Origin of the sequence: Paenibacillus sp. J53TS2, from assembly GCF_018403305.1 — a bacterium.
Lineage (GTDB): Bacteria > Bacillota > Bacilli > Paenibacillales > Paenibacillaceae > Fontibacillus > Fontibacillus rhizolycopersici.
In genome coordinates, this window is record NZ_BOSK01000002.1 from 115,343 (window position 1) to 173,013 (window position 57,671).

52 protein-coding genes and 1 riboswitch (1 of these 53 cut by a window edge) are annotated in these 57,671 nt (G+C 52.3%); of the genes, 8 read left to right on the plus strand and 44 right to left on the minus strand.

Annotated elements, in window-relative coordinates; all coding sequences use genetic code 11:
* The 33 genes from KJS42_RS05120 to upp all read right to left on the minus strand — a co-directional run.
* Positions 1–109: the start of a hypothetical protein gene (locus KJS42_RS05120; protein WP_213622196.1), read on the minus strand. It extends 401 nt beyond the left edge of the window; only the first 109 of its 510 coding nucleotides appear in the window; its start codon is at positions 107–109; the stop codon falls past the left edge of the window.
* A gap of 103 nt (positions 110–212) precedes the next feature.
* Entirely contained in the window at positions 213–2,714 is a 2,502-nt protein-coding gene (locus KJS42_RS05125; protein WP_213622197.1) for a hypothetical protein, read from the minus strand.
* Positions 2,715–2,924: 210 nt separating this feature from the next.
* Entirely contained in the window at positions 2,925–6,260 is a 3,336-nt protein-coding gene (locus KJS42_RS05130; RefSeq protein ID WP_213622198.1) for an Ig-like domain-containing domain, read from the minus strand.
* A gap of 509 nt (positions 6,261–6,769) precedes the next feature.
* The gene (locus tag KJS42_RS05135) at positions 6,770–7,111 is read right to left on the minus strand and encodes a hypothetical protein (RefSeq protein ID WP_213622199.1); all 342 of its coding nucleotides are present in this window, start codon (positions 7,109–7,111) and stop codon (positions 6,770–6,772) included.
* A 138-nt stretch (positions 7,112–7,249) separates the two neighbouring features.
* The gene (locus KJS42_RS05140) at positions 7,250–11,404 is read right to left on the minus strand and encodes an S-layer homology domain-containing protein (protein WP_213622200.1); all 4,155 of its coding nucleotides are present in this window, start codon (positions 11,402–11,404) and stop codon (positions 7,250–7,252) included.
* A gap of 556 nt (positions 11,405–11,960) precedes the next feature.
* Complete coding sequence (locus tag KJS42_RS05145) at positions 11,961–13,082, minus strand: glycosyltransferase family 4 protein (RefSeq protein ID WP_155607683.1); 1,122 nt, start codon at positions 13,080–13,082, stop codon at positions 11,961–11,963.
* Positions 13,083–13,194: 112 nt separating this feature from the next.
* Positions 13,195–13,956, minus strand: a complete 762-nt coding sequence (locus tag KJS42_RS05150) for a WecB/TagA/CpsF family glycosyltransferase (protein WP_213622201.1) — start codon at positions 13,954–13,956, stop codon at positions 13,195–13,197.
* Positions 13,957–13,970: 14 nt separating this feature from the next.
* Positions 13,971–15,116, minus strand: a complete 1,146-nt coding sequence (csaB, locus tag KJS42_RS05155) for a polysaccharide pyruvyl transferase CsaB (protein ID WP_213622202.1) — start codon at positions 15,114–15,116, stop codon at positions 13,971–13,973.
* Entirely contained in the window at positions 15,089–17,110 is a 2,022-nt protein-coding gene (locus KJS42_RS05160) for a DUF5693 family protein (RefSeq protein WP_213622203.1), read from the minus strand. The genes csaB and KJS42_RS05160 overlap by 28 nt, the downstream gene beginning before the upstream one ends.
* Positions 17,111–17,178: 68 nt before the next feature.
* Complete coding sequence (locus KJS42_RS05165) at positions 17,179–18,897, minus strand: phospho-sugar mutase (protein WP_213622204.1); 1,719 nt, start codon at positions 18,895–18,897, stop codon at positions 17,179–17,181.
* 37 nt (positions 18,898–18,934) lie between these two features.
* Positions 18,935–19,357, minus strand: a complete 423-nt coding sequence (gene fabZ, locus KJS42_RS05170) for a 3-hydroxyacyl-ACP dehydratase FabZ (protein ID WP_155607679.1) — start codon at positions 19,355–19,357, stop codon at positions 18,935–18,937.
* Positions 19,358–19,666: 309 nt separating this feature from the next.
* Complete coding sequence (locus KJS42_RS05175) at positions 19,667–19,867, minus strand: DNA-directed RNA polymerase subunit beta (RefSeq protein ID WP_155607678.1); 201 nt, start codon at positions 19,865–19,867, stop codon at positions 19,667–19,669.
* A 12-nt stretch (positions 19,868–19,879) separates the two neighbouring features.
* On the minus strand, positions 19,880–20,701 hold the full coding sequence (locus KJS42_RS05180) for a flagellar hook-basal body protein (RefSeq protein WP_213622205.1): 822 nt from the start codon (positions 20,699–20,701) through the stop codon (positions 19,880–19,882).
* Positions 20,702–20,733: 32 nt separating this feature from the next.
* Entirely contained in the window at positions 20,734–21,633 is a 900-nt protein-coding gene (locus tag KJS42_RS05185) for a flagellar hook-basal body protein (RefSeq protein WP_213622206.1), read from the minus strand.
* 76 nt (positions 21,634–21,709) lie between these two features.
* The gene (gene mreB, locus KJS42_RS05190) at positions 21,710–22,708 is read right to left on the minus strand and encodes a rod shape-determining protein (RefSeq protein ID WP_155607675.1); all 999 of its coding nucleotides are present in this window, start codon (positions 22,706–22,708) and stop codon (positions 21,710–21,712) included.
* Between the two features lie 240 nt (positions 22,709–22,948).
* On the minus strand, positions 22,949–23,233 hold the full coding sequence (spoIIID, locus tag KJS42_RS05195; protein WP_009223751.1) for a sporulation transcriptional regulator SpoIIID: 285 nt from the start codon (positions 23,231–23,233) through the stop codon (positions 22,949–22,951).
* Positions 23,234–23,530: 297 nt separating this feature from the next.
* Positions 23,531–24,277: a M23 family metallopeptidase gene (locus KJS42_RS05200; protein WP_155607674.1), complete on the minus strand. Its 747-nt coding sequence runs from the start codon at positions 24,275–24,277 to the stop codon at positions 23,531–23,533.
* A 101-nt stretch (positions 24,278–24,378) separates the two neighbouring features.
* Positions 24,379–25,902 carry a stage II sporulation protein D gene (gene spoIID, locus KJS42_RS05205; RefSeq protein ID WP_244868389.1) on the minus strand — a complete coding sequence of 508 codons (1,524 nt, stop codon included), beginning with the start codon at positions 25,900–25,902 and terminating at the stop codon, positions 24,379–24,381.
* Between the two features lie 474 nt (positions 25,903–26,376).
* Positions 26,377–26,751, minus strand: coding sequence for a winged helix-turn-helix transcriptional regulator (locus KJS42_RS05210; RefSeq protein ID WP_155607673.1), 375 nt, complete (start codon positions 26,749–26,751; stop codon positions 26,377–26,379).
* 162 nt (positions 26,752–26,913) lie between these two features.
* Positions 26,914–28,257 (minus strand): UDP-N-acetylglucosamine 1-carboxyvinyltransferase, encoded by a 1,344-nt coding sequence (gene murA, locus KJS42_RS05215; protein ID WP_193417118.1) that lies wholly within the window; start codon positions 28,255–28,257, stop codon positions 26,914–26,916.
* A 244-nt stretch (positions 28,258–28,501) separates the two neighbouring features.
* Positions 28,502–28,753 carry a DUF1146 family protein gene (locus tag KJS42_RS05220; RefSeq protein WP_155607671.1) on the minus strand — a complete coding sequence of 84 codons (252 nt, stop codon included), beginning with the start codon at positions 28,751–28,753 and terminating at the stop codon, positions 28,502–28,504.
* A gap of 277 nt (positions 28,754–29,030) precedes the next feature.
* Positions 29,031–29,450: a F0F1 ATP synthase subunit epsilon gene (locus tag KJS42_RS05225; protein WP_193417117.1), complete on the minus strand. Its 420-nt coding sequence runs from the start codon at positions 29,448–29,450 to the stop codon at positions 29,031–29,033.
* 59 nt (positions 29,451–29,509) lie between these two features.
* On the minus strand, positions 29,510–30,901 hold the full coding sequence (atpD, locus tag KJS42_RS05230; protein WP_155607669.1) for a F0F1 ATP synthase subunit beta: 1,392 nt from the start codon (positions 30,899–30,901) through the stop codon (positions 29,510–29,512).
* 34 nt (positions 30,902–30,935) lie between these two features.
* Complete coding sequence (atpG, locus tag KJS42_RS05235) at positions 30,936–31,799, minus strand: ATP synthase F1 subunit gamma (RefSeq protein WP_155607668.1); 864 nt, start codon at positions 31,797–31,799, stop codon at positions 30,936–30,938.
* 293 nt (positions 31,800–32,092) lie between these two features.
* Entirely contained in the window at positions 32,093–33,607 is a 1,515-nt protein-coding gene (atpA, locus tag KJS42_RS05240; protein ID WP_155607667.1) for a F0F1 ATP synthase subunit alpha, read from the minus strand.
* Between the two features lie 15 nt (positions 33,608–33,622).
* Positions 33,623–34,171, minus strand: coding sequence for a F0F1 ATP synthase subunit delta (locus KJS42_RS05245; RefSeq protein WP_155607666.1), 549 nt, complete (start codon positions 34,169–34,171; stop codon positions 33,623–33,625).
* On the minus strand, positions 34,168–34,656 hold the full coding sequence (atpF, locus tag KJS42_RS05250) for a F0F1 ATP synthase subunit B (protein WP_155607665.1): 489 nt from the start codon (positions 34,654–34,656) through the stop codon (positions 34,168–34,170). Before atpF ends, KJS42_RS05245 begins: the two co-directional genes overlap by 4 nt.
* Positions 34,657–34,769: 113 nt before the next feature.
* Entirely contained in the window at positions 34,770–34,994 is a 225-nt protein-coding gene (atpE, locus tag KJS42_RS05255; protein ID WP_009223739.1) for a F0F1 ATP synthase subunit C, read from the minus strand.
* A gap of 121 nt (positions 34,995–35,115) precedes the next feature.
* Positions 35,116–35,937 (minus strand): F0F1 ATP synthase subunit A, encoded by an 822-nt coding sequence (atpB, locus tag KJS42_RS05260; RefSeq protein WP_155607664.1) that lies wholly within the window; start codon positions 35,935–35,937, stop codon positions 35,116–35,118.
* Positions 35,938–35,968: 31 nt separating this feature from the next.
* A complete protein-coding gene (locus tag KJS42_RS05265; protein ID WP_213622207.1) occupies positions 35,969–36,349 on the minus strand; it encodes an ATP synthase subunit I in 381 nt (126 codons plus the stop codon).
* Entirely contained in the window at positions 36,342–36,587 is a 246-nt protein-coding gene (locus tag KJS42_RS05270; RefSeq protein ID WP_155607695.1) for an AtpZ/AtpI family protein, read from the minus strand. The genes KJS42_RS05265 and KJS42_RS05270 overlap by 8 nt, the downstream gene beginning before the upstream one ends.
* A gap of 181 nt (positions 36,588–36,768) precedes the next feature.
* A complete protein-coding gene (gene wecB / locus KJS42_RS05275) occupies positions 36,769–37,923 on the minus strand; it encodes a non-hydrolyzing UDP-N-acetylglucosamine 2-epimerase (RefSeq protein ID WP_280516399.1) in 1,155 nt (384 codons plus the stop codon).
* Positions 37,924–38,418: 495 nt separating this feature from the next.
* Positions 38,419–39,048, minus strand: coding sequence for a uracil phosphoribosyltransferase (gene upp, locus KJS42_RS05280; protein WP_155607662.1), 630 nt, complete (start codon positions 39,046–39,048; stop codon positions 38,419–38,421).
* Positions 39,049–39,324: 276 nt separating this feature from the next.
* Here upp and KJS42_RS05285 point away from each other — a divergent pair, with 276 nt between their 5' ends.
* Genes KJS42_RS05285 through KJS42_RS05295 form a run of 3 tightly spaced genes read left to right on the plus strand, consistent with a single transcriptional unit; the run spans position 39,325 to position 41,562 of the window.
* Positions 39,325–39,816 (plus strand): RrF2 family transcriptional regulator, encoded by a 492-nt coding sequence (locus tag KJS42_RS05285; protein WP_213622208.1) that lies wholly within the window; start codon positions 39,325–39,327, stop codon positions 39,814–39,816.
* A gap of 58 nt (positions 39,817–39,874) precedes the next feature.
* Positions 39,875–40,792: an NAD(P)/FAD-dependent oxidoreductase gene (locus tag KJS42_RS05290; RefSeq protein ID WP_213622209.1), complete on the plus strand. Its 918-nt coding sequence runs from the start codon at positions 39,875–39,877 to the stop codon at positions 40,790–40,792.
* On the plus strand, positions 40,789–41,562 hold the full coding sequence (locus tag KJS42_RS05295) for a class I SAM-dependent methyltransferase (RefSeq protein WP_213622210.1): 774 nt from the start codon (positions 40,789–40,791) through the stop codon (positions 41,560–41,562). The genes KJS42_RS05290 and KJS42_RS05295 overlap by 4 nt, the downstream gene beginning before the upstream one ends.
* A 62-nt stretch (positions 41,563–41,624) precedes the next feature.
* Here KJS42_RS05295 and glyA read toward each other — a convergent pair whose 3' ends face one another.
* The 11 genes from glyA to prfA all read right to left on the minus strand — a co-directional run bounded on the left by glyA (position 41,625) and on the right by prfA (position 52,787).
* Complete coding sequence (gene glyA, locus KJS42_RS05300) at positions 41,625–42,872, minus strand: serine hydroxymethyltransferase (protein WP_213622211.1); 1,248 nt, start codon at positions 42,870–42,872, stop codon at positions 41,625–41,627.
* A gap of 34 nt (positions 42,873–42,906) precedes the next feature.
* Entirely contained in the window at positions 42,907–43,491 is a 585-nt protein-coding gene (locus tag KJS42_RS05305; RefSeq protein WP_213622212.1) for a TIGR01440 family protein, read from the minus strand.
* Between the two features lie 153 nt (positions 43,492–43,644).
* A riboswitch (ZMP/ZTP riboswitch) is annotated at positions 43,645–43,727 on the minus strand.
* A 49-nt stretch (positions 43,728–43,776) separates the two neighbouring features.
* Positions 43,777–44,361, minus strand: a complete 585-nt coding sequence (locus tag KJS42_RS05310) for a low molecular weight protein arginine phosphatase (protein ID WP_155607656.1) — start codon at positions 44,359–44,361, stop codon at positions 43,777–43,779.
* 73 nt (positions 44,362–44,434) lie between these two features.
* Positions 44,435–44,995 carry a manganese efflux pump MntP gene (locus tag KJS42_RS05315; protein ID WP_155607655.1) on the minus strand — a complete coding sequence of 187 codons (561 nt, stop codon included), beginning with the start codon at positions 44,993–44,995 and terminating at the stop codon, positions 44,435–44,437.
* Between the two features lie 656 nt (positions 44,996–45,651).
* Positions 45,652–46,518, minus strand: coding sequence for a DUF72 domain-containing protein (locus KJS42_RS05320; protein ID WP_213622213.1), 867 nt, complete (start codon positions 46,516–46,518; stop codon positions 45,652–45,654).
* A 19-nt stretch (positions 46,519–46,537) separates the two neighbouring features.
* Positions 46,538–47,776 (minus strand): L-threonylcarbamoyladenylate synthase, encoded by a 1,239-nt coding sequence (locus KJS42_RS05325; protein ID WP_239484071.1) that lies wholly within the window; start codon positions 47,774–47,776, stop codon positions 46,538–46,540.
* Positions 47,777–47,912: 136 nt separating this feature from the next.
* Entirely contained in the window at positions 47,913–48,599 is a 687-nt protein-coding gene (gene spoIIR, locus KJS42_RS05330) for a stage II sporulation protein R (protein WP_193417109.1), read from the minus strand.
* A 368-nt stretch (positions 48,600–48,967) separates the two neighbouring features.
* On the minus strand, positions 48,968–50,188 hold the full coding sequence (locus tag KJS42_RS05335) for an FtsW/RodA/SpoVE family cell cycle protein (RefSeq protein ID WP_193417108.1): 1,221 nt from the start codon (positions 50,186–50,188) through the stop codon (positions 48,968–48,970).
* 243 nt (positions 50,189–50,431) lie between these two features.
* On the minus strand, positions 50,432–50,707 hold the full coding sequence (locus KJS42_RS05340; protein WP_213622214.1) for a hypothetical protein: 276 nt from the start codon (positions 50,705–50,707) through the stop codon (positions 50,432–50,434).
* Between the two features lie 117 nt (positions 50,708–50,824).
* Positions 50,825–51,694, minus strand: a complete 870-nt coding sequence (gene prmC, locus KJS42_RS05345) for a peptide chain release factor N(5)-glutamine methyltransferase (RefSeq protein WP_213622522.1) — start codon at positions 51,692–51,694, stop codon at positions 50,825–50,827.
* 25 nt (positions 51,695–51,719) lie between these two features.
* The gene (gene prfA / locus KJS42_RS05350; RefSeq protein ID WP_155607650.1) at positions 51,720–52,787 is read right to left on the minus strand and encodes a peptide chain release factor 1; all 1,068 of its coding nucleotides are present in this window, start codon (positions 52,785–52,787) and stop codon (positions 51,720–51,722) included.
* A 204-nt stretch (positions 52,788–52,991) separates the two neighbouring features.
* On the opposite strand from prfA, the gene KJS42_RS05355 reads away from it, so the two are divergent.
* The 5 genes from KJS42_RS05355 (at position 52,992) to KJS42_RS05375 (ending at position 57,619) form a co-directional block, all read left to right on the plus strand.
* The gene (locus tag KJS42_RS05355; RefSeq protein WP_193417106.1) at positions 52,992–53,912 is read left to right on the plus strand and encodes a LysR family transcriptional regulator; all 921 of its coding nucleotides are present in this window, start codon (positions 52,992–52,994) and stop codon (positions 53,910–53,912) included.
* A gap of 132 nt (positions 53,913–54,044) precedes the next feature.
* Positions 54,045–54,842, plus strand: a complete 798-nt coding sequence (locus KJS42_RS05360; protein ID WP_213622215.1) for an ABC transporter ATP-binding protein — start codon at positions 54,045–54,047, stop codon at positions 54,840–54,842.
* A gap of 31 nt (positions 54,843–54,873) precedes the next feature.
* Positions 54,874–55,737 carry an ABC transporter permease gene (locus KJS42_RS05365; protein WP_193417104.1) on the plus strand — a complete coding sequence of 288 codons (864 nt, stop codon included), beginning with the start codon at positions 54,874–54,876 and terminating at the stop codon, positions 55,735–55,737.
* Positions 55,738–55,788: 51 nt separating this feature from the next.
* Positions 55,789–56,850, plus strand: coding sequence for an ABC transporter substrate-binding protein (locus KJS42_RS05370; RefSeq protein ID WP_244868390.1), 1,062 nt, complete (start codon positions 55,789–55,791; stop codon positions 56,848–56,850).
* Positions 56,851–56,878: 28 nt separating this feature from the next.
* Entirely contained in the window at positions 56,879–57,619 is a 741-nt protein-coding gene (locus tag KJS42_RS05375; protein WP_155607645.1) for an isochorismatase family protein, read from the plus strand.
* Positions 57,620–57,671: the final 52 nt, after the last annotated feature.

Consider the following 57,671-nt stretch of genomic DNA (forward strand, 5'->3'; position numbering starts at 1 on the left):
TACCCGGTGTCGTTCCCGCACCTTCCGCTTGCATACTCAGTAGCGAGCCTGCCCAAACACTACCGCCAACCAATACCACGGCCGTTACTATTTTCCAACCGGTCTTCATCATGTTCCTCCTCTATGACTCTGTTACAGTATATGATAGAGGTTTTGCTAGAAAGGAACAAGCCCAAATCCGGAGGGGATTTGGGCCTTGTTAGCTTATAAAGCTATTTAGGTGAAGAGTAATAGTAACCTTGACTTCCTAGTTTAACTTTTTGCCCTTGGAATACATCGTAAACATTAAGATAGAATGAACCATAAGTTTTATTCTCAAAAGTTAAATCGCTGATACTGAAACTACTTGTTCCACCCGCTGTTAGTTTCAAGTCTTTTTCAGGGGTAAACTCTTGTTCAAAACTCCGCCCAGTACTTGTGTCCACAATTTCGAACAAATACTTATGTTCAGACTCTCCAATTGCATAACCCATGTCTCGAGTTAAGTTGTAATCAAATGTTACATTAACAGAAGAAGATCCTGTAAGGCTAGCGCTAACAGTTTTTACAGTCAAATTGTATGGTGGTATATTTAAATTACTTAACGTACTATTTACTGTAGGCTGTGTTACAGCCAACGCTAATGACGCTGCATTTACATACCCTGTAGGTACCTCCTTTATTGGAGTAAGTTTACCGTTAGTAATACCTTCACCTACGATTAGTTTCATATCACTGGTTGAAGATGTTTTCGGTATCTTAGCCCACAAAGTAACAATGCTCTTTTCCTCAGGCCCAACTGAAGTGTCAATTTGGCTAACGGTTGCTTTATAGGTTTGACCATTAGAAGTTTCATATGATCCTGCCAGCTGCGAAAGGTCGATTTGATGATCTTCTAGGTTTCTGGCTTCTAACTCTGTATAAATGATGTCTGATGTAGTACCGCTATAAACAAAAGATCTTAATATTCTTAACTCCTGCTGGCGCCCAGAAGTCTCAATCTTATACGACTCTCCTTTACTTATGTCCGGAAGATTAGGAAGTTGACCGGCATTACTAAATTGAACCCATTCCGAAGTTGCAGTCTCACCGAGTTTCTCCAACAAAGATATTTGAAGTTGACTAAAGTCTAAGTAGTTTGGAACTTTGGATACGACATATACATCCGTTGACATATTGGCTCCAAGCAAACCAACGCCTTGCGTAGTAATTAACTGAGTATCCGAAGTTAATTTAGCTGAATCCACTTTGACCTGACCTACTAAATCAGGCAGCATTACAGTTTTGAAACCTGTGTTATCAATCGTAATTTTTGCGGAAACTAAATCACTATCGCTCCATGGCAATCTTTGTACGGAAGACAAAGTTACTCCAAGTATACCATTACTTGTCTGAATGAATTGCTTTTGGCCAATCATATTATGCACAGGTTGCATAGCAGGAAGCGCAAAAATACCGACTGGATAAGCAAATGCATCTTTTGAATCTGTAGCAGCAGGGAGATTCATAAATAATTGAGGATTGCTGGTACTCACATTTGCAGGAATAGTTACCGGCAAATTAATGACTTTCTCTTCTAAAGGTTGCAAATCCAGATTTTCAACACTTTGTGTTGTAATGGGTAAACGATATCCATCAGAAGTCTGAAGTTCAAATTGATATTTGGGAATTGTTACAGTTGTGCCCGCAGTATTTCTTAATGAAAACCGAATCGACAAATCATGCTCATCAAAGGTTTGTAGCAGTGTTGAACCTGTCACTTTTACGGCAATCTTACCGCTACCTAGGGAAATAAATTTCTCCACATTGTGTTGAACTGCAAGCGATTTATTTGACGCATTCGGTAATTGCATCGTTGCAATGGGAAGGCTAAGTTTAGTAGTTTCATCATCTTGTACCAGTTGCAATTCCATATTAGTCAGTTTGATACTTTTAGGAATAGCAGTCATCAAATTTAATGTTTTATTGTCTTGCGGTTGTATTTTATAGTCCGTACTCGAGGAATCGACGGACATAGGATAACTTGCTCCGCTTGATGTTTTGACTACGAACTTGACTTTTGGATCTTCAAAAATCTTATATCCAATATTCTGTAGATTCAACCCAATGCTTACGTAATTGTAATCCCCAGACGCGAACGCAGCTACTTGGCTGACCTTAGCCTTCACTGGAGTATCAAAAACTTTTAAAGTCTTCGATTGATCCGATGGAGTTGATGTCAAATATGTAGCAGGAACTTTGAACTGCCCCTTTAAATTTTCATAGTTTGCTTGACTGAAATCCCACTTAACTACCTGAAACACCAAATTACTGATTTTTGTGTTTTTTCCTACCCTAGCCACATACGTCAATGTCGTTGATGAACCTGCCGATAACTTCTTCTTTTCTTTGTCCTTAGTCATCATTGAAGTACTGTAAGTTGTTCCGCTGACCGTTTTAACTTTGGACCAATAATCCAATAGATCTAGCGTCTTATTATCTCCATTTGTAATTGTCAATGTATAAGTAAGCAAACTCTCCTCATCTAAAGTTAAAATATTCACGTCGGTTAATCTTACAGTACTTTTCGTTGAAATCTTTATCGGATTTAGGTTAGCTAATGTATGCACAACAGTTTTAGCGTGCTTCGTTGTAGTTGTTTTGGTATTTGTTGTACTTGCAGCCATTACACCAGTCGCGCTTGACAACAATAGGCTAAAACCTAGCGCGGCAGCAGTTACTTGAATCTTCTTCAATGTCTTGCCTCCCCGTAATTATTGTACTTATAAGGTATAACGTATTCCGTCGCAAAATGTTTCACATTAGCACATATGTATTTTAACACTCTATTCTGAAAATAGGCTTAAAAGTAGCAAGTTCGGTGATTTAAAAAATTATAGTTTCATATATCCAAAATAAAAGAAGACAGAGGCAGTAGCCTCTGTCTTCTTTCAAAAAACTTCTTATTACTTCGCTGCTTGAACCCAGATAGTGCCATCAAAAGTGAATTTTTGATTTACCAGGGAGTTACCATCAAGGTCAGTGAAGTTTGTAGTACTAATTACATCACCAGTAACAGGTGCATCACCAGCTGTTTTGAATGTAATAGTGATCGTCTTAGTAGCTACAGTGTATACTGCAGTGTTAATCTTACCAACTTGAGCACCGTCAAGTTTAGCAAGTACAGACGCTAGGTCAGCAACATCCAGATCTTCACTAGCAGTCAATACCAAAGTTGTTACACTATTTGTACCCGCACCAGCTGCACCAGCAAGAACTGTAGGAGCTGCATTATCAACGTCAACTTCGATAGCGTCATTAACAGCAACTACTGCAACATTGTTTGCAGTTGGAGTAGCAGCATCCTTAATGTATCTTACGGATGGCATCGATACTTTAACAACACCAGTTTTCGCTGTAGTAAAGGTTACAACAAGATCATTTGCAGTCGCAGGAGTAGCAGTACCAGTAGCTGCAACAGTGTAATCAGTTCCAGGAGTAAGAGTGTTTCCGTCCTTATCTTTGATTACAAGGTCACCAGCTTCATTCGTACCTGGAGTTACGATTGCAGTCAATGCTTCGTTGAATTTGATTGTCATAGTTGTGCCATCAGCAGAACCAACAATCTTATCAATGGAAGCTGCAATCTTGTCTACTACAGGCGCTGCTGCTGCAGCGGAAATCGGCAATCCGGAAGGAGTCGAAGTCGTTGCATTCGCATTAATAGCTACAGTAACACCATAAGTGCCACGCAATGCGTTGTCACCCAGTTTATCCCCATCAGCCAAAGTCAGAGTAACTTTTTTGGTATCTGTAAGTTCAGCTTTAAGAACACTCAAAGGAGTTCCATTTGCTCTTACATCAAAGTCACCAAGATTTACGCTGCTGGACAACAGAGCCGATTTAAAGTACACGTCGATTTTATTGGTAGCGGAAGCCTCAATTTTATCAACGCCAAGATCTGCTGCAGCAACAGTAATTACAGACTGGTCAGAAGTCAACCCGGAAATGTAGTTACCTGCAAGGTCTTTAACTAATTGAACACGAATATCAGTTACGTTAGCAACGTTAACACCGTTTACGCCAGTTGGGAAGTAGAGGATTACGGACTTTCCATCTGGAGAAATATTGATGCTAGCACCATCCGGCAAGGTCTTCCAGTCAGCAGATCCGGAAGCTTTGTAGAAATATTTAGCTTTATCAACTGCATTTCCATCACCAGAAACAGCAACTTGCTCACTAAAAGTGATAGCTACAGAGTTGTTAGCCGTATTTCTTACAACACCACTAGCCACGATAGTTGGGTTACCACTGTCTTTAATAGTGATGGATGTAGTGTAAGGAAGAATGGCATTTTTCAGTGTTGTGTTATCCGTTACACCCGAAATTTCCAGAGTGTATGTCTTGCCTTCAGTCAAAGCCTGAACCAAAGCAATATCAACAACTTTTTTGTCAGCTGGTTGAGAGATTGTTTTCAAGTTGCTAACAACTTTACCGTCAGCATCTTTGATCACATAATTAGCAGACTTAGTTGCAGCTGTCGGTTCGAGAACTTTGCTGAATTTAACAGTAATGGATTTAGAGTTATTTACTGTTACATTAACAACTTCTGGGCGAACTTGGTCAACCACTGGATTCACTTGAACTTTAGTATCAGTAGCAATTACGTTACCTGAGTAATCCTTAACGCCGTTGATGATCAAGTCAGTAGCATAACGGATAGGATAATTACTAAAGTCAAACTCATAAGTGTCATCAGAGATCATTTTAACTGCTGTGTTTGGATATCTCTTTGTCGTCCCTTCGTTCCAATAAACATTAGCAGCCAAGACAGTAGCGTCATCTACAGGCTCGCTAAATTTAACACGAACGGATTCAAACGTTGCACTTTCAACCGTAGCAGTAGGAGCAGTAGAATCTTCAACTACAGCAAAGTCAAAAGATTGACTTAGAGATTTGAAAGAAGCATAGTCCTCAACAGCATTTACAGTAAGCTTGTGGTCACCTGTAGCAAGTTTAGAATACAACTTAACAATTACCGTGTTACCGGAAATTTTTGTGTACCCAATAGCTGTGCTACCATCGACTGTAAAGCTGTTACTGTTTGCAGTCTTGATCGGCTCACTGAAAGTAATTTTAACCGTTTGGTTACCAAGTGCTTGAACACCTGTAGCTGTTGGAAGCGTAGCGTCTACTGGTGTAAATTTGTAATCAGTTACGCTAAGCACTTTATCCCCTGCTTTAACGTTGTTGAATGTCAATTTGTATTCAACTTGGTTAGAGAAAGGAAGATTAGCACCAGTTGTATCCAGGGTCAAAGTTACAGCTTTTTTGTCAGAAGACAAGGAAGCCGAGTTAATCACTTTACCATTGATAGAGTAGTTGTTTGCATCTTCTGCAGTCGCTTTTTCAACTTCGCCATCAAAAGTTACAACAACTTGTTTCAAGTTGTCAGCAGTAACTTTCTCAACTTTAGTAGCCGTAGTCAAAACCCAAGTTACAGAAGTTTTGATTTCTTCGCCAGCTGCAGTTTTGAAAGTAACTTCAGTTTCTTTGTTAGCTTCCAAAGCTTTTTCCAAAGTTACTTTCACTACTTCGTCGTTGGAGAGCGTGAACTCAACGTTCTTGCTGTCAACTACTTTGTAGGATTTAACTGTTGGAACTTGAGCTGCTTCGTAGATTGCATAAGCTGCTACAACTGCTTGGGAGCGAGTTGCTTGAGCTTGATAGTTGATGCCGTCAGCCAGGTAACCAGCGTTAACCGCTGCTGCTACATAACCTTTAGCCCATGCGGATGCAGTGTTGTTTGCGTCAGCTGGAACTTCCAGTTTCAGAGCAGTTACCAGAACTTTAGCCAGTTCTTGTACAGTTACTGCGCCGTTCGGATCGAACAATTTCTTAGCTGCATCTTTACCATTGAGGATGCCAGCTTGTGTAGCAGCTTCAATGTAAGTGCGGCCCCAGTGGTTCGCATAGTTCTTATCGTTGTAAGAAGTAGCATCAACTGGTTCCAAGCTCAGGGAGTTAACGATGATTTTCGCGAGTTCAGCGCGAGTCAACGTTTTTTCCAAGTGGGACAGGCCGTCTGGGAAGCCAGATACGATACCTGCTTCTTTCAATGTGTTGAATTGTTGCTCTGGAGTCAATTTGGCATCAGCACCGAATGCTACGGAAGCAAACATGGAGAATGCCATTGCTGTAGACAAAGCTACGGACAAAATTTTCTTCATAACCTTTTTTTCTCCTCCTTGATTAACTATCACATGAGAGTTTTCTTTAAATGAATAGCTCGTGTTACTCATTAGCCATTGCACCCCCTTTCCAGAGCTTGAGCAAGTTTCCTATAAATTAGGTCTGCAGCAAAACTGCAGAAACTTGTAACCTCATTCATTTGATAGAATGTAGAAATAGACTAGTTTCCTAATCCTACCTAAACATTATACAATGGGTCCCTAGAGCCGTAAAGCTAATTTTTCTAATAGATAGACAAGTTTCCCTATGAGGAACACCTTGCCATGTCTAATTTGGTCGCCATTGTCAATGCTCTACATCTTAAACGCAGCAGGTTTCAAAAAGTTGCGGGGGTTTTAAAAAAAATTGCGAGATTGTAACTTTTTCTAAGATTCCCCTTAGTTACGCCTTTTTGACTCCCTTGCCGCCTGACGGAAATTAGTATATCATGCCGGAATATGTCAGTCATTAAGCAACTTTTCCCATTTTCACGCTATCTCCATTGTATGTTCGGACACGACAAATAAGACGTCCTAAATGGGACGCCTTATAGGTAATCTCGTACCAAAAGGCTTCTGAACTATCTTACTCTCATGGCCAATTGGATAATACGAGCCCGCATTTGCGGATCGGTATTCAGTTTCTCATACATTTCATCGATCGCTTGCTTGTTGTCCTTGTATGTCTTCTCATGCGTCATGGTGATATGAGACCACTCGATCAATTCGTTCTCAGCTTCGCGCAGCTCGGTGAAAGCATCATGGAAGCCCGTTTCAATAACTAGTCCTTCCATGACTTCCTGGGTTACTTCTTGCAGCTTCGCAGTTTCTTCAATGCGCTTCTCTAAAACTTTGGATCTATCCTCAAATTTGCGCTTTGCTTTCGAATAACCCAACTGCGGTTTAGATAGGATCGGTTTCATCTGTTCAAGTTCACCCTTTTGCGTATTGTCTATTACTCTGCTTATTTTAACGTAAAGCTCGTGAAATTACAAAAAGATGTAATTGGAAAAAAAGAAGCGGTCCGGATCGACTCCGGCCGCTTCTTTGGCGAAGATCAATTAGCTAAAGGTCTTCGGGAAGATACTCGTACTCTTCTTCAACAGTTCAACCGCGATTTTCCCGGCTTCCGCCCGGGTCATTTCACTGGTCGGATTAAAGTTATAGGAAGCTTTCTTGGCACCCGGCAGAGTGACCGGGCTTCCGGACATGATTTTGGCCTTCGTTACGGCTTGGACAGCAGGCAGTGCGTAGTAATCAATTCTGCCTGCATCCAGAAACGATTTGGCCATGCTATCCTTCAGCTTCTGATCGTTCAGGGCCAGCTTCAACTTGAGCGCTCTGGCAATCATGACCGCAGCATCCTGACGCGTAATCGTCATGTTCGGGGAGAAGAAACCTTCCGTCCGGCCTGTAATAATACCAGCTCTCGCAGCGGTTTCCAAATGTCTGTAATCCCAGGTCGTTGTTTTCGCGCCATAAGGAACATCGAAGAACGTTTGCTTCTGATCATCCGGTACCAACGGCAAGCTCAACCCTTTGACAAGCAAGGTGGCGAACTCACCACGCGTGGTCAGGTCGTCGGCGCCGAATGCGTCCGAACGGAGGTATTCCATGATCCCTTTTGAATACAATCCGTTCAGAATGTTGCGCGCCCACGGATGGTTCGTAATATCGGTAAAGCTTCGGTTCAGCTTATAAACCGCGTAGTACCCAAATTCATCGAAAGGAACCGAAACCGTATGGGATTTCGTATCGACTTCACCAGGAACTCTCGTCCATCTTCCGACACCGTCAACCTCCGTATATTTGAATACCGTGACCAGTGTGCCTGCATCATCTACGACATTGCTGTCATAAGTCAGTTCCAGTGTCCCGCGCTGCGAAGGAACGACTTTTCGTTCCGGTTCGAATTTCGTGAAGAACCCTTCGACCGAATAGGGTGCTAAGCCGTTCGTAGCTGATTTATAACCCGTGGTGCCTTTATCGCCTAATTCGCCTACGCCGCCGCTGATCCAATAAATATTCGAGATCCGCGTGAAGTTAAAAGTATCGACGGTCGACGTGAAATTGCTCTTTAGCGAGTCCAACAAATTATTGTTGCCGTTGATTTCGGTATTGTTATTGAAATAAATCCCGTAGTCATTCCGGCGTTCAACGACCCCGTCTTTCGGATCCGCGATACCGAACAGCAGCTTCGTATCCGGATAGAACTTGGCGACAGTATTTCCGGCCGCCGTAGCCGATCTCATAATCGTTCCTTTAGGGAAGGACAACTCTAATTGTTTATTGAATACGGAATATTTCGTTGCCGTCTTTTCAGCCATGAATTGCGTATCTGTAGTAACCTGGCTGGTGTAGTAGACACTGATGCTGTCATCGATCGTATCATTACCCCGAACGATTTGGATTTTAATCGTATTCGCCTTATCCGGCTTCAAACCAACATAATCGTAAACAAAACGATTTTGTTTATCCGGTTCTGTGCGGCGCGTGGCCTCTTCCTTACCGATGATGACCTTCGTTGCTCCTTCGGCTTCGATGTCAAAGCGAACGAAGTTCTTGTTCACCACATACTGGTCGCCAACTGTAGGTTGAGGTGCCAGCAAACGATATGGTGCCGCTTCCCGAGTAACTTCTACCCGCTGGTTTGTGCGGGCGCCTGTTTCGTTAATCAACTCCAGGTTGTACACATGCGTGCCCGTCGTATCTTTTTCAAATTGGAAGTCGCCTAAATAAGTTACATTCCCGCTGGCATCCGTCTGAACGTTGTTCATGATCCGAAGCAAGAAATCGTTACTGTTCCCGACAACTTCATAGTAGTACTTCTTCGTATCGGCAGGATAATAACCGTTCGTCGCAGTAAACTTATCTGGGCTTTTCGGTACTACAAGCGAAAAGATCGATTGCGAACCCAGATACAAATTCACTTTGCTTGCGCCGCTGCCGCGAATCACCATATCGTAACTCAGTTCACTGGTAGTATACGTCCCATTATCCTTCGGCGTAAATTCAGTAGGAATCTGCGTAATTTTCCCCACCGCTTCTTCCACGGCATCCTTCACGGTCGTGCTCGTCGGAAGAAGGAAGTCGTCCTGCGCCGGGAACGGAGCCCGGATATCGCCGGTTACGGATGTTTGAGGAACTTTGCCCGGATGGAATTGCGTGATCGTCGCTACATTCTCGTCGACAATATAAATGCGCAACTTCTTGGACACCGGAACCCGGTTTCCAGCAGCGTCGATATACTGCCCTCTAAACTCGATGGTATTCTCACCAGCAACGAGCGGACCGCTCGCCGATATATACAATGACAAATCAAATTTAGGGAATTCCGCTTTCCCCAGTACGCCTTTTTGGACTAATGTCGTATCCTTACCGAAGTTGGCTTGTTCGGCCGTGGTTAGCTTACCCACATTAATCCCGTTCACGAAATACTCAGGGTTCAGAGTAGTGATTTCAGCGTCCGATGACGCCTTGAACCCGAAGTATTCCCCGGAAACCACAAAATCCGTTTTCCCGGTCCCAGAGTTTTTCGAATTGAAGTAATACGTTTGACCATCCACCAGATTGTCTACCAATATCCCGCTAACTGAGGAATAGGAGATCGTGGCGTCAAAAGGATTCGACTTACCCGTGTACTCGAAACGTACCGTTTGACTTCCTGTTGCGAAACCGGTGACTTGATAAATGAATGTATTCGCAACGTTAGTGCCGCCTAAGGTTGCTTGGACCCCAGGAGTCGAGATCGTCAAGTTTTTAGTCCCAAGCGGCAAGTATTTCCCTGTCAACGCATCCGTAGTGGCGATACCGCCATCCGTTTCAACCAAAATATAAAAGTCGCCTTTATCTACAGTCCCCAATGGAAGTTGGGTTCGATTGTCGAGCTTGCCTGCATCGCCAGCCACATAATCCGGCAGATACTTTATGCTCTTAATCGTTGTTTTGTCGGAAACCCGGTAGACCGGTGTATAAGACGTGCTAAACGCCCACTTCGTGACCGGAGGCGTATCCGTCGTAACCGACTTTCCGTATTTCACATCAATCTTCGGTGCCTGAGTAGCTTTCGTAGTAGTTCCGTCGGCTTCTTTCTGGGTCGGTACTCCAGTGATCTGGAACGTAACGAGCCGGTAGACCGGACCCGTAGAATCTTCGATAATTACTTCTTCGGCCGTTCCGGTCGGAATCACGAAGTTTCCTGCGGTATCGTATAAGTTTGGAGCCAGCATTTTAATGTTGGCCGCGGCAACAACCGTATCATCCACGGACACTTCGTAATCGTCCTTAAATTCTTTATCACCTGCGCTGAAAGGAACCATGACTTGTACGATGATATCATTGTCCTCCGTCCCATCACGCAAACTTGGAATGCTCTTTAAGAGATCATACGCCTTCGGACTATTGTTTTGGTCCACAATATGGAGATCAATGAATGGGTTCGTATCCGTAAAGTAATATACGTCACGGGCGATTTCAATCGAGTCGGAACCGTTCGTGAATTTGATTGTCAGTTTATTCAACCCGGGTGATAGTTTCAAGGCCGGAGTGGATAACTGATTGTTATAAATGTCCGTCGACAATTCCTTCCCGTCGATCGTTACAGTTGCTTTTGTTGTATTGAAGACTTGCCCCACCAAGGAAATCTGAGGGCTTTTTACGACAACGCGTGTCCCTTCATTCAAGCTGATATCCGAAAGGAAGCCGCTTCCCGAGATTGCCAAATTCGAGTAATAAGGAATTTTATCATACAAGACGAAGAAGGTCTCGGAGCCTTCCACGTTACCAAACGTTCCTTTGAAGGTAATCCGGTTCAACCCGGGGAACAGGGTCAGGTTGGAAGCGATAAACCGATTCTCGTTAGCCGGGTCCTTCGCGACGATCCCTGGAGCTGTATGGACCTTGTCAACGACCCAAGTGGCTTTCGCGTTGTCCCAGGCCAACAGATCTACCTGAGCGTTTAGGGTATCGCCAGAGACCTTGGAGTATGCGCCCGAAACCGTTATGGTTGGACTATTCGTCACCTTAACCTTCGTTCTCAAGTTAGCATCATTGCCAATGGCATTCAATTCGTAGTTTGCCGTTTTCAGGATATCCCGATCATCCGGCGCAAAATAAGTTGTTGCTGCATAAGCCGTGGAAGTCAGCCCCACTGGAATCAGCGTAACAATCAAAGACAGCAAAGCCAGCCATAGAAACGGCTTCCTAAAGCGTTGCATGGATTAATCTCTCCTTTGTCGTGTAATGTGTGTTAATGTCCCCGTCATGGTTCGGCAGGGACTGCCCAAAAGCGTCACTTACATATGTTATCGGTCGAAAAGTGGAAGAATTTTAGGAAAACATGAAGAAGAATCCAATGAAAATCGCGGGACGAGAAAAACCCCCGGCGTTTTCGCGGGGGTAAGCGGTTTGATATTCCTCTCCTGGGTGTATAACGGACCTCAATGACCTTAAACGCCGATTTCCCGGACATTTCCCGTTCTAACGGACTACAGAGACCTTATTGGGCTCTTTCTAACGCGCAATCACCGGACTTGTCCGGAATAAGGTCTCCTCGGTCCGTTAGAATCCAATGCTAATCTCATCCGTGCAATTAACGGCTCTGGTGTCCGTTACGTCAGATCCCCCACGGTAGGCGGCAGGCGTGCATGCAAAAAACAACCCCTGCGGCTTCACCAAGCCAATCAGGGGTTGTCCACTCATCAAGTCAAGAAATGCATAATCGTCCTGCATTTAGGTATGCTATAATTTCGTACTGTTGCTTACTTGTTGCTGTTACTTCGTGCCGCGTTCAGCTCCAGCCTTCATGCGCAAGCGGGCGAGGAAGTCGAGCACCGGGCGCTTGGTCTTGCCGATCAGGCCGATGACCTCGGCGCCGATTTGCAGGAAGAAGACCATGACGCAGATGACGACGAACGTCACCCAGTTGGCGTTGTACATCGCGGCCGACGATTGGATGACGGCCAGCACGCCAAAGAAGGCGGCGATGCCGTAAATGATCAGCACCGTCTGGCGGTGGCTGAATCCAAGCTCGCGCAGGCAATGGTGCAAGTGACCCTTGTCCGGCGAGAAGATCGGCTTCTTCTGCATCCAGCGGCGGACGATGGCGAACATCGTGTCCGAGAGCGGCACGCCGATCAGAATCAGCGGCGTCAGGAACGACACGATCGCGATCTGCTTAAAGCCGAGCAGCGACAACAGCGCTAAGCTGAAGCCCAGGAACAGGGCGCCCGAGTCGCCCATGAAGATTTTGGCCGGGTGGAAATTGAAGTACAAGAATCCGATAATGCTGCCCAGGAGCAACAAGCAGAGCAGCGCCACCATCACGTTACCCATCAGGAACGACATCACGGCGATCGTACCGATAGCAATAGCGGAAACCCCTGCAGCCAGTCCGTCCAAGCCGTCGATCAGGTTAATGGCGTTTGTTACGCCAACGATCCACAGGATGGTAAACGGAATCGCCACCCAGGTCTCCACTGCGGCATACGTGTGGAACGGAATATTGGCGAATTCAATACGTATATCGAACACGAACACGACCACGCAGGCCGTTGCGATTTGAATGACAAATTTAAGTTTGGCCGGTAAATCGAAGCGATCGTCGAAAGCTCCCAGCAGCACGGTGATGGTTCCGCCAACCAGGAAAGCTTTGATGAAGTTCACCTCGCGTACCGAAAATACGTCCGGAAGGAACGGGAGAAGCAGAAAAAACGTGATGACAAAAGATAAGAAAATCCCTAAACCACCGAGTCTCGGCATAATTCGTGTATGCACTTTGCGCGCATTGGGTACGTCCACAGCACCGACCTTAATTGCAAACTTCTTAACGAGCGGCGTTAGGCCCAAAGCCAAGCCAAGTGAAACGATGAACCCGATGATATAAATCATCAACATTACATTTCGACCTCCAATTGTTCTGCACCGGAATGATTATACTCCGAATGAGGAGAAACACCAACTCCGTATTTGTGCAAAAAACCGCAGTTATTCATGGAAATCGAGACATTTAGCCCATTTTCGTAAGGTTTTCTTTCTCCCGCAGCACGCGCACGGCGAATTTCGGCAGCGCAAGCATTCTGCGGAAGCGGGTAGGTTCCTTTAGTAACCGGTACAGCCACTCTAGTCGAAGCTTCCGGAACGCCATGGGAGCTCTTTTGGTGCGTCCGGAAATGACGTCAAAGCTGCCGCCGACCCCCATCATGATGGGGACGCGCAAGACGTCTTTGTATTTCGCGATCCAAGGCTCCTGCGTGTCCGCCCCACGGGCCACAAACAGCAGATCGGGAGCGGCTTTGACGATCTCATCGATGACTTCCGGGTCTTGATCGGGCCCAAAATAACCGTCGCGGTATCCCGCAATCGTCGTACCGGGATATTGCAGCGCCAACCGGCGGGCGGTTTCCTTCACAACGTCCGGCGCTGAGCCAAGCAAGTACACCTTCCAGCCCCGGCGTTCCCCTTGCTTCATTAATTCATGCAGCAGCTCGTACCCCGGCACGCGTTCCGCAACCGGATCGCCGCCTTTTTGCGCGGCCCAGACCAGGCCCGTTCCGTCCGCTACGATCAATTCAGCGGTTTGCATCATCGCTTTGTATTCCGGGTTCTCGATGGCCGCCATCATCATGATCGGGTTCGCCGTTATCACATGATGCAGCGCCTTATCCGCAACCGCATTCGTTAAATGAGCGACTGTGTCTTTCATTCCCCATTTGCAGACGGGTACGCCAAATACCGAAACCGTCGGGATACCTTCCTTGATCTTGGTCATCACCTGTTCACCCATCACTTTCGTAAAAATTCAACGATCCGCCGCGCGGGCACCCGTGCTTCCCGCTTCAAGTCCGCGATTTGCGCGGCGTGGCTCTTGCGCCACGTCCCGGCTTCCTGCAGGAGGCGCTCCCCTTCCGCGGCCAGAATCCGCGGATCCAGCTCCTCCGTGGTCCCGACCGGGACGCTTCCGATGCGACCCAGGAAATGGTCGATCTTCGGGTCATACGAGACGCCGAGCAGCGGAACGTTCTGCGAGGCGGCGTAGATCAAGCTGTGCAGCCGCATACCGACCAGCAGGCTGCACCGGCTCACTTCCCGCAGCATATCCTGCGGGTGCTCCGTCTCTGACGCGATGCTCACGGTGCAGCCGCGTCCCGCCACATTTCCCAGCCGATCCATCACGAAGCGCGAAGCTTCGTCGTCACCGGGGAAATGAAAGGGCAGGAACCGGATATGCACCGGTTTGCGGCGGCAGAGCAGCGAGAGCCCCTCGGCCAGCTGCGTCAGCTCGGTTCGCGCTTCGTTCCAGAAGCGAACCGACACGCCAACCACCGGCAGTTCCGAGTTGGAATCGCCTGAAACACCGCCGTCTCCCTCCGGCCCGGCGACATGCTCCCACAACGCCAATCCCATGACAGGGTCAGGCACGACCTGAACCGCATCCTTGCCGCGAAGCCCCATGTCCCGCAGCAAACTCGCCGATTCCGCATCCCGCACGGAAATATAGTCGCAGCGCCGGAACACTGAAGCGATCAGCGGCCGGAACAGCTTGCGGTTCACCGGTCCGATGCCCTGGGCGTAGACGAAGGTTGGCTTGCCGAGCCACTGCGCTAGCTTGATCACACCCAGATAATAAGGGATCGACTTGATCCCGGTGGAGTCCTGCAGCAAGCTGCCGCCTCCGCTGATCAAACCGTCGCTGCTCTTTATAGCCTTCCTTACCTCGCCAAGTTTCATCCGGTGCACGGATTCTACGCCGTACGTCCGACTCGTCCATTCCGGATCCATCGACAGCACGATGGGCTTAATATCCACGCCCGTGGTAAGCCCTTCCTCTTCGAGAGCCAGCAAGATGGATTGAAGTACCGCCTCGTCCCCGCTGTTGCGAAATCCGTAATACCCCGACAGGACTAAAGTTTTAGTAGTCGTGGCGACCATTTATCCCAGCACCTTTCAATGATTTGCCAAACCAGAACGGCGATCAGACCCATCACCAGTCCCAGTCCCATACCGAGAACATCGCGAATCAGCGAAAGCACTGCCGGAGTATGAATATGCGCAAACGTGTCGACCATCGACAGCTGGCCCATCACCGCAATAATCATCGCGAACATCGCCCAACGATAGCGGAAGGCCGCGAACAAACCTACAATAAACAAAGGATGCGCCAGCAAAAATTCCTTATTCCGCGGCCGCACGCCAAAGGCGTTCTCCAGGAAGGAGCGGAAGGCCGCTTCGCCCGGCAGCAGCGTTCCCGCATTGCCGGTCCGGGACAAATAATACAAAGCCGCAATCCCAAGCACCGCAGCAACGGCTACCCATAATACCGTAATCGGCATGCTCAGCCATTTCCGCAATTCCTCCCAGACCGAGTTCCCCCGATACAGGAACACATAGATCGCGATCAGCAAAATCGGTCCCAAATGCAGCAAACTTACGCCGCGGAACTGATTCAGCACCAAACTGTACGTAATGTTGTTCAGCAGGGCGATGACGAATGGTACGGCGGTCAGCGATAGTAATGACGTTTTAATAAACAACACGATCGTATGCGTCAACCGGCGTCCGCCAGGCAGCAGGGTGGAATGCTTCTCTTGCAGTTCCTGCACCTTGCGAATGGCCAGGATCATGGCGATCGTCGGAGCACTGATGGCGACGAACAGAGCCAGTGCCTGCTCCATTAATACCGGCTTCAGCACGTAAAGTCCGGCCGAGCCGATCAATCCGAGCACAAAAGCCGCTAGCGTGAGCGATGGCAAGAAGAAGGAAATCAGCAGCGCTACGAACGCTACGCCTCCGAGAACGACCAACGCTTTGAGGTATTTTTGCCAGCTGGCGTCATGAATCGTAAAGGCTTCTGCCTGTCCCAGCTCGAACCCATTGTTTTCGATCCGCTCAATGGCCTTACCAGGAGCTTGCAGCGAACCGATCAAATTGTCGATTGGATTCGTAATCGCAGCTTTTGCCAAGTCCTTAGAAGCGGATGCGTTGAGATACACCATCCGGATATTCCGGTCTTTGGTAGCGAGCACGAACCGGTCGGCCAGCGTCGCCTTTTCCTGGGTCGCTTCCGTATCGGCCAAAGAGTGCAGGCGCACCACATTATAGTCGATCAAATAGGCCAGCTTGTTGAAGCCTTTTTGCGGGGCCTTCAGGTTTTCGATGGCCGCGATACCAATGCCGTGTTTCTTCAGCGAATCGGCAAATCCCTGCAGGCTGTTTTTCGACTCGTTATCCGTATAGCCTTTAACGGCTTCCCCATCGAACAAAATGCGGGTGACCCCATTCTCGGCGAAAAAGGCCAGCTCCTGATCCATCTCTTCCTGATCATAAGGGATATTGTCAGATAGCCGCGGTAGAATCGTAAAGCCCTTCTCCCGCAGCATAGCGAACGCGATGGGATCCAGCGGCAACGGCTTTATGACCGCTTCCTCCATCCCCATGCCGATCACGAGACCTCCTTGATCCTGATACTGCCAGTTCGCCACCGGCACGTCCAGTTTGCGGAACGCCGCTTCGATCATCGGCTTCAACTGCGCTTCGTTCTCCGCATTGGTAAAAGCCAGGTACGTGTAATTCCCGTTCTCCGTAATGACGGCCCCGTTCAGCTTCGCAGCCTCCACGGAACTAAACACCATAATTCGACGCGTCTTCGACAATTCGTCGAGCGTGCTTTCAAACATCGCCATCGTGCCTACGCCGGCTTCCTTCAACCGGTCCAGCTGTTCGTCCAGATACGCCTGCGGATCCGCCTGATACGAAGCGATATCCACCAAACCTCGATAATTAAAGACGAACTCCACCTTATTCGCGGACGATTCCGTTTGAACCCGCTGTGCGATCACCGGCACGGATGCCAGGATTCCGACAATCACCAAAACCCACAACCATTTGCGGGAAGCGTTATTCCACCGCTGCCAACTTCGAATCACTAAGGTACCTCCTCAAAAATGCATCAATCCACATCTGTTATTTGTTTCCCCAAACTAAAAAAATCCGTTTACTTATCGACGCGAGCCAGCACATCGTCCTGAATCCGATTCAATCGAGACTTGGCGTCTTCCGTAGAAGTCCCGCACACGCCAAAGTAGAATTTGATCTTCGGCTCCGTACCCGATGGACGCAGACAGAACCAAGAACCATCCTCCAGCAAGAACTTCAGAACGTTTTCCTTCGGCAAACCGTCAAGTCCAAGCGAGTAGTCAAGCACTTCGGATACACGTACGCCTCCGACTTCTTGCGGCGAATTGCTGCGGAACGCTTCCATCAGCGCGCCGATTTGAGCCAAACCATCTTTCCCTTTTAATGTCCGGGATGCCAACGCTTCGCGGTAGTAGCCGAATTGCCCGTACAGCTCTTCCAATACGTCGATCAACGTCTTGCCTTGGCGTTTATAATAAGCAGCCGCTTCACAGATCAGCGTGGAAGCCACGACGGCATCCTTGTCTCGCGCATAGTTACCCGCCAGATATCCGTAGCTTTCCTCATAACCGAACAAATAAGTAAATTTGCCGGAGGCTTCAAACTCATTCATCTTCTCGCCGATATATTTGAAGCCGGTCAGCGTGTTAAACACTGTAGCTCCGTAATAGCGGGCAATGGCGGCGCCGAATTCACTGGTTACGATCGTCTTGACGACCGCGCCGTTGGTCGGTAGCGCTCCTCTCTCCTTCAATTGGCTTAATACATAATGGACGAGTAAGGAGCCCGATTGGTTACCCGTAAGGATTTCATATTCACCATCTCGCGTCCGCACGACCGCACCCATCCGGTCTGCATCGGGGTCCGTGCCGATTAGCAAATCAGCGCCCACTTGCTTGCCCAGCTCGATTGCCATCGTAAAGGCTTCCCGTTCTTCCGGGTTCGGAGACTTCACCGTTGGAAAATCGCCATCCGGCAATTCCTGCTCCTTCACGATGTGTACTTGCGTAAACCCGATCTTCGCCAATGCGCCGCGAACGGGAAAATTTCCTGTTCCGTGCAGCGGAGTGAAGACGACCACGAGGTCCTTAGCCGCACCGGATGCCATCAGTTCGCGGTTAACGCTGGTGTTCGCCACCGTCTCCGCAAACGCCTCATCTTCGGCGGCCCCCAGCCATACGAGCAGCCCCTTCGCTTCCGCTTCCTCGCGGCTTAACCGCTTGACCTGTGCAAAAGAGGCGATATCTTGAATCCGGGCAATGACCTGTTCCGCTTCATGCGGTACCAGCTGTCCACCCGTCGAGTTATATACTTTGTAGCCGTTGTACTCCGGCGGATTGTGACTCGCCGTAACGACGATACCCCCGGTAGCCTTCTGCGAACGTACGGAGTACGACAACTGTGGCGTTGGGCGAAGCGAAGGGAACAGCTTTGCGACAATCCCGTTGCCGGCCAGCACCAAAGCCGCCTCAAGCGCAAATTCCGGCGAGAAGTGACGGCAATCATGCGCAATTACAACCGAAGGCGCCCCCGATTGGCCGGCATGCGCTTCCAGAATATATTCGGCAAAGCCCTGCGAAGCACGGCCTACCGTATAAAGGTTCATGCGGTTGCTCCCGGCGCCGATCACGCCACGCAAACCGCCCGTACCGAACTCCAAATCCCGATAGAATCGGTCTTCGAGTTCAGCCGGGTTATTTTCCAAATCGCGTAACTCTTGTTTGGTCGCTTCATCAATCGATGGGTCTTGCAGCCAACCTTCCAGCTTCTCTCGTACAGCCATGCTGATTTCAGTCATTGGTTGTTTCTCCTCCTCAGTATTCTCTTTAGCCCATTTAGGACAAGGCGAACATGATATCTCCCTCAGCGACAATCTTATCGTCCACCTTGGCGATGGCATGGCCTTTGCCGATCGAACCCTTCATGCGGGTAATTTCGACCTCCAGACGCAGCGTATCCCCCGGAACCACTTGTCCGCGGAAGCGGAATTCATCCAAACCCGCCAAGAAGCCGATTTTGCCGCGATTCGCCTCCACATGTAACATCGCCACAGCCCCAACCTGCGCCAACGCTTCAGTAATCAGTACGCCAGGCATGACGGGATATCCGGGAAAATGTCCGGTAAAGAAAGGCTCATTGATCGTCACGTTCTTGATGCCGACAGCCCGTTTGCCTTCCTCGAGCTCGATAATGCGGTCCACCAGCAAGAACGGAGGACGGTGTGGAAGAATCTCCTGGATTTCATTCGTGTTTAACATATGTAATCTCCTTTCGATTTAGCGCATAGGTTCCGATCCTGCACGGTTCACTTCAAGCTGAATAAAAGCGCAGGCTTCCGGTCACACTGTAGTTATCCTTCGCCTCTGCAGAAGCGAAGGTTAAGATAAGGGGCTTATCCGCAAATGACCTCTCGGTCGCTTACGGATAAAGCCCTTTTGACTTGCTATTGCCGTAGAGTCCCCCATCATTATACATTTTTCGCATACAAAAAGAAAACTCCCGTCAGCCGAGAGTTTGTGGACATTTCTGTTAAATTCGTTCTGTTTCTTCTATTATATATGCGTCATTTACGAAGCAAACACCAAATCGAAAACATGCTGCCACGTCGACCAGCTCCAGATATCCGAAGCATCCTGCTTGCCGAAAACGACGTAACCTACGACGGTACCTGCCGCCAGAGCTACAACGAGAACGAGCAACACGAGCACAATACGCAGGATTACGATCCAGGCGGGCCGTTTGGCAACCGGTTGATTGTCTTCAGTCATGAAGCTTCCCACCTATCCGCGCAAGTTGTTGGCCAAGCCCATCATCGTTTCGCCGGAGGTCAGCGCACGAGCCGTCAATTGATAGGCCCGCTGCACCTGGAGCATTTCCGCCATTGCATCGGTCAAATCCACGTTGGAAGCCTCGAGCGCCCCTTGGCGAAGGCTTGCCCGCTGATCCTGCGGTAGGCTCATCGTATCGACCATAGCCTGAGCCGGATCAACACCCGCTGCCAGGACAAACAAGTTGCCATCTTTCTGGACCAACACATCCGGCCGTTCAGCCGTCAGCAAAGCGATTCGTCCCACTTCGGCCGTTCCTTCCCCGTTCGTGGCAAGGAGATTTCCCTCCGCATCCACACTAACCTTAGCATCGGACGGGAACGTGATCGGATCCCCATCGGCGTTCAAAACAACATAACCTTGATTATTCACCAAAAAAGCGGCGCCGGCATCGGCCGGATCCGGCTGAACGTGAAAATCCCCGCCCCGGGTATAAGCCACAACGCCATCCGGCGTCAATACGCTGAACATCGCGTTTCCTTCAATCGCCAAATCCGTCGGATTTCCGGTCTCTTTAATGGAGCCTTGAGTATAATTCACCGTCACCTGCGACATTCTCGAACCAAAGCCGAGAGTGAAGCCGGACGGCGTGGCGCGGCCGGGCAAATTCAGATCGGAAGTCTGCTGTTGTACCCGGGTCAACGTATCTTCGAAGTTAGCTTGCTTCTGTTTGTACCCTGCCGTATCCACATTCGCGATGTTGTCGGCAAGCAAGTCCAGACGTTGCTGAATCCCGCTCATCGAAACCATCGCGCTGATGATGGTATTATTCATGCCGCACCTCCTGTTATAGCCATTCGCTTACCTTACACGCGGCCGACTTCGTTCACCGCTTTATCTAAACTACGATCGTAATATTGGATCATTTTTTGATTGGATTCATAAGCCCGCTGGGCTGCCATCAAATCCACCATCGATTGAGCAGTATCCACATTGGATACCTCCAGGTAGCCTTGGCGTACCCCTGCCACATCCGTACCCTGAACCAGTTCGCGCACGCCCGCCGCCTCTTCGTCAGCGACGCGGTAGACTCCGTTGCCTTCCCGAACCAGTTGATAAGGTTGTTCGACCACCGTAAGTCCCAGAGCACCCAGATTCACCGGGGCACCGGTATTGTCGAGCGCCGTCAAATTCCCGGCTTCATCGCTGGTCAGCGTATCCACGGATAAACCGGGGTTGAGGATGATCGGATTGCCCGCATTATCCAGTACCCGATAACCGCTGGATGTTCGGAGTTCCCCCGCCGTATTCACGGAGAAGCTGCCGTCCCGGGTATAACGCACATTGCCTTCGTTATCCTCTACGGCAAAGAAAGCCTGAGGCTGATAAATCACCTCGCCGTCCTCCGTGACGAATTTACCTGAAGCATCAAAAGCATAAGGTTGGCCCGTTGCCGGGTCGGTTAGGCTCAGCTGCGAGATCAAGGCAAAATCGGTCCCATTCCCGGTTTCCTTCAAATCCCCTTGCGTAAACGCCGGCATACTCTCTTCTGCAAACACCCCGGTTACCAACTTCCCGATACGCGAAGTGGCTCCCGACTGCTTGTCCCCCATCAGGGAAATTAACATTTCAGGAAAAGAGTGCGCCACCGTATTCACCGATTTGTAGCCCGGTGTATTGAGATTGGCGATATTCTGCGTGACCGTATCATGCCGCCGCTGCTCGGCGATCATGCCGGACGCCGCGGTATAGAGACCTCTTAGCATGGCCTTACCTCCAAACGCTATATATTCAACGCCCTAACTCACCGGGCAACACATTCCTTCTTATTATATCGGACGATTAGAACTTTCTTCTTAGCACCTTGTCCAAATTGTCGAGCATGATGCCCGTTCCCTTCACCACGCAGTGCATTGGATCTTCCGCGATCAGCACCGGTACGCGAAGCTCTTCGGCGAGAAGCTCGTCCAGTCCGTTCAGCAGAGCGCCTCCCCCGGTCAAAATCACGCCGCGATCGATAATGTCGGCGGACAATTCCGGCGGAGTGCGCTCCAGCACCGATTTGGCGGTGGCGACGATGGAGGATACCGGATCGGCCAAGGCCTCTTGAATTTCGTTTGCCGTAATCGTCACGGTCAGTGGCAGCCCGGACACCATATCCCGGCCCCGGATATCCATCTCGGCTATCCGTCCGTTCGGGTACACCGTTCCGATCCCGATCTTGATATCTTCCGCGGTCCGTTCGCCAATCAATAGCTTGTACTTCGTTTTAATGTATTTAATAATGGCAGCATCAAACTTGTCCCCCGCGACTTTAAGCGACGAAGCCGTGACGATGTCCCCCATGGAGAGCACCGCCACATCCGTCGTTCCGCCGCCGATGTCGACAACCATGTTGCCGCTCGGTTCGAAAATATCCATGCCGGCTCCGATTGCAGCCGCTTTCGGTTCTTCTTCCAAATACACTTCTTTGGCGCCGCTGTGTTCGGCGGCTTCGCGAATCGATTTCTGCTCCACCGAGGTAATGTTCGTCGGCGCGCAGATCAGAATTCTCGGGTGGCTGTACCAGCTTCTGCCGCCCACCCGATCAATGAAGTATTTCAACATCGTTTCCGTAATTTCAAAATCGGCAATGACTCCGTCCTTCAGGGGACGAATTGCAGTGATATTTCCGGGCGTCCGGCCCACCATCCGTCTTGCTTCTTCACCGACGGCCAGCACCCGTCTTCCGTCGCTGTCAATCGCGACAACGGAAGGTTCGTCAAGAACGACTCCCTTTCCTTTTACATGAATCAGCACATTGGCCGTGCCTAAATCAATCCCAATATCCTTGCCCATCATTCGATCCCCCAAAGCGTATTTTTTAATCACGGAAAGGACGTAGCGACCTTCCCCCATGCGTAATGGCAGAAGTGTCCCGCTAACTAAGATGTTGTGAATCGACAAATGTCGATGAATATCGAAAAATTTCGGGATAAATGGATGAAAATCCACATCATCTTATACCATATTTAAAAATACCATACTTTAGGGGAATGATTCAATGATATTCGTTCGATGGGTGAACTAAATAATTACCCATTAATTGACCGAGCTAATCACCTCGCGTTTGGATTGACCTTTTTTCTTATACTTGATCTTTGTCGCTTCCCCGCCGCGCAGGTGTCTGATCGATTTGTGATATTCGAGAATGTGCTTAACCTGATCCGCCAAATCCGGATTGATCTCCGGCAGACGTTCCGTTAAATCCTTGTGCACCGTGCTTTTGGAAACGCCGAATTCCTTGGCGATGGTTCGAACGGTGTGCCGTGTCTCCACGATGCACCGCCCAATCTTTATCGTCCGTTCCTTGATGTAATCGTGCACGCTCCCGCCTCCCTCAACTCGAGATAGTTTGGTACATTATATGAGGGGCGGGCCTAGATATTCTTTGTTTTCAAGCCTGACAAGCCTGAGCGAGGCCATTTATTTTACCTTTGGTCACCTCGAGGGAAGGTGCAGCAGGGCGGGACAAGCTCATGCTTTGGAGGTGAAACGGCTGAGGTGCCTCTATTCGTGAGCGAACAAAAAAACGGAGAGCTCTTCGCTCTCCGCTTGTCTGCTGCAGCTATCCGGATGTCCGGATCGGCTTGCAGTCCCATAAGTTGGATGGATGGGTTACCGTTAGTTTTTCGGAAGTACGGTTGCCGGGTTGACCAGCTCGCCGTTTTCGTAAATCGTGAAATGGACATGGTTGTCGAGGTCCTTCTCCATTTCGTTACGGCCGGCGCTGCCGATCGTGTCGCCTTGCTTCACTTCGGCATCCTTCTTCACTTTCACTTCGCCCAAGCTTTCGTACACGGTCTTCAGGTTGTTGGCGTGGGTAATTTCCACGACATACCCGAGCAGCGGCACTTCTTCAACCCGCGTCACTTTCCCGCTCATGGCGGCCGTTACCTCGAATGGCTTGCGGTCCTCACGAGCCAAGTCGATTCCGGTGTTCGGCGTAAACGTGTCGTTGTACTGTACCAGGGCGGCCTGATGTTCCTCGGCTGAACCCTCTTTCTCATAGAACGGCTTCACGACGGCCACATCGGCGACATTCGCCACCGGCCAAGTGAGATCTTCGGATGAGGCGATGACTTCGGTCGCTTCTTCCCCTTTCGTTCCCTCCTCGGTTGCGGCTTCCTCTTCGCCGGACAAGTTTACAGTGTCGGTCACGCTGGCGGGGGTCGAGTCCAAAGGCTTGTTGCTCGCATCCTGGTAGACCCACACTAAGGTTAGTATAATTGCCGCTGCCGCCACATACGCTGCCGGGTAAACCCATCTCTTCGACAATAGTCTCTTCCACGCGGATACCGGTTTGACCGGCTCTCCCAATCCAATTTTAGGAGATTCCTCGTGTCCTGTTTTTTTCTGGTTTTCATTCATTTGCTCATCACCTCAGTAACCAGTGTTACCGGGGCGAACTCTTTTATACTTCGGCTCTATACTTTTTTTTCAGAAAAAGAGAATGGCCGTTTTACATGCGTTTACTTGATAAAATGAGAGGCCTGCTGAAACGAGATCCCCGTATAGTAGTGTTTGAGAATTTGGGTCGCCGTATATCCTTCCTTCGCCATGCCGTTGGCTCCCCACTGACTCATCCCAACTCCGTGTCCATAGCCATAGGTCGTGATCTTCACGGAATCTCCGTTTACCGCCAGTGTAAATTGACTGGAACGAAGGTCCAACTTCTCCCGGACTTCGCGGCCGGTGTAGACCTGTTCGCCGATGCGAATCTCTTTGACCCGGCGTCCTGAGGTCCAAGAAAGTGTCTTGAATAACTTGGCTGCGTTTAGCTCCGCTGCCGCCTTCGCTTTCACCGCCCCGGCTGTCTTCTTTGCATGATTATCCCCTTCGTTCAGGGCAGCCAATGCCGTCTGCACCGGTTCTGGCACCTTCTGCCCCAGCTTGCCGTATAGCTGGGCTAGCGACATCTCGACGGTCTCGCGGTTTTTGGGATTGATCGCCGCGTCCCATGGGCTAGGCACGCTCCGCAGGTATGGGATTTTCAGCGACCAATACTCTTCGGAGTTCTCTGTATAGCCGCCGCTGGAAGAGAAGAAGGAAGCGGTGATCGGCTGTCCGCGAAAGGTCATGACGATCCCTTCCGTTTGCCGGACGGCCTGCCGCAGCTTCTCAAGCTGTGCGGCTTTGCCTCGGCTAGGCCACTCTTCCAGATCTGCGCGGGAGAGGTAGACTTGATGCTCCACCGTGTCATTCACGTCGGCTTTGCCGCCCGCGGTGCCTGCGGTATCTCCGGCCGCCAGCCGCCGGACGATAAACGTGCGCGCCGCGATGGCCTGCGCTTTCAGTGCCGCGAGCTCGAAGTCAGCCGGCATCTCGGCGGCAAGGACGCCGGTGACGTACTGCTCGAGCGGCACGGTCTCGACCGCGCCGGTCCGCGTGAGGTAGACGCGCACCGGCGTCCCGCCCGCGGCCTCCGGCAGCGCGGGCGGCGCCTCGGCGCGAGCCGCGTCCTGCGGGCGCGGCTCCGTCGCCGGCGGCAAGGCGGCAGACGCTGGCGTCTGCGCCGTGGCCGCCGGCACGTGGCGCGCGGCTGGCGCCTGCGCCGCGCGCCACGCGATGAGCGCTGGCAGCAGCAGCGCCAGCGCGATCAGCGCCGCCACCACGGGGGCGGCGCCTGCGCCGCCGCCCCATCTCCCGCTGCTCTTGCGGGAGATGGGGCGGCCTGGCCGCGTGCGGACGCTTACGCGCACGCGGCCCTCCGGCGGCACCGACCCAGGTGCCGCCAGTGGGGCCGGGCCCGGTGGGACCACCCGGGCCCGCACCTCACCCAAGCCTCCCGCTGCCGTTCCCCCGAGACCCGTATTTACGGATCTCTCCGTTCTGCCCGCAACGTTTTTCCCGCCTCCTGTATTGACAGCCCCTTCAGTCTTCTCCGTTACGGGTCTCCCGTCTCCTACGTTTGCAGGTCTCTCGGTCCTGCCCGCCACGGTTCCCCCAAGTCCTGGATTTACGGGTCTCTCCGTCCTCTCCGTTACGGATCTCACGCCTCCTACGTTTATGGACTTCTTGCTCTCTTCCTTACCGTTCTTTTCCTCTCGGCGAGGCGCCACATTTATTTTTACTACCTGGGACCGTTCCTGCATCGATTCGTTTACCTCCACCTCTATTCGTGCTGCTGTACGCTAATCACGCCTGCGAGCTAGCAACCTAGCTTTTCTCTCCTTATATCGTTTACCCGCTATACTTATAGATATGAGTTTTGGCAAAATGCTAGAACCCGTTTTCTCCCCTATTACGTTGAAACTAAAAAAACGCCTGACGGCGCTCTCGGGTAGCTCTTACTTTTACTTCCTTCGCATTCGATTGTTGGATTACTATCAACATCTCGAGGATTAATTAGCCTCTGCCTTTCAATATTGTTGTATGACATTTAGCTAGACTTGGCCCGACCAAGATCGTTTAGACCCGTTCCTCCCCAACAAAAAAAGACCCGGTTTCCCAGGTCCTTCGCTAATCGCTTATCCTTGCACTTCCGTTTTATTCAGAAACGGCGCCGTCTTCTTGTAGGTCTCGCCCCATTCCTTCATCTTTTGAATAATCGGAATCAAGGTCTGCCCAAACTCCGTTAAGGAGTACTCTACCTTCGGCGGCACCTGATGGTACACTTCGCGATGCACGATGCCGTCCTCCTCCAGTTCGCGCAACTGTAGCGTCAGCATTCGTTGAGTGATCGTCGGGCAGATCCGGCGGAACTCGTTGAATCGGATCGGTCCATTAATCAAATGATACAATAGGACGCCTTTCCATTTACCGCCGATCACGTCCAGCGTGAACTCGACGGGACATCCTTCGTCATTGGGGCATACGCCATAGCCGCTTTTACGATCGCGCATTTCCGCATCCCTCCACAGTTAGTATACAAATGATATCTACATTACATTATTGCGTATACAAACAATTATAGTTCGACTAGAGGGAGTGCACAAGTCAGCTATAGAAATGAAAAAAACCACGCCCCCGGCATGGTTTTCTCCGTACTCCTATTCCTTTATCCATCAGGCCCAAGAAGGCTGGATTTTCAATACCGGAATTTCTTCTTTCACACTGGCCGAAACCTTCTCGGTTTCCGGAGCCGGCTCCTCGACAGAAATGCGCCAAATGTCAGCGCCTAAGCCGGACAATTTCTCAGCCAGATCCACGTATCCGCGGTCGATGTGATGCGTCCCGCTGACTTCCGTCGTGCCTTCCGCCGTCAATCCTGCCAGGATCAGAGCTGCTCCGGCACGAAGGTCGGTGGCGCAAACCTTGGCCCCGCTGAGCTTGCTGCCCCCGGAGACGATCGCGCTGCGTCCTTCCACCTTAATGTCGGCACTCATTAAACGGAACTGATCCACGTGCATGAAGCGGTTTTCGAAGACCGTCTCGGTAATGACGCTTGCGCCTTCGGACACCAACAGCAAGGCCATCATTTGCGACTGCATATCGGTTGGGAAGCCAGGATACGGTAACGTCTTGACGTCAACGGCTTTCAGCGGCTTGTCGGCGATAACTCGCACTCCGTTCTCTTGCGCTTCTACCGTTACGCCCATCTCCTCGAGCTTGGAAATGACCGGTCCAAGGTGATCCGCAATAGCCCCTTCAACAAAAATATTCCCGCCGGTAATCGCCGCAGCGACCATAAAAGTTCCGGCTTCGATCCGATCCGGAATCACCGTATGTTCGCATCCGTGCAACCGTTCGACGCCTTCAATCCGGATCATGCCGGTTCCCGCTCCACGGACAACGGCGCCCATGCTGTTCAGGTAATTGGCCAAATCGACGATTTCCGGTTCCTTCGCCGCATTTTCAATGATGGTCGTGCCTTCTGCCAAGGTTGCTGCCATCATGATATTCTCCGTCGCACCTACGCTGGCAACGTCCAAATAAATTTTAGCGCCGCGGAGGCGGCCGTTCGCTTTGGCTTCGATAAATCCGTGACCGAGGGTGATCTCTGCGCCCATCGCTTCGAAGCCTTTCAAATGCTGGTCAATCGGTCTAGTCCCGATCGCGCAGCCTCCCGGCAGGGAAATCCGGGTGAAACCCATCCGTGTCAACAACGGACCCATGACAAGAAAAGACGCCCGCATCTTTCGCACCCACTCATAAGGCGCTTCGCATGAAGCGATTTGCCGCGCATCGACCGTAATGACTTCCCGATCATAGGTAACGGCCGCTCCCAGCGACTCTAACACTTTATTAATGGTCATCACATCGTCTAGAGGTGGTGCATCTCGAATAACGCTAACCCCTTCTTCACCCAATAAAGACGCTGCAATGATCGGTAGCACTGAATTTTTAGCACCGCTGACTTTTACGTTCCCGGCCAAAACATTGCCACCGCGGACGATAAATTTGCTCATCATGGTTCCCTCCGCGCGTTCATTTTCACTTTTTTCCCGATTTGGAAAAAGATTAACCTGTTCATTCCCTAAATTTCATCATATCACCGGTCATTTAAGGCACACAAGGCTCTAATCCTGTCGAAAAAGCGTGTTTTGGCGCAGAAATCGCCTCTTGCCCCGTTTATGGACATGCTCTCGAGTCGTAGTCCTTACTCACCATTGTTGACACAATGAAATGATGTTATTCGACAAATTGCTTTGATCAAAACATGTACTTCAACATTTGGGTATATCCCCAATACTCCATCACAAAAGCGGCTACAAAACGCCCCAATACCACCGCGAGCAACAGCTGCAGCAGCTTTCCTTGCGGTCCCTTAGGGTGACGAATGAATAGATCCAGCTTCAAGTTTTGCAGCGCCCACCATGACAACGCAATGCATGCCAAGGAGACGAGGATGGCTGTCAAGCCGCCCACACCGACCGAAGCCGTTACCTGGTCGATTGGATTCATGACTAAATCCCCCATCACATTTATATTTATGCTGCAAGTACCTAAACGGTTAATCCTGATCTGTAACGCATTGCTCCAAGATTCACAACCTTGTAATATATATCGGTTATGAACTTGTAAAAATATAGACCTTATATATCATACTTGCCATCGCAGCAATAATCCAGCTTTTCTTCACCTTGCAAAGGTTTCCAAATTCATCTATCACCTAAATGTCATCGTCATGTCATTCTGCAAGAAAAAACAGGCACCCAAAGGTGCCCGTTATTCCGCAGATTTATTGCTTATGACGGTTGTCGCTGGATACGTTGATCCGCGTAACCGCCCGTTGCAGCGCCAGCTCTGCGCGGCGATGATCGACTCGGTCCTGGTTGCTGCGAGCCGCCAATCGGCGTTCCGCACGCTCCCGGGCCGCAATGGCCCGCTCCAGGTCGATTTCTTCCGGCAGCTCCGCACTCTCGGCAAGCACGATGACTTTATCGCTTTGCACTTCGATGAAACCACCGTGTACCGCGATCGTTGTCGTTTCCTTGCCGGTTTTCGCAACCACTGGAGCAACTTGCAGCGGTGTGACGAGTGGAATATGGCCTCGCAAGATGCCAAGCTCCCCTTCGAGTCCGCGGACCGTCAGGCTGTCCACCTCTTTCGAGTACACCACATGCTCCGGCGTAACGATTTCCAATAAAAAGCTGCTCAAGTTTATCCCTCCTGTTCGTGGGACAGTTCATTTCTGAAGCATCCGGATTCGGCTTGGATTTACAGCGTTTTCGCCTTTTCGACGGCTTCTTCGATCGTTCCTACGAACAGGAACGCCGCTTCCGGAAGGTCGTCGTGCTTGCCGTCCAGAATCTCCTTGAAGCTGCGTACGGTTTCCGCGATCGGCACGTACTTACCGGCGATCCCCGTAAACTGCTCAGCCACGTTAAATGGCTGCGACAGGAAACGTTCGATCTTCCGGGCACGTGCCACCAATGTTTTATCGTCGTCGGACAATTCATCCATACCCAGGATCGCGATGATATCCTGCAATTCTTTATAACGAGCCAAAAGTTGTTTCACGCCTTGGGCTACGGCATAGTGCTCTTCGCCCACGATTTCCGGCGTCAAAATCCGCGAACTGGAAGCCAGCGGGTCCACGGCCGGGAAAATCCCTTTTTCGGAAATTTTCCGTTCCAAGTTCGTCGTTGCGTCCAAGTGAGCAAACGTCGTAGCCGGAGCCGGGTCAGTATAGTCATCCGCAGGGACGTAAATCGCTTGGATCGAAGTAACGGAACCTTTCTTGGTGGAAGTGATCCGTTCTTGCAGTTGGCCCATTTCGGTTGCCAGCGTCGGTTGGTAACCTACCGCGGAAGGCATCCGTCCAAGCAAGGCCGATACCTCGGAACCCGCTTGCGTAAACCGGAAGATGTTGTCGATGAAGAGCAATACGTCGCGGCCTTCTTGGTCGCGGAAATATTCAGCCATCGTGAGGCCCGTCAAGGCTACGCGCAAACGCGCACCCGGCGGCTCGTTCATTTGTCCGAATACCATCGCGGTTTTCTCGATAACGCCGGATTCCGTCATTTCCATGTAAAGGTCGTTCCCCTCACGGGTACGTTCCCCTACGCCGGCAAATACGGAAATCCCGCCGTGTTCGTGGGCGATGTTACGGATCAATTCCTGGATCGTTACGGTCTTACCTACGCCGGCGCCGCCGAACAGGCCGATTTTACCGCCCTTCGCATAAGGAGCCAGCAGGTCGATGACCTTGATCCCGGTTTCCAGCATTTCCGCTTGCGTCGACAGTTCATCGAACTTCGGCGGTTCGCGGTGAATCGGATATTTCAGTTCGGTAGCGGCTGCGCCTTTCTTGTCGATCGGTTCGCCGAGCACGTTAAACACGCGGCTGAGCGTTGCTTCTCCGACCGGAACCGAAATCGGCGCTCCCAAGTCGATCGCTTCCGTACCGCGCACAAGGCCGTCCGTCGAGGCCATGGCGATACAACGAACGAGGTTGTCGCCCAGATGATTGGAAGCTTCCAGAACCAGCGCAGACTGGCTGTCCTGCTTCTCAATTTTTATAGCGTTGAAGATTTCCGGCAGTTGACCGCGCTGAAATTCGATGTCAACAACCGGACCCATTACGCTGACAACGCGTCCTTTGTTCATCTTCGTTTCCCTCCTAAAATTGCTTCCGGATCGATTAGCCTTGGGCTGCGTTTGCTCCGGCAACGATCTCCGTGATTTCTTGCGTAATCGCCGCTTGGCGAGCGCGGTTGTACGTCAGGGTTAGTTCATTGATCATCTTCGACGCGTTTTTGGTCGCACTGCCCATGGCAGTCATCTTCGCGCCAAGCTCACTCGCCTTACCGTCAAGAAGCGCACCAAAGATCAATGTTTCGGCATATTTCGGAAGCAGCACTTCCAATACCCCTTCAGGCGAAGGTTCATACTCATAGCTGCTGGCCAGACCCTCATGCTCAACAGAGTCAAACGGAAGCAAACGCTCCACGGTCGGCAGTTGGGTAATCGCATTAACAAATCGGTTATAGCAAACGTAGATTTCGTCGAATTGCTCGGTTTCGAAGCCCTGCACCGCCGCATAAGTCAAAGACTTGATGTCGGCGAATCTCGGCGTATCCGAGAGTTCGGTTACTTCGTGGGACACCGGATAGTTACGGCGCTTCAAATAATCTCTGCCTTTACGGCCGATCACGAAAAGTTCGTATTCCGAAGATGAAGCGTGGCGGGTACGAACCATATCCGTCACTTTCCGCAAAATATTCGCGTTATATCCGCCGACCAAACCGCCGTCGGACGTAATCACGATGTAAGCAGTCCGCTTCACCGGACGCGTCACGAGCATCGGATGGCTGACGCCTTGGGAGGCGGCAGCAATGCTGGAAACGACCTCTTTCAGCTTCTCCGCATAAGGACGGGAGGCTTGTGCTCTCTCCTGCGCTTTGCGCAGCTTCGCCGAAGCTACCATTTCCATCGCTTTGGTGATTTGCCGGGTGTTCTGAACGCTTTTGATCTGACGCTTGATTTCGCGCATCCCTTTTGCCATGATTTCACCACCTTAAACTTTGGCGTGGCCAAAATTCAATTGCATGAATCTATGAAGCTGCAATATTGAAATGTTCTTACGATCGCTGTTGCTCGCGGATTTCTTGAATTGACGAATTCAGAAATAGGTGAAATCCGCTCACAAAGGCGAACGCTTCGCTTCTTCAGAATCATTTCAACCTTTTGCTTAAGGATTCATTCAACCGTTTCAATTGGCATCCCCAAAGTATTTTTTACACACAGGCGTAAACCGGCGTTGCGCTTAGCCAAGGCCGGTTTGTGCCGCAAGAACATTTATGCCGTAGTCGCGAAACCGCGTTTGAATTGCTCGATAACTTCTTTCAGCTTCGTTTCGTTGTCTGCCGTCAGATCCTTCGTATCGCGGATCGATTGCAACACGTCGCCATGCTGATTTTGGACAAAGGACAGGAATTCCGATTCGAACCGGCGAACGTCGGCCAATGGAATATCGTCCAGGAAACCTTTAACCGCTGTGTACAAGCTGACAACTTGGAATTCGACAGCCAGCGGTTGGTTTACGCCTTGCTTCAGGATTTCCATCATCCGCGAACCACGGGTCAACCGGGCTTGCGTCGATTTGTCCAGATCGGAACCGAACTGGGAGAATGCTTGAAGCTCGCGATATTGGGCAAGGTCCAGACGCAGGGTACCGGCAACCTTCTTCATTGCCTTAATTTGCGCGGAGCCGCCTACCCGGGATACGGAGATACCAACGTTAACCGCCGGACGTTGACCGGAGTAGAACAGGTCGGACTCCAGGAAGATTTGGCCGTCGGTAATCGAAATGACGTTCGTCGGAATGTACGCCGATACGTCGGAAGCTTGCGTTTCGATAAACGGAAGCGCCGTGATCGACCCGCCGCCAAGCTCGTCGCTCAGTTTAGCTGCACGTTCCAGCAAACGGGAGTGCAAGTAGAAGACGTCACCCGGGAACGCCTCGCGGCCCGGTGGACGGCGAAGCAGCAAGGACAATTCGCGGTAAGCCGCAGCTTGCTTCGACAAGTCGTCATAGATGATCAGGACATGCTCGCCTTTGTACATGAAGTACTCGGCCATGGCTACACCGGCATAAGGAGCGATGTAGAGGAGTGGTGACGGTTCCGAAGCGGAAGCCGACACGACGATCGTGTAATCCAACGCGCCGTGGCGACGAAGGGTTTCCACTACGTTAACGACGGTGGATTGCTTCTGGCCGATGGCGACATAAATACATTTCACGCCGTTCCCTTTTTGGTTGATGATCGTATCGATGGCGATCGCCGTTTTACCGGTTTGACGGTCACCGATGATCAGTTCCCGTTGTCCGCGACCGATTGGAACCATTGAGTCAATCGCTTTGATCCCGGTTTGCATCGGTTCATGAACCGATTTCCGGTCGATAACGCCTGGAGCGTTATTCTCAACAGGACGGAATTCTGTTGTTTCGATCGGTCCTTTGCCGTCAATCGGCTGACCGAGCGGGTTCACGACGCGGCCTAACATCGCCTCGCCTACCGGAACCTGCATGATTTGTCCGGTCCGTTTCACTTGGTCGCCTTCACGGATTTCGCTGTAAGGGCCGAGGATAACGACACCGACATTGCTTTCTTCCAGGTTAAGGGCAAGACCAAAAACGCCGTTCTCAAACTCGAGCAGCTCGTTCGCCATGGCGTTCTCTAGTCCGTGGACACGGGCGATACCGTCACCAACTTGAATAACGGTGCCGACTTCGGCCACTTCGATTTCCGATTTATATTGTTCGATCTGACTTTTAATCAGAGTACTGATCTCTTCAGGTCTGATACTCAAGTGTTTCACCCCTATCTACAGTGCTTGTCTTCGAAAAGACTTTTCGAGCCGTTCCAGTTTCCCGGCCAAGCTTCCATCGTACAACGTATCGCCGATTCGCACTTTCATCCCGCCAAGCAGCGATGGATCGATCACATTCTCGACCCGAATCTTCTTCTTCACGAGTGCGCCGAACTCCGCAGCAACTTGCTGCTTCTCGTCCTCGTTTAACGGGTACGTGGTCGTAACCACTGCGTTAGCAAGCCCCAGCGCTTCGCCGGAAATGCTCACGTAAGCGTCCACCAGCTCTGGCAGGAGTCCGATTCTTCCGCGTTCCACCAGAAGCTTCACCGTAGAAACTACGGGTTTGGACAGTTTGCCTTCAATCGCGCGGGAAATGGCTTCCCATTTGGCGGTTTCCGTAATTTTCGGCGAGGCGATGAAATGCTCGATGTCATCCCCAGCCTGAAAAGCAGCCGCCAGCGCCTTCAATTCTTCTTCGACCTCTAGCGTCCGGCCTTCCGCCGCGGCAATTTCATATAACGCTTTGGCATACCGTTTTGCGGCTACGGTCTCGCGGCTCATGAGCGGCCACCGACCTCTTTAAGGTACTTGTCGACCAATTCGCCTTGAACGCCTTCTTCGCTGACCTCTTTCTCGATCAACTTGGATGCGATCTTCACCGACACGGCGCCGACTTCGCTGCGAAGCTGTTCCACAGCACGGTTCTTCTCGTTCTGAATGTCGCGTACCGCTTCCTCTTTCAAGCGGGTTGCTTCGTCCTTAGCTTGATCCAGCATTTGAGCGGCTTGCTTGCTGCTCGTTTGCTTGGATTGCTCGATAATGTCATACGCCTCTTTGCGCGCTTGCTGAAGGGCCGCTTTTTGCTCCTCTACAAAGGCAGTTGCCTGCTCGCGAGTTTGCGCCGCTTCGCTTAGCTGTTGTTGCACGAGTTCGCGACGTTTCTCCATCACGGACAACAACGGACCGAAAGCGTATTTGTTCAATAAGAAGTATAAAATCCCGATCGCGATCAACGCGATGACGGTGTTTTCCCATACGATTTCCAAACTTAAGTCACTCCTTTCCGAAGCCTATCCGCATTCGCGTATCGCCCTGCCCGGGCTAAAAAGAAGGCGTGGACGGCTGTGGCCTTCCCCGCCATTTCTTTTTGAAAATTCGATTAAGCCTGACCAAAGAACATGAACGCCAGGACCACGCCGATGATCGGAAGTACCTCGATCAAACCAACGCCGATAAACATCGTCGTTTGCAGAGTGGATTTCGCTTCAGGTTGACGCGCGATCCCTTCCACCGTTTTGCTGATAACCATACCGTTACCCAGCGCTGCGCCAAACGCGCCCAAACCTGCTACGATAGCTGCTGCCAATAATGCCATTGCTCCCATTTTGTATATCCTCCTTAAAAGTAAAATCAAATTTTTATAGTTCAGTCAGGTTGAAGTCGTTCTCCAATCCGTAACTTGAAACTTAGCTTATCTTTGAAGCGCGGGAATCCAAACTCCCCGATTAATGCTCTTCCTCGTGGCTTTCGAGGTTTTGCGAGATGTACACCATCATCAAGATGACAAAGACAAAAGCTTGAATCGCACCGACGAAAATACTGAATCCATCCCAAACCATCAGCAACGGAACGGAGAAGATTGCGCCGATCACGCTTGCTTTGGCCAAAGTCATGATCGTGGAGATCAGCACCTCGCCCGCAAAGATGTTCGCGTATAGACGAACGCCATGCGTCAGCAGCTTCGACAACTGCTCAATGATGTTAATCGGTAGGAAAAACGGATACGGCTGTACATAATGCTTGAAATAATTTTTGGTATTCTTGATCATCCCAAGACCGTGAGATATGACGAATACCAGTAACGCAAGCGCCATCGTCACGCTGAGATCGGCCGTAGGAGATTTCCACCAGGCTACCTCGGCATGTGCTTCCTCACCCGGATGCTTCGCGTGTTCTTCCGCAAGCACTGTGGTCACCGAGGTAATTTCTTGACCGAAGATGGTTGCTTTTGCCGGATTATCATACTCCGTGACGACACCAAACGGTAGTCCGAGCATATTTGCGACAAAAATAAACATAATCATCGTCATGGCCAAGGAGAGGAATGGTTTCCCTTTCTTTAGATCCATGGTGCTGGAAATCATGTTCTGAACGAATTCGACCGCCCATTCCAAGAAATTTTGCAACTTTCCAGGATTCTCTACGGATAAGTTCCGCGTCGCCAGGCGGGCAACAACAAACACGATCGTGCAAGTCACTACCAGCATCAAAATAACGGACAGGTCTATATGTAGGCCGCCCAATTCTATGACCGGAGCTTCATGCATGTTTTCTCACCCCCATTCCAAGTTGAATGTTTCAAGCCTCAGGCTTACGAGAAAAACGAATGCCTATAAAAAGAAGCAAAAATTGCGCAAAAACCAGACTGCCGGCAACCGCATACACATTGAGATGCTGCGGAAATTTCATAGCGGCAAATACCGCCAGAACCGCCAGTGCCGTACGGGTCAGAAACCCCATGTTCAACCGCTTCGAACCGCCGTTTACCGCGGCATCCAGTACCTGCCGGACCTTACGGCTGAGGTAAACCGCATTAATCCAGCTTACTGCTGAGCCGAGCGCAATGCCAAGCATAATGCTCTGAACTTTCGGCAATAAAGCGCCTCCGAGAAAACACAGGGCCAAGAAACCTAGGGTTCCGGCTGTCAAAGCACGGCTGTATTTCGACAGCTCATCCATTATTTCCCCCCACAACCGACTTAATCAGAGCGACGATGCCAAGGATGCCCGCTGCAATACCGATCAAAACGCCCAAACCAATGCCCAGGCCGTTCTTGAACCACAGCTTATCCATCCAGGTGCCAAGGAAGTAACCTCCTACAGCGCATACGGCAAAGTTCATTCCTAAAGCGGTTACCACAGCGACAGCCTTTCCAACGCTGTTGTTGTTTTTACCAGGTTTTGTCGGGTCTTCCATTTCAATCACCCTAATAATCCCAATTTATTTTACTAATTGTGAAGAGATCTTGTCAATTGAGGTTTTTTAGTGATTTAAAGCCTTGAAATGCTAAATTTGCCCTTGCCATCCTGAATAAAACGCATACAGCGTACAGTAATACTGTATACTTTTTTAGGCTCGCGATCAAAACAAATTTTCGTTAGTTTGTGAACTTTCTGTGAAATTCCTCCGGACGCTGATCCGAAAATCCGAAATGGTGACATATCGCATTGACAATTCTTTGCGATGCCTTTCCATCGCCGTACGGATTTGCTGCCCGGCTCATCGATTCATACAAGTTCTGATCGCTGAGCAACGCCTTTGTCCGCTCATAAACCATCTCCTCATTTGTGCCGACCAATTCCAGCGTTCCCGCTTCGATCCCTTCGGGACGTTCCGTCGTATCGCGAAGCACAAGCACCGGAACGCCAAAAGAAGGCGCTTCTTCCTGCAAACCGCCCGAATCCGTAAGTATCAAATGCGTATGAGGATAGAAGTTGTGCAAATCCACTACATCCAAAGGATCGATAAGTTTAATACGAGGGTGATTCCCCAAAGTTTCGTAAGCCGGCTCCCTCACCGCAGGGCTTGGGTGGACCGGATACACGATGGCTACATCCTCGAACTCATCGGCAATTCGCTTCACGGCACGGAAAATGTTCAGGTGCGGTTCGCCTTGCGATTCGCGACGGTGCGCCGTCATCAAAATAAGCCGCTTTCCGGCGGCCCAGTCCAGCACAGAGTTCGTGTAATTCGGCTGTACTGTATATTGAAACACATCCGTAACCGTGTTGCCTGTGACATATATAGCTGACTCCGGCTTATTTTCCTTGCGCAAATTACTTGCCGACCAATCCGTCGGAGCAAAGTGCAGATCGGCCAAAACGCCGGTCAACTGACGGTTCATTTCTTCCGGATAAGGCGACAACTTGTTCCAAGTACGCAGGCCGGCTTCGACATGCCCCACCTTAATTTGCTGCAGGAAGGCGGCATAACTCGCCAGGAATGTGGTCAATGTATCCCCGTGCACCAGCACGATATCCGGCTTGGCCTCTTTGAGGACGCCTTCCAACCCTTGAAGCACGCGAATCGTAATTTCGTTCAGCGTCTGATTCGGCTTCATGACATCCAGATCATAATCCGGGACGATCTTAAAAACGTCCAATACCTGGTCGAGCATTTCCCGATGCTGGGCCGTCACGCAAACGATCGATTCGATCTGCTCAGGATGCTTCTGGAGCTCGAGAATCAACGGTGCCATCTTAATCGCTTCGGGTCTGACGCCGAAGATGGTCATTACCTTAATCTTACCCACCCTACTCAATTCCTTCCTTATAGAGGATGTTTTAAAATCGTCTTCCCATCGCGATGCAAGTTCAAAGAAGCGACTTCGACATCGAATCTTGAATTCAGCCGGTCGTTCCGTTGCTCACGTAGCCTCAAGCTACGCTCCGCTACTCCCTCCCTAGCTTTATCCAACCTTCTCGACGCTGGAAACCCGATTTTAAAACTTTGATTGAAACGATAACCTATAAAATCGTCTTCCCATCGCGATGCAAGTTCAAAGAAGCGACTTTGACATCGAATCTTGAATTCAACTGGTTAACGGAACCAGATGACCTTATTTGACCTAAAACACTAGGTTTTCGATTCTAACGGAACTAGGAGACCTTATTTACCTGAAAACGACCCGAAATTGTTGCCCAAAGGACAAATAAGGGCCCTGGGTTCCGTTAGCATCATAAAACACGAGAAATGGTCGAAATAAGGGCTTTGGGTTCCGTTAGAGCGGTCTCCAACCCAAACTAGTTTACTTCGTGCCGTACAACCGGTCGCCAGCATCGCCTAAGCCCGGAATGATATAGCCATGTTCGTTGAGGTGGCTGTCCAAAGCCGCCACGTAGATATCTACGTCAGGGTGCACATCATGGACCGCCTTAACACCTTCCGGCGCAGCGATCAGGTTCATCATCTTGATTTGGGTACAGCCGCGATTCTTCAAAGCGGTAATTGCCGCAATGGCGGATCCCCCGGTAGCCAGCATCGGATCGATCACGATCAGTTCACGCTCCTGTACGTCCGTAGGCAGCTTGATGTAGTATTCCACCGGTTGCAGCGTTTCCGGATCCCGGAACAACCCGACATGACCGACTTTTGCCGCAGGGAGCAATTTCAAGACCCCGTCCAGCATACCCAGTCCAGCCCGGAGAATCGGAATGAGCCCCAGCATCCGTCCGGAAATGACCTTCGACTCCGCCTCGGCCACCGGCGTTTGCACTTTAATCGACTCCAGCGGGATCTCCCGCGTAATTTCGTACGCCATCAAGGTAGCTACTTCATCCACCAGTTCACGAAAGTCCTTCGTGTTAGTCCGCATGTCACGGATAAAAGTCAGTTTGTGTTGAATCAAGGGGTGATCGCATACCACCAATTTTCGCATATTTCGTTCGTCCCTCCGCTTTTATAGCTAAGTCTTTACTTGCCATCTCGTTCCCATTCTTCGAACGCTCCACAAATCTTGTCTATTATATCACTCCAAGTTGGCATTTTCACCCTCGCTACAACATGTTGCAAAGCCGTCAAAAAGAAACCGCTTATATATGAAGCAACCCACTTGCAATCAGCCCCAGTCATCCGTGAGCCCTTGACAGTCAGGATACCAATCCGATATTATGGATACACCAAGTCCATAATCATTCAAAGGAAGGGACCGTCCATGCAATATTCCAAAAGCACCGATTATGCGCTGCACGCCCTCATTCACTTAGCGAATGCGGAACGGCGCCAGAACGTCGGTATCAAGTCATTGTCTGAAATGCTTGGCGTGTCGGAAAGTTATCTCTCCAAAATCATGTCCAAACTGCGGCAGGACGGCATCGTCCGCGCGGTACCAGGGGTGAACGGCGGTTACGAGTTAGCCCGGCCTGCAGATCAGATCACCTTTCTTGAGGTAATCCAAGTCATCGAAGGTCGGCAGCATTTATTCGAATGTTCGAATATGGAATCGAATCAGCATCGTTTGCTGGCTGACGAAGAACGCGACGACCGTTGCCAAGCCGATCATGATCCAGCACGATGCGTATGCCTGGTAAAGCAGGTCATGGATGGCGCTGAGCAACAACTGAATCGGTATTTGCAAGAGCATTCGATCCAATCGGTGGTTGATGCAGCCGTTACGGCTCGGAGATCCCTTGCGGACAAGAAGTGATCCGACACTTCTTGTCGTTTAATTATAGATATTAAAGATCTATGGAGGTGCAGTAAAGATGGATAAAACTCTGTATGATGCCGTCATTATTGGAGGTGGGCCCGCCGGTTTAAACGCCGCCCTCATGTTGGGCAGAGCCCGTAAGAAAGCGGTAGTGATCGATGAAGGAAAACCCCGCAACCGCGTGACGCGAGAGGCTCACGGATTTCTTACTCGCGACGGAATTCCCCCGGGTGAGTTGCGACGGCTTGCAAAGGAGCAAATCGTCCGCTATCCCGGCATCACATTTATTGAAGAAGCTGTTCAATCCGCCGCCGGGGCGGACGGTCATTTCCAGATCACAACCGCCAAGGGAATCACCCTCCGCAGCAAAAAGCTGCTGTTCACCGTTGGCATGAAGGATCAACCGCTGAATATCCCGGGTCTCACTGAGGTTTATGGTCGGAGCGCCTTCGTTTGCCCCTACTGTGACGGTTGGGAATTACGCGATGAGCCACTGGTTATCATTTCGAGAGGGGCAGACGCCATGCACTTCATCCCGTTGATCTCCGGTTGGACGGACCGCTTCACGTTATGCACGAACGGCCCTGACGGGCTGACGGACGCGGATCGCGAGGATTTACGGCAGCACGGCGTCCCTCTCCACGACGCAAAGATTCGTTCCATCGAGTCAGAAGACGGGATTGTGCGGCAAGTTGTACTTGAGGATGGCACAGCGATATCGTGCAGGGGAATCTTCTTCCGTCCCGACCTGGCGATCGGCTCTAACCTCCCCCAATCCTTGGGTTGCCAGGTCACCGAAACGGGAACGATCCTCGTTGACGAATTGGGGAGAACGACCGTACCGGGAGTATTTAGCGCCGGAGACGCCGTAACGATGCGACACCAGGCCATCGCGGCAGCCTCCTCTGGAGCAATGGCCGCCGCGGCACTGAATAATGAACTGAATCTGGAGGCATGGAGGAGGAACGGATGAACGACCCCCCTAACCGCTCAACAAGCAAACCCAATTCTCACGATCATCGGCATGCAACCTCCAGACCGGGCGTCGAGCTGTTAACCTGGCTGCATCCGCTGCCGGGCGAACGTATTCTCGACCTTGGCTGCGGGAATGGGGATCTCACGGCAGCTATTGCTGCCGCCGGAGCCATCCCTACCGGAATTGATGCATCCGAAGAAATGATCCATCGCGCGAAACAGAGGTATCCCGAGCTGGACCTTCAAGTCGGAGATGCTCGGCATTACCGGAGCGACAGACATTATGACGACGTATTTTCCCATGCCGCTTTGCATTGGATCCAGGATGCGCCTGCCGTTACCGAAACGATCCGCCTCGCCCTGCGGAAAGGCGGCCGGTTGGCAGTCGAATTCGCGGGAAAAGGCAATGTCGCCGCATTGACCCGAGCTATCGAGCAGGTGATGAAAACACATGGATATCCTTGGGAGGGGCGAAATCCTTGGTATCACCCCAGCATCGGGGAGTACGCTAGCCTGCTGGAACGAGTCGGCTTCCGCGTTACGTTCGCCCGGCATCTCGACCTTCCCACACCACTGAAAGGGGAAGCGGCCGTAAGAAAGTGGCTCGACAGCTTTGCTGACTATTTTTTCACCGGAATCCCTTCTTCTGAGAGAGCTCCCCTGTACGATGCCATAGTCTCCCTCGCAAAACCCGCTTTATATAAGGAAGGTCAGTGGATGCTGGATACCAGTCGACTTCGCGTCATGGCGATCAAAGAGAGGGAATAACCTCCATCTTAAACACAAAAAAGCCGGGAGCAGTTAGCCCCCGGCTTTGTTACGTCAAGTTCTTAATATTTTAGGTTCGGGTACAGCGGGTAACGGTCGGTCAACTCGGATACTTGCTTGCTAGTTTTGTCCAGGAGCGCTTCGTCCTTCGGCGATTTCAGCACGACCGCGATAATCCGGCCGATCTCCTTCATCGCTTCCTCATCCATGCCACGCGATGTAGCAGCCGGCGTACCGATCCGGATCCCACTAGTGACGAAAGGACTGGTTGGGTCGAATGGAATCGCGTTTTTATTCACGGTGATCCCGATCGAGTCGAGCACATGCTCGGCGTCTTTGCCCGTGATGTTCAGGTTGCGTGTATCCACCAGCATCAGGTGGTTATCCGTGCCGCCGGAGACAATGTTCAAGCCTTCGGCCATCAGCGTTTCCGCCAGAACCTTGGCGTTCTTCACAACGTTTTCCGCATAGGTTTTAAAAGAAGGCTGAAGTGCTTCGCCCAACGCAACCGCTTTGGAAGCGATCACGTGCATCAGAGGCCCGCCTTGCGTCCCCGGGAATACCGCTTTATCAACCGCAGCAGCCCATGGCTGTTTGCACAGAATCATCCCGCCGCGCGGACCGCGCAACGTCTTATGTGTTGTTGTCGTCACAAAATGAGCATGCGGCACCGGGTTCGGATGCAGTCCTGCAGCTACGAGTCCGGCGATATGCGCCATATCGACCATGAAAAGAGCGCCCACGTCGTTTGCGATGGAAGCTAGTTTTTCGAAATCGATAATCCGCGGATACGCACTCGCTCCAGCCACGATGAGGCGCGGGCGATGCTTAAACGCCGCTTTGCGCACTTCGTCGTAATCGATCAGGAACGAATCTTCCTGTACGCCGTACGCCACGAAATTATAGAACAAGCCGGACGCATTAACCGGGCTGCCGTGGGTCAAGTGACCGCCGTGCGCGAGGTTCATCCCCAACACGGTGTCGCCGGTGTTGATCGCGGCAAGGTAAACCGCCAGGTTCGCTTGCGCACCGGAATGCGGCTGCACGTTCGCATGCTCGGCGCCAAACAATTCTTTGGCCCGGTCGCGAGCGATATTTTCCACGATATCGACACGTTCGCAACCGCCGTAATAGCGTTTGCCCGGATATCCCTCGGCGTATTTGTTCGTGAGCACGGAACCCATGGCTTCCATCACCGCCTCGCTGACGATGTTCTCGGAAGCGATCAGCTCAATATTGTTGCGCTGACGCTTCAGCTCCAAATTCATGGCCTCCAGCACCGCTGGATCTTGATTTCTCAAATTTTCCATCTTCCGTTATCCCCCTTATAATGAATATCCCATCTTACTCGCAAAGTGTGGAATCCGAATCCAGCGGAAGCGCGTAAACGGCCCGTTCCCCGCCGATCAGCTTCGGACGAGTTGTGGCTGCCGTAACGCGCGCCTGCCCAATCTTGCGCAACGAAGGACGAAACGGCACCGCCACTCGTCGCAAATGCATGCCGATTAACGTCTCGCCGATATCGATCCCGGCATGGGCTTCGAGCATCTCCGCCAGGCACGGAGCCGACAAACGCCGATAGGCCGCCGCGGCCATCGATCCGCCCGCCATCGGTACAGGCACCGCAGCTACCTCCGTCAACGAAAGCCGCTCCAGCACCGTGCGTTCAACCACCAGCGCACGGTTCAAATGCTCGCAGCATTGAAACGCAACGTCGAAGCCATATTTAGCCCGGACCTGCTCGATCCCGGCCCATAACTCGGACGCGATATCTTCAGCTCCGCCCGTGCCGATTCGTTTACCCGCCACTTCGCTGGTGCTGGCTCCAACGACCAGCAGTTTTCCCGGACCCAGGTTAGCTGCGGCGGCAACTTCCTCCGCGACCGCTGCCACTTGCGTCCGAATCGTTCCGAGCTCTTCCTGCTCCATTTGATGCCCGCTCCTTTCTCCACCAACCAAGAACATGTAAACATAGTCTGTCCTTATTATAACAGAGAAAGGCTTGCCGCAAACGGAGGATGTTCCCCCACAACACATGACCACCCAACAAAAAAAGAGCATAACGCAGCTCACGCGCGTCGTGCTCTTTGCCCAGGCGACCGGCCGTATAATCCGATGCTCCATCGTGGTTTGATCCACTCTTGTCGCCAGTTACATCGGAACTAAAATCTTCTGCTCTTAGAATAAAGCATCGACGGGGCAAATGCAACAGGTTTAATGCCCCTCGCCGCGCTCCAGTTTGGCGATCAGCTTCTCCAGTGCGGCCCCAATCTCGGCTGCCGCCCGGTCGTAATCCACCCGCGAACCGCCAAACGGATCGGAAATGTCGTAGGCCGGCAACCGTTGCTGCAGCTCATCGAGCCGTCGTTGCTGCGCCGCAGACCACTCGCTGCCCAGCGCCCGGGCCAACTCCCGGTCCGCCGCCAACCGCCGGAACTCCTCCAGATTGGCTATAATGGAGACGTCGTCCTCGACGTACTCTTTTAACGTGAATATTTTATCAGCTGTCTCCGGAAAAGAATGAACAACCTGTCGTTTATGCCCTTGCGTCAGCGTCAGGATCAGATCGGCCCAATCCGCCAATTCGGCATATAAAGGGGTGGATTCAAAGGCATCCGTGATCCCCCGATCCCGCAAAACGGCTCCCGCATGATGGGAAATGGTGTTGCCTTTCATGGCGGCCACGCCGGCCGAACGAACCTGCACATCCAGCCCCCGGTCTCGCGCCAGCTTACGCAGCATGCCTTCGGCCATCGGGCTGCGGCAGGTATTCCCGGTACAAACAAATAAGATGCGCATGCCCTTTCACCTCCAGGTTAAGCGGGAGCAATCCCGCGTTTGGACCTTTATTTTAACACGAAAAGCCGTAGTTTCAAAAGATGAACAGCAATCCAAAAGCTAGCAAAATCGCCCCGCCTGCCGCCTCGCCGTAATCGCCAAGCGAACGCCCCACGCCTCGCCCCATCGCAAGCCCCACCAAAGACATGACGCCGCCAAAAAAACCGAAGGCCAGGACGGTCAGCAGCCAATCTCCATGGAACATCCCAAGTGACACGCCCACGGAAAAGGAATCGATGCTGACGCTAAGCGAAAACAGCAGCACGCCAAACCAGGTTCGGTGGTTAATCGACTGCATCCCGCTGCCTTTAATCGAACTGAGGATCATATGGGCTCCGAGCAGGAACAGCAGCCCTCCCGCGGCATACCGCGCCAGGCTTCCCAGCAGCGCGCCGACATATTGCCCCGCCGCAATACCAAGAAGAGGCATAAGTACGTGAAAGAGAGCGACCATCGTTCCGATGCGGAGCGCGTCCTTGCGCCGGACCCCCTTCATGCCGATACCGACGCCCAGCGATAACGCATCCATCCCTAACGCAGCCGCCATCAGCAGGATCGTCAACAGCTCTCCCAGCCGCTCATAAGCCTCCGTCATAACAGAATCCCCTTTTGTCCAGTCTTTTGTACAACCATATGCGGACAGGTCCCGGTTCATGACTTGGCGAAAGAGCGGGATTGGGAGATTATGGCGGAAAACGGTTAGCGGCCTTGCTGGAGTTCTATCAAAACTTGTGAGGAGGAGATGGGCGGATCGAGTGAGCGGACCGGGAGTGTAAGGCGTGGGGGCTTGAGTGGCAGGATAGGGGGATGGGGCGGCGGGGAGGGCGGAACCACGAGGCTGTCCGCGCGAGTATGAGCGAAGCCGTGAGGCTATCCGCGCGAGTATGAGCGAGCCGTGAGGCTGTCCGCTCGAGGGCAAGCCGTGAGGGTAACCCCTTGGCGTTACAATCCCCCCCGCTCGCCCCGCCTGTCTGTGAAATAGCGGTAATTCGTGGCGTTATTTTCTCGAAATCCGAGGTTTTCATAGAAATAGCGGTAATTCGTGGCGCTATTCCCCTCCTTAGGAGGCTGGCACCCCGATATCCGTAGAAATAACGTCCTAAAATACCGCTATTTCCCCAATACGAGGCTCCCTCTCTATAAATAACGCCACTTTATACCGCTATTTTCGCAATCCAGCGCCAAACGAGCTGCAAACGAACGATGTGGACTAATATCCCTTTCAACGATTCATCTGGTTAAGGAATCCGCTCATCCATCCTCCCAGCCGCCAAACAGATCCATCTGACGCGGCGGAAGCTCGCGTGGCGATTGACCCAGCAAATCCATCATCCCCAGGGCGTTAACAGCCGCATCCCCGCCGGAGTTGTTGTTGAAGAGCATGCAGATCTCGTTCGTCCCTTTCCCGAGTAACTGGATTAGCATCTCGGTCCACTCTAGAAGCTCCTCTCGAGAGTAGCGGTATAACGTGCGGATCTCCCGCCAATTGGATGCGCCCGCTTGGCTCCAGCCCACGGCATTTCGGCCGTGCATACGGACGATCGTCAATTCGGCATCCGTCGGTTCCAGCACTGTAGGGACTGAACCTTGCCCCGCCTGGGGTTCATCGCAAACGATATGAATCCAACCCTCTTGCCGCATGAAATCCAGCGTGCGCTCCTGGTTGTCCCCCGCGAACCAGCTTTGATGGCGAAATTCCAGTGCCACCGGCAAGTTCCCCATCCATTTGCGGATAGCCCGTAACTGCCGGACATGCTCCGGCGTACAGTCGAACCAGGGCGGGAATTGGAACATCACGGCCTTAAGCCGACCGGCTTCCACCACCGGGCGGATCGAGTTCAGATAAGCCTGGAACATATCGCCCGGCCCGCCAAACGGCGATTTGCCCCGACTATGGCCGGTCATCCCCTGATAAGCCTTGATAATAAACGTGAAATCTGGCGGTGTCTCCGCCAACCAACGGCGATACACTTCTTCTCCCAGCACAGCGTAAAAAGAGCTGTCGACCTCCACCACATCAAAATACTTCGCGTACCAAGCGAGCTTGTCTTTGGCCGGCGTCCGGGCAGGATATAAATCGTCATGATCCCCCCAGCCGGCCAGGCCGATACGGATCATGTCCGTCTCACCCCCTGCCCTAATCCAAATCTCCGCCGGCCTCGATCACCCGGTGACCGGCGGCTTTCAGCAGCCGGTTCATCACCGCCGAGCCAAGCCCCTCCTCGGGGCAGGCTTCGGCGAGGATGTAAGTGACGCCGCATTCGTCGAAGCGGCGGAGCGCAGCGTAGAGACGGTGCGCTGCCGTCTCCAGCTCGGCCTCGCGGCCGAGCGATAGCGCGCAGTCGGCGCGGTAAGACGGGAGGCGCTCGTCGAAGGCGAGCACGCCCGTCTTCTCTCCGCGCGCCGCGGCCGCCGCGAGCTCGGCCCGTATGCGGTCCGCCACCCGGTCGGCGGACCCGCGCACAATGCGCAGCACGCCCTGCGGCGCGTAGTGCGTGTACTTCATGCCCGGCGCGCGAGGCGCAGCCGCCGGGCCCGGGGCCGCTCCGCCGCCCGCTTCCGCCTCCGGCTGCAGGGCGGCGTCCAGCCGCACGCCCGCGCCTGCGACGCGGGCGAGCTGCTCTACCGTGATCCCGCCTGGGCGGAGCACGGTGACAACTCCGTCCCGGCCGGCTTCCACGACCGTCGACTCCAGGCCCACCCCGGTGGGCCCGCCGTCGACGATGCCGTCAATGCGGCCGGACAGGTCCTCGCCCACGTGGCTCGCCAGCGTGGGGCTCGGTCGCCCCGACCGGTTGGCGCTGGGCGCCGCCACCGGGCACCCCGCTGCGGCGATCAGCCGCAGCGCCACGTCGTGGGCGGGCATGCGCACGCCCACGGTGGACAACCCCGCCGTCACGCGCGGCGAGACGGCGCCTTCGGCCACGGGCAGCACCAGCGTCAGCGGCCCGGGCCAGAACGCCTCCATGAGCCGCCGTGCCGTCTCGTTCACTTCCGTGACGAGTCCGTTCAGCTGGCTCATGTCGGCGATGTGCACGATCAGCGGATTATCGGAGGGGCGGCCCTTGGCGGCAAAAATCGCCTCCACCGCCGCCGTATTCCGCGCATCCGCGCCAAGCCCGTACACCGTCTCCGTCGGAAACGCCACCGTCCCGCCAGAGGCTAACACCGCGGCGGCTTCCTTCAGGGCCGCCGCCTCCCCCCCCGCCGCCGGAACTTCCGACACGCCGGCATCAGCAACTTGTTCCCCAGAGGTCGCGAACCCCGTCCCAGGCTCTACCCTCCACGAACGTGTCGACTTTGCAGCCACCTCTCCCAGAGCGGGCAAATCCACTGCGCCGCGGGCTTTATTTTCAATAGATTCATTTCGGTTCATTCTCGCTCATCCCAAACTGTTCAATATCGATATTCTACTATTATACCCGAACCCGTCCATGCGCATAGCCCGTCCCGGCGAAGCCCACAAAAAAACCGCCCGGATTCCTCCGAACGGTATCTCATCCTATGAACCATTAAACAAATAAACTTGTAATCCAGTTCCAGAAATTCACCAGCATGTCCCACAGAAAGAACCGCACCTCTGTTTGTTCTGGCTCGACCTGAACAGCATCCCTCGAGATCCCTTCAGCCGAAGTCTTCGCGATCGTGGCCGTCCCTGCATCCTTCGCCAGTGCATCTCCGCTACCGGCGTCGATGAAGCATAGCGGCGGAAACAGCACGCACCACCAGTTCTTCCCTTTCCCTTCGCCGAGCGTCACGCGCAGCGCTTCATAATTGCCGGCCGGGTACACCGCGCCGCCGTACATTTTCGTCGGAAAGGGGACCGTGCCGAGCTCGACTTGATAATCGTAGCTTTTCCCATATTGCTTGAGCGTCTGACCGACTTGCTCCTCGATGGCAGGCAGATGATCGCGGATCACCCGGCGGGCCTCCTCCAAGCTTTGCGGATTTTCCAACTCGGCAACCCAGCCATTCATCTGCTCAACCACAGCATCGCGGACGCGGCGTTTGACGAGCTGATCGCCGGTTCCATCCGAATTCGCCAGAATGCGCAGCCGAATGGATTCCTGCGGAATGACCCCTTGCGTGCCTGCCGCAGCGGCGGTATCAACCATCTGTCCCTCCCAGGACATCAACAACATCACAATAGAAAAGAAGAAAAGGGCGATTTTCTTACGGGAAGGTGTACGTTGGCTCATGATTTCTTGCTCCTAACCAAAACCGGTATTTCAGCAGCTGATGTCTATCAGTATGTCCGGTTAAGAGACTTCTAAACCTAGGAATCTAGTAAATTTTTGCCCGCGAAAAATAGAGTGAAGAAATCACCCTATTTCCGCTGATCTCCCCTTTTCGAGCCAAATAAGATGAAACTTTCACCTTATCCCCCTTCAAATCCGCTATTATAGCCACCGCATCCGGAAATAAGCATAAAAAATCACCTTATTTCGGCGATATCCTTGCACCGCGCAAAAATAAGGTGATCAAGTAACTCTATTCGAAGTCGCACATCCCGTCCCGGTCAAAAACGACCTCACACCAACTCAAAATGACCTCACGCGCCCCTCGCTCATCCCTGCTTCTCCGGCCGTCGCTTGGTTCTCAGCAAGGCGTAACGCGAAGACGATGACGCCGCCGGCACCGGGTTGTCCTCTTCCTTCTCTTGGCCGTAAATCCGGATGCTCATCGCTACGCCGATGCTCGCCATATTAATCAGCAGCGAGGTCCCGCCGTAGCTGATGAAGGGCAACGTGATGCCCGTCAGCGGCATGAGGCCGATGAACATGCCGATATTTTCGAAGATCTGATACAGCAGCATCGCGACGATCCCCACGATGAGGAACGGCCCGCTCGCCTCGCGACTCTCGAGGGATATCAAGATAAGCCTATGGATCAGCACGAAATACAGCAGTAATAGTGCCGAGCTTCCGATAAAGCCAAATTCCTCGGCAATCACCACAAAGATCGAGTCCGAATACGTAAGCGGCACGCGCTCCGATTGAACCGTTTCCCCTTTCATGTACCCTTCCCCGGTCATCCCCCCAGAGGCGATCGCCAGCTTGGCGTTCCGGGTGTGATAGGAAGCGTCCTCCGACGCTTTCTCGGGGATCAGCCAGGGATCGATTCTGCTGATCCAATGCTCCCGACCGATCTCGACGAAGAAATTGTACACTTGGTCGTGATACGTCTTATAGGCGGTAATTCCGCCGATCACCGAACCCGCGAAAATCACGAGGGCGATCAGGGCGTGCCAGTATTTAATGTTCCCGATCCACAGCATGCCCGCCAAAATGATGACATAGCTAAGCGCATTTCCCAAATCGTTCTGCGCCATCACGGCGACAAACGGGACAAAGGTCAACAGGCAGATCGGCACGACGTCGCGCCAGAACGAAAGCCGGGGTTTGCGTTTGCGAAGCAACATAAACCCGAGGAAGATGACCAGCAACAGCTTAAAGAATTCCGCCGGTTGAAAGCTTTGGTTAATGACCGGGATCGTCAGCCATCCCTTGGCGTTGTAATACGTATTCCCGATGAACATAACGACGACCAGCAGCCCGAAGCCGAACAGATAGAAATAAGGCGCATATTTGACGAGCAGCCGATAGTCGAGAATGGAGACGCCAAAAAATACGACAAACCCCAGCGCATAATACGCCAGCATGCGAAGGTGGTAGCCGTGATACTGGGTATGCGACGTGGCGCTGTACAGCACCGCGATACTGATGACCATGAGCAACAGCAAGATCAAGACGATGGAGTAATCGATTTTTTTCAGTTTGCTCAGCATGAACATCCTCTTTTCTTTATCTAGAAACCCCGTATCTTTACTTTAAAAGAAACCCCGCTCAACTACAAATGAGCCCTTCGACCCAAATAACGGGTGAAACCAGCAAAAGGTTTCCCCTTTTAAGGTTATTTTTACCCGGAGACGGGTTTTCTCTCTTCAACGGCGCAAAAAAAGAACGCCGACGCAAGCGTCGGCGCCCGAAATGGGGGTCGGGATAAGAAGGGGAAAATGGGGGAACGCAGGTTAAACGGGAGTGATCAAAGTGACGAGGCCCGTGGCAAACGTCAGTGCAAAAATACCGATGGTTTGAATATTGCCGAGCTCAACGGTAAACGTATTACCTTCCATCACGGTCTGGATAAAATCCGGCGCGTTATACCGGGTAATGCGAAGCTCGACGTTACCCAGCGAAGCCGCAACTGTAACGATCCCGGTCGGGCCCAGCGGGTCGGCGGCCACGAAATAACCTTGGCCGACGCCAGCTGCTTGCGCATACGGAAACGTCAATGTGAACGCCATGTGGAATCTCCTCCTTTCGGCTTGAGATACCACATTCTATGAAACTACCCTCTCAAAGTGAGCGGCTTTTGGTTGAGGAGCTTCACCTATTTTCATAGAGTCGCGTAAAAACGAGGGCTAACGCCCCCGCGCGATGCCCAGCACGTGGCGGTCGATGCCGGCGAGATCGGGAACCGTCACGATCTTGTCCCAATGGCCGGCGGCGCGGAGCATCTCCGCAACGTCGGCGGCCTGGCCCTGGCCGAGCTCGAAGCCGATCAGGCGAGGCGGCCGCGGCAGCAGCGCGAGCTGCGCCATCAGGGTCCGGTAGGGCATGAGCCCGTCCGGACCGCCGTCCAGCGCGCCGCGCGGCTCGAAGTCCCGCACCTCCGGCTGCAGGTGCGGGATGTCCTCCGCCGGGATATACGGCGGATTCGACACCACGATGTCCAGCGGCTCGCCGGCGAACGGTTCAAGCAGGTCCCCCTGCTTGAACGCCACGGCAAGGCCGAGCCGCCGGACATTGTCCTGCGCCACCGCTAAAGCATCCGGCGAGATATCGCTCGCCGCGACGCGCCAGGCTGGGCGCAGATGAGCCAGGGCCGCGGCAATCGCGCCGCTGCCGGTGCCGATGTCGGCGGCGTACGGCGCGCCGCCGGGCCACAGCGCATCGCCTTCCAACGCGATGCGCTCCACGAGCAGCTCCGTTTCCGGTCGGGGGATCAGCACTGCCGGGTTGACCTGGAAGGTCAACCCGTAGAACTCCTGCTCCCCGATAATGTACTGCGCTGGCTCGCCCGCCGCTTTGCGGCGGACCACCGTTTCCCAGGTGTCCTGCTTGTCCGCCGGGAACGGGTCACGAAGCGCGGCCAAATACGCCGCGCCCGCAAGGCCCAGCACATGGCGGAGCAGCAGCTCCGCGTTCGACTCCGGCTCCCGCACGCCCGCCGCCGCTAAAAAAGAAGAAGCCTCTTTACGGGCTTCCCAAATCGTCATTGCACCGGACATCCGGTATCCTTCGCTGTGCAAAACGTTATTCTCCTTTATCCATCAGTTCGGCTTGTTCGGCAATCGTCAACGCCGATACGATCTCACCGATCTCGCCGTTCATCACCTGATCCAGCTTATGCAAGGTCAGGCCGATGCGGTGGTCGGTTACCCGGCTTTGCGGGAAGTTGTAGGTCCGGATCCGCTCACTGCGATCCCCGGTGCCGACTTTACTCTTCCGCTCGCCGGCGTATTTCGCTTCCTCTTCCTGTCGCTTCATATCGAAGATCCGGGCACGCAACACCTGCAGCGCCTTTTCTTTGTTCGAGTTCTGCGATTTACCATCTTGACAAGTCGCCACGATGCCGGTCGGGATATGCGTAACCCGCACGGCGGATTTCGTCGTGTTGACCGATTGGCCGCCCGCCCCGCTGGAGCAGAACGTATCGACGCGGATATCCTTATCGAGAATTTCAATATCCACGTCTTCAACTTCCGGCAGAACGGCTACCGTCGAAGTTGACGTGTGAATCCGCCCGCCGGATTCCGTCGAAGGAATCCGCTGCACGCGATGCGCACCACTTTCGTACTTCAGCTTACTATATGCGCCTCGGCCGTTAATCATAAAGATAACCTCTTTAAAACCGCCCAGGTCGCTTTCATTCATGTCCATAATATCGATGCGCCAGCCTTGAGAATCGGCATACCGCGTATACATCCGGTACAAATCGGCGGCAAACAAAGCCGCTTCGTCCCCTCCGGCTGCACCGCGAATTTCCACGATGACGTTCTTATCGTCGTTCGGATCCTTCGGCAGCAGCAATACGCGAATCTTCTCTTCCAGCTCCTGCTGACGTGTGCTGAGTTCCTCGATCTCCATCTTCACCATTTCGCGCATTTCATCATCCAGCTTCTCGGCCTGCATGACTTTAGCGGCTTCCAGCTCTTCGACGACATTCTTATATTCGGTGTACGCCTCATAAGCCGGCTGTAAATCCGATTGTTCTTTGGAGTAATCCCGCAGTCGTTTGGCGTCGTTCGCCACGTCCGGATCGCAAAGCAGCTCACTCAGCTTCTCGTAACGGTCGGCTAGGGATTGTAGTCGGTCCAACAAGGGATGTCACCTCTCTTCATTCAATCACTTTATCTTATAAAAAGCCGCTCATCCGCAGCCATTACCTTACAGGGATAAACGACTTTTTATTATATCACAAAATGCGCAAACCGACTAGCCTGCCCGCCCCCTTCCAGGAGCACGATTTTTCATGTAAAATAATCTCACTTATACGCCAGATTCCTTACAAAGGAGGCCTCGCCCATGGACATGCTCGATCTCAAAGTGTTTATTGCCGTAGCCGAAAGCGAAAGCATGAGCAAAGCCGCCCAGAAGGTTGCCTTAACCCAACCCGCCGTTAGTTTCCGGATCGCCGGCCTGGAGGCGGAGCTCGGTGCCCCTTTGTTTCATCGGACACGATCAGGCGCGTTCCTGACGGAGGCAGGCCGCAAATTCTACTTCTACGCTCAATATGCCCTTAGCGCTTTGGAAGCTGGACAAGACTCGATCCGCATGCTGTCCGAACCTCCCTTGGAGGAGAAGCTCCGAATCGGTATCGTAGATTCGTTAACCCATGTCATGCTGCCGGCCATTATTCAGTCGATGAAAGAGCAGACGTCGGTGATCCAATGGAAAATCAACACCGGGCAGTCGCTGGATCTGGCTTTACGAACGGCTTCCGGAGAGCTTGATATCTCCTTTATCAACCAAACCTATTCCCCGCTCCCCCAACTGGGTACCGTGAAATTATTCGAAGAGCCGCTCGTCTTTATCGGCCCGAAGCAGGCTGGTTTCCCTCGCTATCAAAGCCTCGTAACTTATCTGGAGGAAGTGCCCTTCATCTTGCTCAAGCGCCACATGCCGCTGAGGGAATTGCTGGAACACGAGCTCTTTCGTCCGCTGCGGATGTCCCCCCGGCAACTCATCGAGGTGGATACGTCCCATTTGATCCGTCAAATGGTCGAGCAAGGCACAGGCTGCTCCTTTTTGCCCGTTTCTTCCCTATGGGCGGCCGGCAGCGATGCCGAAATCGAGCGAATCCTTCTTCCTGAAATTCGTTTGCGGCAAAGCTTCTATTGCGTTTATCATCAATCCGCGCCCGACAATATTCTTGATTTGCTTCCAAATTTGCATGCCGGCATCAACGCGCAAGTCATCCGCTTCCGCAATGGCGGGACCCCCTAATCTCCTGCCTATTCCTCGCGCGATCCTCTCTAATGTTATTTACGTGTTATATATTCTTACATAAGCACTTCTTATTACCTCCATCGTGTAATGTATATTACTATAAATATAACACGAAGGAGGTGGCAAACCATGAACTCGTACAAAATGGAGCTTGAGAACGTCAGCAAGACCTATCAAGCGGCCGACGGTTCCCCCGTTAAGGCACTTGGCCCGGTCAACATGCAGATCCCCAATCACCGTTTCGTTAGCATCGTGGGTCCCAGCGGCTGCGGAAAATCAACCTTGTTTAACATCATTTCCGGGCTGCTTCAGAACTCGGAGGGGGCCATCTTTGTGAACGGCAACCGCGTGGACGGACTGACCGGCATTACCGGCTACATGCTTCAAAAGGATTTGCTGCTTCCCTGGCGCACCATATTGGACAATGTCATCCTGGGTCTTGAAATTCAGGGGACTCCCAAGCGGGAAGCCAAGGCCAAGGCACTGCCGTTGCTCCACAAGTACGGTTTGAAGGGCTTCGAGCATCATTACCCCGCCCAGCTCTCCGGAGGGATGCGGCAACGGGCAGCGCTCCTGAGAACGATCATGTATGACCGTGACATCATCCTCTTGGATGAACCGTTTGGTGCACTGGACGCCCAGACCCGCGCCATGATGCAGGAATGGCTGCTCGATCTTTGGGACGATTTTCAGAAGACGATCCTGTTTGTCACCCATGACATGGAAGAGGCGATTTATCTATCCGACGAGGTATACATTATGACCTCCCGCCCGGGCACTATCAAGCGCCATATGACGATTAACCTGCCGCGGCCCCGTAAACCGCAAATTATCACGACCCCGGAATTTACCCAATTAAAAGAAGAAGCGCTGCGAACGTTATCCGAAGAAACGTTAAAAGCCTACCAACAGGAAGCAGCCGTTTAAGACCCACCCTCAAAGAAAGGAGAGATGCGAGATGTCAAGCGAAGCGGATGTCGTAAAAAGCAGTGGTCCCCTGGCTAGCCTCAGGTCTGGCACACCCCGGACCCGAGCCAACGCCCTGAAGTACGAGATGGCCACGCCAAAGACGTGGCTGGTGAACACCGGACGATTCGCCGTCTTCCTCGTAGTTTTATTGCTATGGGAAGTCGGTGCCCGTACAGGGTTGATCAACGCCTTCTTCTGGAGCCAGCCGTCGGATATCGCCCAGACCTGGTGGATCGGCGTGCAGACCGGCTCCGTCTGGCAGGATACGATCTATACGTTCCGCTCCACCGTACTGGGCTTCTTGCTTGGAACTGCCGGTGGCACGCTGTTAGGTCTATCCTTCTGGTGGTCCAAATATTATGCTCGCATTTTCGAGCCGTTCATCATCATGTTCGAGGCCATGCCCAAGCTGGCTCTTGCCCCCATCATCGTTCTAGTATTTGGCATCGGCATCGGATCGAAGATCGCCATGGGTTTTGCCATCACCGTCGTCATCACCACATTAACCACGTACAACGGCGTGCGCAGCGTCGACCGCGATCTCGTCCGAATGGTCTATTCGCTGGGTGCCTCCAGGCGGCAGGTCTTTGGAAAAGTCATCGTCCCCACGGCGATTCCGGCGATGATTTCCGCGCTGCGAATTAATATCGGCCTGGCCCTTACAGGGGCAATCGTCGGCGAATATATCGGTTCGGAACAAGGACTGGGACGTATGATCTTCTACGCCGGGCAAACGTATGAAATCAGTCTGATTTGGGCCAACATCTTTAATTTGTCGATCCTATCCATGCTGCTATACCTCTTGGTCGGTAAATTGGAGAAGGTTTTGCTCAAGGGCTTCACCCACAAATAAGAGAACTGCAAGAAAACAAAGAGAACCAGGGATATCGGAGGGGGATCTAAGATGACCAAGGCTACGTTTGCCTCACGCCACATGTTGTACATGGTTGCCGTATTACTTATCACCGCGCTGGTCGCTGGATGCGGCGGCAATGCTGCACAGAAATCCGGAGTTGAAACGCCCGCCAGCTCCAGCGAAGCAAATGCCTCAGACAACTCGAAGACGGGTTCAACCAAAGAGCTCACGATCGCGGAACCGGTCCACGGCACCGGCTACCTGCCGCTGTATATCGCCATCCGCAAAGGTTTCTTCGACGGGCTGACCGTCAAAACCGTGACCCTTTCGGGCGGAAGCGCCCACACCAATGCCGTACTAACCGATCAGGCTTTCGGCTTTATCGGGGGTCCCGAGCACAACGCCTTCGCCAAGGCAAAAGGAGCGGAGCTTCGCGCTATCGTCAACATCGTGAATCGGGGTAATGTTTATCTGGTTGCCCGTTCCGACCTCGACCCCGGCACGGATATCGCTGCCTTTATGAAGGGCAAGACGGTCGCGGTATCCCAGTACGGCGGTACGCCGAACTCGATCATCCGTTATTTGGCCGGCGAGTGGGGATTACAGCTCGACAAGGACCTGAAGCTGAAAGAAGTCGATACCGGAGCGATCCCCGCGGTCCTGCAGCAAAATCAAGGAGATATCGCCGTCGTGACCGAACCGATGCTGACGCAAGGCATCGAGGAAGGCATTTGGGGAGAGCCGTTCTACAATGTCCCCCAGGAGCTTGGACCCTACGCTTATTCGACGATCAATATTAAGCTCGACAACATTACTGAGGACCCCGACACCGTTCGCAAATTCGTAGAAGGCATCCATAAGGGCCTGGAGTTTATTCGCGACAACAAAGAAGAGAGCATGGAGATCGCCAAGTTGGAATTCCCAACCATGGCCCAAGAACTGCTCAAAGCAACCATCGACCGTTCTTACGAAGACGCCATGTGGGAGTTTTCAGGTCAGATCAGCGAGGAAGCCGTAAACACCGGATTAGCCGTCGTTCGTTCCGCCGGACTGCTTAAAGACGAAACCATCGGCTACGATGATATCGTTGATACGCAGTTCGTAAAATAATCCATGATCTTAAGGAGGTAGTATTAAGATGAGAATTTGGGACCGTTTTTTAACCGATCGTGACAAACAGGTATTCGGCAGCGCCGGGTACGACGCCAAGGCCGGATTCGGAGCACGCCCGGCAATTCTGGTCATCGACGTCAGCTACGGCTTTAGCGGCCACCGGAAAGAACCCATCCTTGACTCCGTCAAGCAATGGCGCAACAGCTGCGGCGAATCCGCCTGGGATGCCATCCCCTATATCCAGCAGTTGCTGCATGCCGGCAGGGAGCAACGGGTTCCCATCTTCTACACGACGGGTGTCGATCGACGGCCCGATGGCTTTGACGCCGGCGGCTGGCGCAGAAAAAATACGCGTTCCGGAGAGATCGAAGGGGTATCCGGTTACGGCAGCAACGAGATCGTGCGGGAGATTGGGCCTCAACCGAGCGATATCGTGATCGAGAAGCTGAAGCCTTCGCCTTTCCACGGCACGCCTCTACTCGGCTATTTGACCGATCTAGGCATCGACACCCTGCTGATTTGCGGAACAACGACCGGCGGCTGCGTCCGTGCCGGAGTCATCGACGCCTTCTCCTATAATTTCTACGTCGGAGTCGTAGAAGAATGTACGTTTGATCGCGGCGAAGCCTCCCACGCCATCAACCTCTTCGACATGAATGCGAAATATGCGGACGTCGTCAGCACAGAAGAAGCGGTGAGCTACCTGTATCAAACCGAAAAAGGCTTGCACGACGGCAAGATTGCATTCCCTGCCGTAAGCTCCTGATGTCATAGCATTACCAGCGGCCAAGGAATCGAAGGGAACCGGCAGTCCCGCT

Coding starts and splice junctions, on each gene's coding strand:
- KJS42_RS05130 (WP_213622198.1), bottom strand. CDS start 6,260: ATGAGTAACACGAGCTATTCATTTAAAGAAAACTCTCATGTGATAGTT.
- KJS42_RS05135 (WP_213622199.1), bottom strand. CDS start 7,111: ATGAAACCGATCCTATCTAAACCGCAGTTGGGTTATTCGAAAGCAAAG.
- KJS42_RS05140 (WP_213622200.1), bottom strand. CDS start 11,404: ATGCAACGCTTTAGGAAGCCGTTTCTATGGCTGGCTTTGCTGTCTTTG.
- KJS42_RS05145 (WP_155607683.1), bottom strand. CDS start 13,082: ATGTTGATGATTTATATCATCGGGTTCATCGTTTCACTTGGCTTGGCT.
- KJS42_RS05150 (WP_213622201.1), bottom strand. CDS start 13,956: ATGACCAAGATCAAGGAAGGTATCCCGACGGTTTCGGTATTTGGCGTA.
- csaB (WP_213622202.1), bottom strand. CDS start 15,116: ATGGTCGCCACGACTACTAAAACTTTAGTCCTGTCGGGGTATTACGGA.
- KJS42_RS05165 (WP_213622204.1), bottom strand. CDS start 18,897: ATGACTGAAATCAGCATGGCTGTACGAGAGAAGCTGGAAGGTTGGCTG.
- fabZ (WP_155607679.1), bottom strand. CDS start 19,357: ATGTTAAACACGAATGAAATCCAGGAGATTCTTCCACACCGTCCTCCG.
- KJS42_RS05175 (WP_155607678.1), bottom strand. CDS start 19,867: ATGACTGAAGACAATCAACCGGTTGCCAAACGGCCCGCCTGGATCGTA.
- KJS42_RS05180 (WP_213622205.1), bottom strand. CDS start 20,701: ATGAATAATACCATCATCAGCGCGATGGTTTCGATGAGCGGGATTCAG.
- KJS42_RS05185 (WP_213622206.1), bottom strand. CDS start 21,633: ATGCTAAGAGGTCTCTATACCGCGGCGTCCGGCATGATCGCCGAGCAG.
- mreB (WP_155607675.1), bottom strand. CDS start 22,708: ATGATGGGCAAGGATATTGGGATTGATTTAGGCACGGCCAATGTGCTG.
- KJS42_RS05200 (WP_155607674.1), bottom strand. CDS start 24,277: ATGAATGAAAACCAGAAAAAAACAGGACACGAGGAATCTCCTAAAATT.
- KJS42_RS05210 (WP_155607673.1), bottom strand. CDS start 26,751: ATGCGCGATCGTAAAAGCGGCTATGGCGTATGCCCCAATGACGAAGGA.
- murA (WP_193417118.1), bottom strand. CDS start 28,257: ATGAGCAAATTTATCGTCCGCGGTGGCAATGTTTTGGCCGGGAACGTA.
- KJS42_RS05220 (WP_155607671.1), bottom strand. CDS start 28,753: ATGAATCCAATCGACCAGGTAACGGCTTCGGTCGGTGTGGGCGGCTTG.
- atpD (WP_155607669.1), bottom strand. CDS start 30,901: ATGAACAAAGGACGCGTTGTCAGCGTAATGGGTCCGGTTGTTGACATC.
- atpG (WP_155607668.1), bottom strand. CDS start 31,799: ATGGCAAAAGGGATGCGCGAAATCAAGCGTCAGATCAAAAGCGTTCAG.
- KJS42_RS05245 (WP_155607666.1), bottom strand. CDS start 34,171: ATGAGCCGCGAGACCGTAGCCGCAAAACGGTATGCCAAAGCGTTATAT.
- atpE (WP_009223739.1), bottom strand. CDS start 34,994: ATGGGAGCAATGGCATTATTGGCAGCAGCTATCGTAGCAGGTTTGGGC.
- atpB (WP_155607664.1), bottom strand. CDS start 35,937: ATGCATGAAGCTCCGGTCATAGAATTGGGCGGCCTACATATAGACCTG.
- KJS42_RS05265 (WP_213622207.1), bottom strand. CDS start 36,349: ATGGATGAGCTGTCGAAATACAGCCGTGCTTTGACAGCCGGAACCCTA.
- KJS42_RS05270 (WP_155607695.1), bottom strand. CDS start 36,587: ATGGAAGACCCGACAAAACCTGGTAAAAACAACAACAGCGTTGGAAAG.
- upp (WP_155607662.1), bottom strand. CDS start 39,048: ATGCGAAAATTGGTGGTATGCGATCACCCCTTGATTCAACACAAACTG.
- KJS42_RS05285 (WP_213622208.1), top strand. CDS start 39,325: ATGCAATATTCCAAAAGCACCGATTATGCGCTGCACGCCCTCATTCAC.
- KJS42_RS05290 (WP_213622209.1), top strand. CDS start 39,875: ATGGATAAAACTCTGTATGATGCCGTCATTATTGGAGGTGGGCCCGCC.
- KJS42_RS05295 (WP_213622210.1), top strand. CDS start 40,789: ATGAACGACCCCCCTAACCGCTCAACAAGCAAACCCAATTCTCACGAT.
- glyA (WP_213622211.1), bottom strand. CDS start 42,872: ATGGAAAATTTGAGAAATCAAGATCCAGCGGTGCTGGAGGCCATGAAT.
- KJS42_RS05305 (WP_213622212.1), bottom strand. CDS start 43,491: ATGGAGCAGGAAGAGCTCGGAACGATTCGGACGCAAGTGGCAGCGGTC.
- KJS42_RS05310 (WP_155607656.1), bottom strand. CDS start 44,361: ATGCGCATCTTATTTGTTTGTACCGGGAATACCTGCCGCAGCCCGATG.
- KJS42_RS05315 (WP_155607655.1), bottom strand. CDS start 44,995: ATGACGGAGGCTTATGAGCGGCTGGGAGAGCTGTTGACGATCCTGCTG.
- KJS42_RS05320 (WP_213622213.1), bottom strand. CDS start 46,518: ATGATCCGTATCGGCCTGGCCGGCTGGGGGGATCATGACGATTTATAT.
- KJS42_RS05325 (WP_239484071.1), bottom strand. CDS start 47,776: ATGAACCGAAATGAATCTATTGAAAATAAAGCCCGCGGCGCAGTGGAT.
- spoIIR (WP_193417109.1), bottom strand. CDS start 48,599: ATGAGCCAACGTACACCTTCCCGTAAGAAAATCGCCCTTTTCTTCTTT.
- KJS42_RS05335 (WP_193417108.1), bottom strand. CDS start 50,188: ATGCTGAGCAAACTGAAAAAAATCGATTACTCCATCGTCTTGATCTTG.
- KJS42_RS05340 (WP_213622214.1), bottom strand. CDS start 50,707: ATGGCGTTCACATTGACGTTTCCGTATGCGCAAGCAGCTGGCGTCGGC.
- prmC (WP_213622522.1), bottom strand. CDS start 51,694: ATGTCCGGTGCAATGACGATTTGGGAAGCCCGTAAAGAGGCTTCTTCT.
- KJS42_RS05355 (WP_193417106.1), top strand. CDS start 52,992: ATGGACATGCTCGATCTCAAAGTGTTTATTGCCGTAGCCGAAAGCGAA.
- KJS42_RS05360 (WP_213622215.1), top strand. CDS start 54,045: ATGAACTCGTACAAAATGGAGCTTGAGAACGTCAGCAAGACCTATCAA.
- KJS42_RS05365 (WP_193417104.1), top strand. CDS start 54,874: ATGTCAAGCGAAGCGGATGTCGTAAAAAGCAGTGGTCCCCTGGCTAGC.
- KJS42_RS05370 (WP_244868390.1), top strand. CDS start 55,789: ATGACCAAGGCTACGTTTGCCTCACGCCACATGTTGTACATGGTTGCC.
- KJS42_RS05375 (WP_155607645.1), top strand. CDS start 56,879: ATGAGAATTTGGGACCGTTTTTTAACCGATCGTGACAAACAGGTATTC.